Source organism: Hymenobacter glaciei (genome assembly GCF_039539585.1).
GTDB classification, from domain to species: Bacteria; Bacteroidota; Bacteroidia; order Cytophagales; family Hymenobacteraceae; genus Hymenobacter; species Hymenobacter glaciei.
In genome coordinates, this window is record NZ_BAABDK010000011.1 from 1 (window position 1) to 45,736 (window position 45,736).

General features: G+C 59.4%; 33 protein-coding genes. 11 read left to right on the forward strand and 22 right to left on the reverse strand.

What is annotated here, in order from left to right; all coding sequences use genetic code 11:
• Positions 1–379 precede the first annotated feature (379 nt).
• Positions 380–2,512: an OmpA family protein gene (locus tag ABD837_RS06805; RefSeq protein ID WP_345051998.1), complete on the reverse strand. Its 2,133-nt coding sequence runs from the start codon at positions 2,510–2,512 to the stop codon at positions 380–382.
• 234 nt (positions 2,513–2,746) lie between these two features.
• Here ABD837_RS06805 and lon point away from each other — a divergent pair, with 234 nt between their 5' ends.
• The 3 genes from lon to hslU all read left to right on the forward strand — a co-directional run bounded on the left by lon (position 2,747) and on the right by hslU (position 8,005).
• Positions 2,747–5,254, forward strand: coding sequence for an endopeptidase La (gene lon / locus ABD837_RS06810; protein ID WP_425554305.1), 2,508 nt, complete (start codon positions 2,747–2,749; stop codon positions 5,252–5,254).
• Positions 5,255–5,415: 161 nt separating this feature from the next.
• Positions 5,416–6,549: a type IX secretion system protein PorQ gene (gene porQ / locus ABD837_RS06815; protein ID WP_345052000.1), complete on the forward strand. Its 1,134-nt coding sequence runs from the start codon at positions 5,416–5,418 to the stop codon at positions 6,547–6,549.
• Between the two features lie 58 nt (positions 6,550–6,607).
• Positions 6,608–8,005, forward strand: coding sequence for an ATP-dependent protease ATPase subunit HslU (hslU, locus tag ABD837_RS06820; protein ID WP_345052003.1), 1,398 nt, complete (start codon positions 6,608–6,610; stop codon positions 8,003–8,005).
• Positions 8,006–8,251: 246 nt separating this feature from the next.
• Here the strand turns inward: hslU and ABD837_RS06825 are convergent, their stop codons facing one another.
• From ABD837_RS06825 to ABD837_RS06855, 7 genes are all read right to left on the reverse strand, one after another.
• The gene (locus tag ABD837_RS06825) at positions 8,252–8,806 is read right to left on the reverse strand and encodes a hypothetical protein (protein ID WP_345052006.1); all 555 of its coding nucleotides are present in this window, start codon (positions 8,804–8,806) and stop codon (positions 8,252–8,254) included.
• 36 nt (positions 8,807–8,842) lie between these two features.
• Positions 8,843–10,354 carry a SusD/RagB family nutrient-binding outer membrane lipoprotein gene (locus tag ABD837_RS06830; protein WP_345052008.1) on the reverse strand — a complete coding sequence of 504 codons (1,512 nt, stop codon included), beginning with the start codon at positions 10,352–10,354 and terminating at the stop codon, positions 8,843–8,845.
• Between the two features lie 20 nt (positions 10,355–10,374).
• Positions 10,375–13,572 (reverse strand): SusC/RagA family TonB-linked outer membrane protein, encoded by a 3,198-nt coding sequence (locus ABD837_RS06835; RefSeq protein ID WP_345052011.1) that lies wholly within the window; start codon positions 13,570–13,572, stop codon positions 10,375–10,377.
• A gap of 446 nt (positions 13,573–14,018) precedes the next feature.
• Positions 14,019–15,500: a RagB/SusD family nutrient uptake outer membrane protein gene (locus ABD837_RS06840; protein WP_345052013.1), complete on the reverse strand. Its 1,482-nt coding sequence runs from the start codon at positions 15,498–15,500 to the stop codon at positions 14,019–14,021.
• Between the two features lie 39 nt (positions 15,501–15,539).
• Positions 15,540–18,752, reverse strand: a complete 3,213-nt coding sequence (locus tag ABD837_RS06845) for a SusC/RagA family TonB-linked outer membrane protein (RefSeq protein WP_345052016.1) — start codon at positions 18,750–18,752, stop codon at positions 15,540–15,542.
• A gap of 366 nt (positions 18,753–19,118) precedes the next feature.
• Positions 19,119–21,101, reverse strand: coding sequence for a DUF4394 domain-containing protein (locus tag ABD837_RS06850; RefSeq protein WP_345052019.1), 1,983 nt, complete (start codon positions 21,099–21,101; stop codon positions 19,119–19,121).
• A gap of 248 nt (positions 21,102–21,349) precedes the next feature.
• Positions 21,350–22,063 carry an SDR family oxidoreductase gene (locus ABD837_RS06855; protein ID WP_345052021.1) on the reverse strand — a complete coding sequence of 238 codons (714 nt, stop codon included), beginning with the start codon at positions 22,061–22,063 and terminating at the stop codon, positions 21,350–21,352.
• A gap of 149 nt (positions 22,064–22,212) precedes the next feature.
• Between ABD837_RS06855 and ABD837_RS06860 the strand changes: the two genes are divergently transcribed.
• Together ABD837_RS06860 and ABD837_RS06865 are read left to right on the forward strand one after the other, a co-directional pair.
• Entirely contained in the window at positions 22,213–22,743 is a 531-nt protein-coding gene (locus ABD837_RS06860) for a GNAT family N-acetyltransferase (RefSeq protein WP_345052023.1), read from the forward strand.
• A gap of 73 nt (positions 22,744–22,816) precedes the next feature.
• Positions 22,817–23,680 carry a carboxypeptidase-like regulatory domain-containing protein gene (locus ABD837_RS06865; RefSeq protein WP_345052025.1) on the forward strand — a complete coding sequence of 288 codons (864 nt, stop codon included), beginning with the start codon at positions 22,817–22,819 and terminating at the stop codon, positions 23,678–23,680.
• 158 nt (positions 23,681–23,838) lie between these two features.
• Here the strand turns inward: ABD837_RS06865 and ABD837_RS06870 are convergent, their stop codons facing one another.
• The 14 genes from ABD837_RS06870 to ABD837_RS06935 form a co-directional block, all read right to left on the reverse strand.
• Positions 23,839–25,377 (reverse strand): carbon-nitrogen hydrolase family protein, encoded by a 1,539-nt coding sequence (locus tag ABD837_RS06870; protein ID WP_345052230.1) that lies wholly within the window; start codon positions 25,375–25,377, stop codon positions 23,839–23,841.
• 377 nt (positions 25,378–25,754) lie between these two features.
• Positions 25,755–26,921: a hypothetical protein gene (locus ABD837_RS06875; RefSeq protein WP_345052028.1), complete on the reverse strand. Its 1,167-nt coding sequence runs from the start codon at positions 26,919–26,921 to the stop codon at positions 25,755–25,757.
• 62 nt (positions 26,922–26,983) lie between these two features.
• Positions 26,984–27,646, reverse strand: a complete 663-nt coding sequence (locus tag ABD837_RS06880) for a 3-oxoacid CoA-transferase subunit B (protein ID WP_345052030.1) — start codon at positions 27,644–27,646, stop codon at positions 26,984–26,986.
• Between the two features lie 18 nt (positions 27,647–27,664).
• A complete protein-coding gene (locus ABD837_RS06885; RefSeq protein ID WP_345052033.1) occupies positions 27,665–27,895 on the reverse strand; it encodes a hypothetical protein in 231 nt (76 codons plus the stop codon).
• A complete protein-coding gene (locus ABD837_RS06890) occupies positions 27,888–28,268 on the reverse strand; it encodes a hypothetical protein (RefSeq protein ID WP_345052035.1) in 381 nt (126 codons plus the stop codon). The genes ABD837_RS06885 and ABD837_RS06890 overlap by 8 nt, the downstream gene beginning before the upstream one ends.
• A gap of 45 nt (positions 28,269–28,313) precedes the next feature.
• Positions 28,314–29,009: a CoA transferase subunit A gene (locus tag ABD837_RS06895; protein WP_345052038.1), complete on the reverse strand. Its 696-nt coding sequence runs from the start codon at positions 29,007–29,009 to the stop codon at positions 28,314–28,316.
• Between the two features lie 48 nt (positions 29,010–29,057).
• The gene (locus ABD837_RS06900) at positions 29,058–30,314 is read right to left on the reverse strand and encodes a carboxypeptidase-like regulatory domain-containing protein (RefSeq protein ID WP_345052040.1); all 1,257 of its coding nucleotides are present in this window, start codon (positions 30,312–30,314) and stop codon (positions 29,058–29,060) included.
• A 67-nt stretch (positions 30,315–30,381) separates the two neighbouring features.
• Positions 30,382–31,659, reverse strand: a complete 1,278-nt coding sequence (locus tag ABD837_RS06905) for a carboxypeptidase-like regulatory domain-containing protein (protein WP_345052043.1) — start codon at positions 31,657–31,659, stop codon at positions 30,382–30,384.
• A gap of 158 nt (positions 31,660–31,817) precedes the next feature.
• Positions 31,818–32,771 carry a bifunctional riboflavin kinase/FAD synthetase gene (locus ABD837_RS06910; protein WP_345052046.1) on the reverse strand — a complete coding sequence of 318 codons (954 nt, stop codon included), beginning with the start codon at positions 32,769–32,771 and terminating at the stop codon, positions 31,818–31,820.
• 81 nt (positions 32,772–32,852) lie between these two features.
• Positions 32,853–33,698, reverse strand: coding sequence for a tRNA pseudouridine(55) synthase TruB (gene truB, locus ABD837_RS06915; RefSeq protein WP_345052048.1), 846 nt, complete (start codon positions 33,696–33,698; stop codon positions 32,853–32,855).
• 2 nt (positions 33,699–33,700) lie between these two features.
• Positions 33,701–34,531, reverse strand: a complete 831-nt coding sequence (locus ABD837_RS06920) for an undecaprenyl-diphosphate phosphatase (protein WP_345052051.1) — start codon at positions 34,529–34,531, stop codon at positions 33,701–33,703.
• 95 nt (positions 34,532–34,626) lie between these two features.
• Positions 34,627–34,959 carry a DUF3098 domain-containing protein gene (locus ABD837_RS06925; protein ID WP_345052054.1) on the reverse strand — a complete coding sequence of 111 codons (333 nt, stop codon included), beginning with the start codon at positions 34,957–34,959 and terminating at the stop codon, positions 34,627–34,629.
• Between the two features lie 79 nt (positions 34,960–35,038).
• A complete protein-coding gene (locus ABD837_RS06930) occupies positions 35,039–35,938 on the reverse strand; it encodes a cell division protein FtsX (RefSeq protein ID WP_345052057.1) in 900 nt (299 codons plus the stop codon).
• 128 nt (positions 35,939–36,066) lie between these two features.
• Positions 36,067–40,680 carry a translocation/assembly module TamB domain-containing protein gene (locus tag ABD837_RS06935; protein WP_345052061.1) on the reverse strand — a complete coding sequence of 1,538 codons (4,614 nt, stop codon included), beginning with the start codon at positions 40,678–40,680 and terminating at the stop codon, positions 36,067–36,069.
• 317 nt (positions 40,681–40,997) lie between these two features.
• Between ABD837_RS06935 and tsaD the strand changes: the two genes are divergently transcribed.
• The 6 genes from tsaD (at position 40,998) to ABD837_RS06965 (ending at position 45,668) form a co-directional block, all read left to right on the forward strand.
• The gene (tsaD, locus tag ABD837_RS06940; protein WP_345052064.1) at positions 40,998–42,011 is read left to right on the forward strand and encodes a tRNA (adenosine(37)-N6)-threonylcarbamoyltransferase complex transferase subunit TsaD; all 1,014 of its coding nucleotides are present in this window, start codon (positions 40,998–41,000) and stop codon (positions 42,009–42,011) included.
• A gap of 10 nt (positions 42,012–42,021) precedes the next feature.
• Positions 42,022–42,480 carry a thioesterase family protein gene (locus tag ABD837_RS06945; RefSeq protein ID WP_345052067.1) on the forward strand — a complete coding sequence of 153 codons (459 nt, stop codon included), beginning with the start codon at positions 42,022–42,024 and terminating at the stop codon, positions 42,478–42,480.
• A gap of 13 nt (positions 42,481–42,493) precedes the next feature.
• Positions 42,494–42,952, forward strand: coding sequence for an SsrA-binding protein SmpB (gene smpB / locus ABD837_RS06950; RefSeq protein WP_241937307.1), 459 nt, complete (start codon positions 42,494–42,496; stop codon positions 42,950–42,952).
• A gap of 142 nt (positions 42,953–43,094) precedes the next feature.
• Positions 43,095–43,886 carry a C40 family peptidase gene (locus ABD837_RS06955; RefSeq protein WP_345052072.1) on the forward strand — a complete coding sequence of 264 codons (792 nt, stop codon included), beginning with the start codon at positions 43,095–43,097 and terminating at the stop codon, positions 43,884–43,886.
• Positions 43,887–44,022: 136 nt separating this feature from the next.
• Complete coding sequence (locus tag ABD837_RS06960) at positions 44,023–44,517, forward strand: HNH endonuclease (protein ID WP_345052074.1); 495 nt, start codon at positions 44,023–44,025, stop codon at positions 44,515–44,517.
• Positions 44,518–44,729: 212 nt separating this feature from the next.
• Positions 44,730–45,668, forward strand: a complete 939-nt coding sequence (locus ABD837_RS06965; RefSeq protein ID WP_345052076.1) for a fatty acid desaturase family protein — start codon at positions 44,730–44,732, stop codon at positions 45,666–45,668.
• Positions 45,669–45,736: the final 68 nt, after the last annotated feature.

Here is a 45,736-nt window from a genome sequence, read left to right on the forward strand (position 1 = left end):
TTTTTGCTGTCATGACAGAAGAAATATACGTCCTCCTTCTGTCCGGCCTACCTAGACCACCTCAGTATCGTAGGTATGCCCCAAAGTGGCGTAGGTAAGGATGAAAGTGCCCTACGTATGCTTAAAAGTGGCATAGGTATGCTCCAAAGTGCCAGTCGTAAGCCCGAAAGTGTCCATTGAGATACCCAAAGTCTCTCTTGAGTAAGCCGAAGTACCCTTTGAGATGCTGAAAGTGTCCTTTAAGATACCAGAAGTGGCTGTTGAGCAAGCAAAAGTGCCCCTTGAGATACCAAAAGTGCCTCTTGAGCACGCGAAAGTGGCCTTTGAGATACCGAAAGTCTCTCTTGAGCACGCAAAAGTGCCTCTTGAGTTCCTGCGCCTACTTCCAGTCGCCCCCGCCATCGGCGGGTTTGTCGCCGTCGGGCTTTATCAGGCGGAATTCTACCCGGCGGTTCACCTTGGCGTCGGCGTCGGTCAGCTCGTCTTTCAGGGGTTTGAAGGAGCCGTAGCCAAAGCTCTCGATGCGGTTGGGCTGCAGCTTTCCTTTGCGTTCGATGTAGCGGCGGATGGCCTCGGCGCGGTCCTGCGAGAGTTTTTCGTTCACCTCCGGGTCGCCGCTGCTGTCGGTGTGGCCCGCAATGCTGAGCCGGAACGTGGGGTGGTCGACCAAGAACACCGCAATGCGGTCGAGCGTGGGGTACATGCTGGCCAGCACGTTGGCCTTGCCCTGCTCAAACTCCAGGTTCTTGAAAATCAGCGGCAGCTTGTAGTTGATGCTGTTGGTGAGCAGCGTCATCACCGTGTCGCCCCGTAGCGCAAACTGCTTCTCCACCGAGAAAAAGTCGGGGCTCTGAATCAGCATGGCGTAGTGCGAGCCCTCAATCAGCTCGAAGTCGAACGTGCCATCGGGCCGGATAAACTTGCTGGCCACTTCCACGCCGTTATCCGTGTCGATGATGCTCACGATGCCGTTCAGCGGCTTATTGCTCACCGAGTCGAGGAGCGTGCCTTCCACCTTCGTGGTGGCCATCGGCTGCGCCTCCATGGGCAGCGGAAAGGAATACAGGTCGAGGTTGTTGAGCTCCTTAGCCTCGGAGCGGGCGTAGTACAGGTTTTTGCTTTCGCGGTCGATGGTGAAGTAGTATTCCGAGCCCTTGCCGTTCACGAGCGGACCAATGTTTTTGGGCTCCTGCCAGCGCCCCGCCACTTTGTACGTCTTATAGATATCGAAGTCGCCAAAGTTCAGCAGCTGCCCCCGCGAGCTGAAGTACAGCACGTGGTAGAGCGGGTGGTAGAACGGGCTCACCTCGTTTTCGCGGGTGTTAATAACCGGGCCCATGCTTTCGGCCGGGCTCCACTGCCCGTTGCGCAGCTTGTGGGTGAAGTAGATATCGGACAGCCCAAAGCCGCCCAGCCGGTCGGAGGCAAAGTACAGCGTGTCCTCCCCCTGCGAGAGCGTGGGCTGCGAGTCCCAGGCCGTCGAGTTCACCGCCGGGCCCAGGCTTTTGGGCGTGCTCCACTTGCCGTCTTTGCCGAGGGTGGCGGTGTAGAGGTCGCAGTTGCCGTGGCAGGCGGCGCACTCGCAGCGGGCGAAGAAAATGGTGCGCCCGTCCTTGCTCAGGCAAGCCGAACCCTCGTTGTTGGGCGAGTTGATGGGCTTGGGCAGCGGCTCGGCATCACTCCAGCTCACGCCCTCCTTGTGCGAGGTGTACAACTCCTCATCCACCACGCCCGTGAGCCCGCGCCGGAGCCGCTTGCTGCTGAAAATCATCAGCGAATCGTTGCCTGCCAGCGCTGGCCCGTAATCGGGGGCTTTGCTGTTGATGGCGTCGCCCATGCTCGTGTACACTCCCTTGGGTGGGTGAAAGGTGTTAAGGTTCTTGCGGTACTCCACCAGGTCGTAGTACGTTTTCAGGGGCACGTACAGGGGCGTTTCCTTCCGCTCCAGCGAGTCGTAGTAGAGCTGAATGCGCTTGGTGTCGGAGCGGCTGTGCTTCAAGGCCAGGCGGTAGTAGGCCTTGGCTTTCACGGTCTGGCTGTCGCGCTGCAACAGCTGGCCCAGGTGCCAAATCATGTCGGTGTTCTCAGAGAAGTTGGTAGGCCCGAACTTGGCCACGTAGTCTTCCAGCAACAAGCGCGCCTGGTGGTACTGCCGCCGCTTCTCGGCCTTGGCAATGGCACGCAGCGCCTTTTTATTCTCGAAAAACGGGTATTTGTTGATGTTGATGAAGTCGGGCGTGCCATCGGGCCGCAGGTGCAGCTTGCGGCTGGCCCGCCCGCTGAGGGTGCGTACGCGGTAGGTGGGGCGGGTGCTGACGGGGGCCGGTGCCGGTGCTGCGGCCGGGCGTGCCGACTTGCGCGGAGCTGCCGAAGCCCCGCCGCTGGTGGTATCGGCCGAGGGCGCGGCCGACGCGGGAATTTTCTTCACTGGTCGGCGCTGGGCCGCGGCGGGGTTCATTCCCAGGCTGCCGCCCAGTAGTGCAATTAACAGCACCAGTAGATACCGACGCATGGGTATGGGCATTGGAAGAGTAATAAATCTATAATATGTTGCGCAAGTTGCCAACAATTTACCGATTTGCCGAACGTTCAACTAATTGCTGCGCCGCTTTGGCCGAATTTGGGCGCTGGCACGGCCCTTGAAAGCCATTCGGTGCGGTTCGCCGTACCTTGTATTTCTCGCGCGACGCGACGCCGGGCTGCCATTGTGGCACCCGCTCCCGTGCCTCTGGCTTTATCTCCGTTCATGCGTTCTGCAGCCCCTTCATATACTGCTCAGTTCCCCATTGGGGTACTTGGCGATTCCCATTCCCAACCCGAAGCCATCGCCATTATGGCCGCCGACCCCGACCACCTGCTGCGCGGCGACGATGCCCCGCCCACTCTGCCACTGCTGCCGGTACGCAATACCGTATTATTTCCCGGCGTGGTATTGCCCGTAACGGTAGCACGCAAAAAAAGCGTGAAGCTGGTGCGCAAGGCCTACGCCGCCGATAAGCTGCTTGGCGTAGTAGCCCAGCTCAACCCCGACGCCGACGAGCCCGCCACCGACGAGCTGCACCAGGTCGGCACCCTGGCCCGCATCCTGAAGCTGCTCGAGCAGCCCGACGGGCAGATTACCATCATCCTGCAAGGCCAGGTGCGCTTCCGCATCGAGGAGCAGCTGTCGTTTTCGCCGCTGCTGGCCCGCGTCAGCTACTTCTCCGAAGTAGCCCTGAACCCGGAAGTGCCCGGCGAGTTCGGACTGCTGCAGGCCCTACGCGAAGCCGCTACCAAGGTGCTGGAGCTCACGCCCGAAATTCCGATGGAAGCCCGGGCCATGCTCGACGGCATCCAGTCGCCGGCGTTTCTCACGCATTTCCTATCGAGCAACGTACAACTCGACCTGGCCGCCAAGCAGAAGCTACTGGACCTGGCCGACCCCGAAGAGCAGGCCCGCCAGCTTCTCGAAGCCTTGCTCAGCCAGGCCGAGCTGCTCGAAATCAAGCAGGACATCCGCTCGAAAACCCACACCGGGATTGATGCCCAGCAGCGCGAATACTTCCTGCGCCAGCAGCTTAAAACCCTGCAGGATGAGCTAGGCCAGGACGGCACCGAGGAAGACGTGCACCGCCTGCGGGCCCGCGCCGAAACCAAAAAATGGCCCGAGGCCGTGGCGCTCCACTTCAAAAAGGAAATGGAAAAGCTGGCCCGCACTAACCCCATGGCCCCCGACTACTCGGTGAATATCAACTACGTTGAGTTTCTGCTCGACCTGCCCTGGGGCGAGTACACCAAAGACAAATTCAACCTCAAGCAGACCAAGAAAATCCTCGACGCCGACCACTTCGGTATTGAAAAAGTAAAAGAGCGGATTTTGGAGTACATCGCTGTGCTCAAGCTCAAGCAGGATTTGAAAGCGCCGATTCTGTGTCTCTACGGCCCGCCCGGCGTAGGTAAAACTTCTCTGGGCCGCAGCATTGCCAACGCCATGGGCCGCAAGTACATCCGCATGAGCCTGGGCGGCGTGCGCGACGAGGCCGAGATTCGCGGGCACCGCAAAACCTACGTGGGTGCCATGCCCGGCCGCATCATTTCGCAGATTAAGAAGGCCGGCACCAGCAACCCAGTCATCATTCTCGACGAGATTGATAAGGTGAGCAGCGACTTCCGTGGCGACCCCAGCTCGGCGCTGCTCGAAGTGCTCGACCCCGAGCAGAACGCCACCTTCACCGATAATTACCTGGAGGTGGAATACGACCTCTCGAAGGTGCTGTTCATTGCCACGGCCAACTCGCTCGACACCATTCAGCCCGCCCTGCGCGACCGCATGGAAATCATCGACCTGACCGGCTACACGCAGGATGAGAAGGTACAGATTGCGCGCAAGCACCTTTGGCCCAAGCAGCTGAAAGAACACGGCCTGGGCGAAGCCGAAGTGAAAATTACGGATGCCGCCCTGCACCGCGTGGCCGACGACTATACCCGGGAAAGCGGCGTGCGCGGCCTCGAACGCAAGCTGGCTGCTGTGACGCGCAACCTCGCCCGCCGCAAGGCCGGCAAAGAGCCCCTGCCCGCCACCATGGAGCCGGCCGAAATCCGCAAAATACTGGGCGCGGCCATATTCGACCGCGACCAGTACCAGGACAACGACACCGCCGGCGTGGTAACCGGCCTAGCCTGGACCTCGGTGGGCGGCGATATCCTGTTCGTGGAGAGCCTGCTGAGCCGAGGCCGCGGCAAGCTCACGCTGAGCGGTCAGCTCGGCGACGTGATGAAGGAATCCGCCATCACGGCGCTCAGCTACCTGCGCTCGCGGGCAGATGAAATCGGCATCGACTACCGCCTGTTCGAGCAGTACGACCTGCACATTCACTTCCCCGAGGGCGCGGTGCCCAAGGACGGCCCCAGCGCCGGTATTGCCATTTTCACCAGCATGGCGTCGGCCTTCACCCAGCGCCGGGTGCGCGCCCACCTGGCCATGACTGGCGAAATTACCCTGCGTGGCAAGGTGCTGCCGGTAGGTGGTATCAAGGAAAAGCTGCTCGCTGCCCGCCGCGCAGGCATGAAGGACATTATCCTGTGCCCAAAAAACCGCAAGGATATTGAGGAAATCCAGGAAGAATACCTCAAGGGCCTCACCATTCACTACGCCGACCGGGTGGATGATGTACTGCGCGTGGCTCTGCTCGACGAACTGGTGCCGCATCCGCAGAAACTGCCGGTGCGCGACGAGCCGGTGCCAGCTGTGGGCCCCAGCGTGGAAGTGCAGTAGGGGGTGTCGGACGCCAGATAAAGCATGACATTCTTTGTTATGTTCTTCAATACTGCCCAGTAATTCCTGACGATGCCCAAAAATCTGCTCCGAAGTACTTTCCGGGCCTCTGGTTGCGTTAGCTGCCGCAGCGGGTTATCCTCCCGCCGTACCTTAGTTATATGAAGCATCTCTCCGCGTACCGGCTAGCCGGTTTGGGTTTGTTATTGGGCGGATTGGGGCTGCGGCCGGCAGCGGCGCAGCAGCTGGGTGGTCGGGCCGTGTTTCCGTTTCTGGACCTGCCCCCAAGCGCGCACCTGGCTGCCTTGGGTGGCATGAACCCGTCGACCCGCACCGACGACCCCAGCATGCTGTATGGCAACCCGGCCTTGCTGAACCCCGACATGGACGGCCGCTTGGCCCTGAGCTATGTGGCCTACGTGGCCGACATCAAGCAGAGCACTGCCGCCTACGTCTTCAACACGGAGAAACTTGGGCGAATGGGGGTGGGCATCAGCTACCTCAACTACGGCAGCTTTGAGAGCTACGACCCGGCTGGCAACAGCCTGGGCACCTTTAATGTAAACGAGTACACGGTGGGCCTGTCGGACGCTTATACCAAGGGCAAATTCACTTTTGGCGCCACCGCCAAACTGGCCGTGAGCAGCATTGCGGGCAGCCGCTCGCTGGCCGGCGTAGCCGATGCAGGTGTGGTGTACAAGCACCCCACCGCCGATTTTACGGCTGGTCTGGTGGTGAAAAATGCGGGGTACCAGTTCGTCACCTACCCCGGTACCGACCGCGGCCGCTTGCCGCTCGACGTGCAACTCGGTGCCACTGTGAAGCCGGAGCACATGCCCGTGCGCTTTTCGCTCACCGCTCACCACCTGCAGCAGTGGGACATTCAATACCTCGACCCCAACGCCCGCGGCACCCTCGATGCCAGCGGCACAGAAAAGAAACCCACCCGCAGCTTTGGCGACAACCTGGCCCGTCACTTCACGGCCAGCGCGGCGCTGGTGCTGGGCCCCGGCCTGCAATTGCGCGTGGGCTACAACCACCTGCAGCGCCGTGAGCTCCGCCTCGAAAACACCAGCGGCAGCGCGGGCCTCAGCTTTGGGGCTATGGTAAAAATCAGCACCTTTCAGCTCGATTATACCCACGCCACGCTGCAAGCGGCGGGCTCCAGTGAGTACATCACTGTGTCCCGCAGCCTCGATTCGCTGTTTAAAAAGAAAGACAAAAGCACAACCCCAGACGCACCCAAAGCCACGCCCGACGGTGCCAAAACCCGGTACCGCAAAGTCGGTTCCTGACCCAACCGCGCGCCGAACCTTTCCCCGCGCTGCGCGGTATTCCGCGAAACAACTACCCATGCAAAAATTCCTTACCCCGGCTCAGATTGTGGCCGAGCTCGACAAGTACATTATTGGCCAGCATGAGGCCAAGCGCCACGTGGCCATTGCCTTGCGCAACCGCTGGCGTCGCCTGCACGCCCCGGCCGATATGCAGGCCGAAATAGTGCCCAACAACATCCTCATGATTGGGGCCACCGGCGTGGGCAAAACCGAAATTGCCCGCCGCCTGGCCCACCTCGCCGACGCCCCATTTGTGAAAGTTGAGGCCAGCAAATTCACCGAAGTGGGCTACGTGGGCCGCGACGTGGAAAGCATGGTGCGCGACCTGGCCGAGCAGAGCGTGAACCGTGTGAAGGCCCGCCGCCAAGAGGCCGTGAAAGCCCAGGCCGCCGACGCCGTAGAGGAAATCATCCTTGATGCCCTCATTCCGCCCATCAACCAACCCACGGGCGCCAAGACTGGCGTGGGCTTCGGTAGTGGGGGAGGAGACGAAACCCCATCGTCCGATGGCGAGTTGAACGAGCGCACCCGCGAGCGGTTCCGTCAGAAAATCAAGAATGGCGAGCTTGAAGACCGCAAAATCGAAATCCAGGTGGCACAGGGCGCCCCCAGCATTGGCATCATGGGCGCACCGGGCCTGGATGAAAATGCCATGTCGGGGCTGCAGGACATGCTGGGCAATATGATGCCCAAGAAGACCCGCAAGCGCAAAGTCACCGTGGCCGAGGCCCGTAAACTGCTGCTCGACGAAGAAGCCGCCAAACTCATCGACATGGACGACGTGAAGGATGAGGCCATTCGGCAGTGTGAAAACGCCGGCATCATCTTCATCGATGAAATTGACAAGGTGGCCAGCAGCGGCGGCAAAAGCGGCGGCTCCGGCCCCGATGTAAGCCGCCAGGGGGTGCAGCGCGACCTGCTGCCCATTGTGGAGGGTTCGGCCGTAAATACCAAGTATGGCATCGTCAACACCGACCACATCCTGTTCATCGCCGCCGGCGCCTTCCACGTTTCCAAGCCCAGCGACCTCATCCCCGAGCTGCAGGGCCGCTTCCCCATCCGCGTCGAGCTGCAAAGCCTCACCAAGGACGACTTCTATCACATCCTCAAGGAGCCCAAAAACGCCCTCACCAAGCAGTACGAAGCCCTGCTGAAAGCCGAGGAAGTGGAATTGACCTTCGACGATGCAGCCCTAGAGCGTTTGGCCGAAATTGCCTTCGAAGTGAATGGTGAAGTCGAGAACATTGGGGCCCGCCGCTTGCACACCGTCATGAGCCGCCTGCTCAACGACATTCTCTACGACGTGCCCGACAAAATTGGCGCCCACGCCCACATCCAAATCACGGCCGCCTTGGTGGATGAGCGCCTGCGTGATATGGTGAAGAACCGCGATTTGAGCCAGTATATTTTGTGAGTTTTTTAAGTAGTCGAGCAAAAGTAATTCGGCATCGGCCCGGTCCGACCGCCCCAGGCGGTCGGACCGGTTGAAGCACCTCCGGTTTTGCGCTGACGACAACCGGTCGGACCGCCTAGGGCGGTCGGACCGGGCCGGACGATGATCTGATTACTTCTGCTCGATTACTTAGATGCGCGCAAACGTAAAAAAAGCCCCGGCCAGATTGGCCGGGGCTTTTGTATGCAAGCTGGGTGCGGTGCTTGTTTATAGCACACGTACGCGCACGCGCTCTGGAATAATAGTCGTACCATTCTCTAGCGTGAGCAGGAAATAGTACTCAATTTGAGTGGGTGCCTGTGGGTTGGTCGACACCACGGGGTTAACCGTGGCAACGCCCGCACCTACGCGGGTCCGGTATTTGGAGTACGTATCCAGGTCTGAGGTAAAGGTGATGGTATTCGACCCATTTCCCTGGATTGGTGCCGCCGTGGTAGTGGCGGGGTTATAATTGTAAAGCACTGTGGGAGCACCGCTTTGCAGGTCGCGCAGGCCATTGTTGCCAGTCGTCACTTTTGTAATCTCCTTGATTTTGCCTTTATCGGCTGGAATGGAGAACGTAATCGAGAAAGAGCCGGCGGGAGCAGTGGCGAAAAATACCGGAAAGCGCTCGAATATGTTGAAGTTTGTCACCGTCACCGGAATATCGGCATAGCTTGGCGCTAGCGGGTCCAGGTTGTTGTTGTCGTAAGCCTTTTTGCAGGAGACCGCGCTTGCGGCTAGCAAAACCAGGACGAACAGGTTTATGAGTTGCTTTTTCATGTCGAAAATCGGATGAGAAATTAAACGAAGGGGTGCTTATTGCGCCCACCACACCGGCGTGCTGGTCCGGATATTCTTATCCAAACCTTCGGCGTTTGTGTTTGAATTCAATTCCGAATTGGGGTACGGAATGCGACGGGGGATAATAGATGGGTCATCACCAGCAGCATTGGTCACCACTTGCAAGCGAGGGAAGCCCGTGCGGCGGTAGTCGTTGTAAGCTTCGTAGCCGTTGCCCACCCAAGCAATCCATTTCTGGGTAATAATCTGGTTTTGGGCCAGCGTGGCGTTGGTGCTCAGCAGGGCAACCCGCGGGTTGGCCGTGAAGTAAGCCGTCACGTCCGCATCGGGTACGCCCGCCTTGGTCATCGAAGCGCGAATAGCGCTTTGGTAAAGCGACTGGGCCGTGGTGCCGGCTGGCAGGGTGAAGCCAGGCAGACCCTGTACTGCCGACTCAGCCAGGATAAACAGGCGCTGGAAGTTGGTGAGCAAGCGCACGGGCGCTTCGCCCTGCGTACCGCGGATGTACACGTTGTAGCGCGAGCGGTTGGCCCGGGCGGGCACTACGTTGGGAGAGCCGTTCTGGAAGCCGGTGAAAATACCTAAGGGGGTAGTGGTAGCGGACGTATTGGCCGGGGTCGTGTTAAAATAGATGGGCAGGCGCGGGTCGCGGCGCACACTCATGCTGTCGAGCAGGCGCTGGCTCAGCATCTGGTCGTCGGGGCGCGTCACAAAGTTGTACTGGTACAACGGGTTCTGGTTCGTGGTCGACGTGCCAAAGGGAACCTGGAAGTCGTTGCCATTACTGGCAATGGCACCGGCTGCTGCCTGCGCAATGATGGAACCAGCCAGTGCCGGCTCCTTCTTGCTGATGGTGTTGGCTAGCTTAAGCAGCAGCGAGTTGCCCATCTGCTTCCACTTATTCAGGTCGCCGCCATAAACCGGGTCGTCGCCTGAGGGCTTCAGGGCGCTGGGTTTGTCGAGGTCGGCCAGGCCGCTTTTCACCAAATCAAACAGGCTCTGGATGCCTTTGGCTTGGTTGCCTTTGTAGATGTCTTCCTGCTTGTCGAAGCGGGGCGTTAAATTCGCCAGGCCCTGCAACGCCTGCGAGTAGGGGACGTCGCCATAGAGGTCGGTGGTAAGGGCAAAGTTGTAGGCCTGTATCAGCTTCGCGATGCCCGTATAGGCGGGGCTGCTTTTCTGCGTGCTCAGGTCAACGAGCTGCTTGGTGTCATTCAACACGCCTCCGTACAGCTCGCCGTTCCACTGGTTGTCGAACGAGCCCCGAATGTTATACACGTCGTAGGTCGCGGGCTGGTTGGCGATACCGGCCTGGTGCTGCATCAGCAGCGAAGTAACGCGGCCCAAATCATTAGCGTTGGCAAAACCCGTCGTGAGCAGCGTGCTGGTCAGGAGTACGGGCAAGCCTACAGCTTCAGGGCTGTTGGGGCTTGTGTTAACGTCCAGAAATTCGTCTTTCTTGCAACTCGTGGAGGCGAACGCCACACTTGCTGCCAGGGCAAGGCCCCAAAATTGATGCTTTTTCATATAAAAAGAGCGTAGTCTAATTAGAAAGTAAAGCGCAGGTTAACCCCGTAGTTGCGCGTATTTGGCGGACCCTGCAGTTCTAGGCCGCGAATGTTGCCGGCACCTTGGGTGTTGGTCTCGGGGTCGAAGTTGGCATTGGGTGCGAAGTAGTACAGGTTGCGGCCCGAGAGGGTGATGCTGGCCTGGCCAAAAGGAGTTTTTTCGAGCAACGCTTTGGGAACGCTGTAGCCAATGGAAGCTTCGCGCAAGCGGTACACGCTTGCATCGTACACGTTGAATTCGCTTTGCAGACCGCCAATGGCGCCGTAGTACTGTTGGGCGTCAATCTGGATGTTGTTCTCACGGTAAGAGCCGTCGGGGTTGCGAATAACACCGGGGATAACGCGGGGAGCCTCGCGGTTCACAGCCGTTTCAGCCAGCGAGCCATTCGACTTCAACACAGCATTAGAGAAAGAGAGCAACTGAGCACCATAGCTACCATCAACCAAGAACGACAGCGACACGCCACGGTAGTTCAGGGTGTTGGTAATACCACCCTGCCACTGCGGGTTAGGGTTCGCCAGAATCGAGTTCGGAACGGTGTTCGAATCGAACGAGCCCGTAGCCGGGTTAATTACGTAGCGGCCTACCACGCTGGGGTCGTTGGCCTTGCCCGTAGCGGGGTCGGTAGCGGGTACCCGGGGTACTTTGCTGCCGATAATGATACCGTAAGGCTGGCCCACCTGGAACGAGGGAACGCTGCCAATGAAAGCGCTGCCGTCCACCGAAGCCGTCGTTACATCGGGAGCGATGGATTTAACCTCGTTTTTGATGTGGGTAAAGTTTACGTTAATATCCCAACGGAAATTCGAGGTCCGAACCGGATTTACAATCATCAAAGCTTCAAAGCCTTGGTTATCCACGCGGCCCACGTTGGTAAAGCGCGAAGTGTAGCCAGTTGAGGCTGGAGTGGTTACCGGAATAATCTGGTTCTCGCTAATCGTTTTAAAATAGGATAGGTCAAACGTTAAGCGGTTTTTGAAAAAGCCCAGGTTGGTGCCCACTTCGTACGACTTGGTGAATTCTGGCGTCAAAGTCGTGCCACCACCCAATCTGTTGCTAATGCCAAAGCCTGAGTAAGTGGTGCCGTTGATGGTAAACGGAAAGCTGATGTTGCCAACGTTGTTGCCCAAGGCAGTCGAGTTGTAGTAAGTAGCCAAGCTATATGGGTCAGCATCCTTACCTACGCGTGCCGCATTAGCACGAATCTTACCATAGGTAAATATATCGTTGGAAATCTTGAACGCATCGGTAAACACGAATCCTACAGTAGCAGCGGGGTAGAAAAATGTTCTATTCGCTACTGGCAGCGTCGATGACTCGTCAAACCGGCTCGTCAACTCCACAAACAGGTAGTTGTTGTAGGCCAGGGATAATTGTCCGTAGTAGCCTAGCAGGCGGCGCACGCTCGAGTTCTCGCCCGAAGCGGTGAATTGCGTACCGACCTGCGCATTGTAGAACTGGAAAGCCAACGCGTCGGCCTGCGACTGAATGTTTTCAAACCGAACCTGATTGACGTTCTGGCCGAGCAGCAGGTTAGCATTCAGGCCTTCAGTGATGATGTTATCCTTTTTCAGCGTAACGAGCAGGTCGCCGTTTACTTGGCTGCGGTAGATGGCCTGGTCGAGTACCTGCCCACCGGGCACGCGGGCCGAGCCAATGGCAAAAATCTGCTTGCGGCGGTCGGTGTACGTATCAAGGCCGGCCCGGTAAGTCACGTTCAGCCAAGGTGCCACGTCGTAGCTGACGTTGGCCACATTGATGAAACGCGTCAGGTTAGAAGTGGTGGGGTTGTTACGCAAGTTGAAATAAGGGTTGTCGGCGCCCGGGAAGAAAATGTTGAAACCGGTGATGGGGTCCTGCGAAGGGAGGCCCTGCAGGTTGTAGCTGCGCGGAATGGCCGGCAACTGGCCAAAAGCCGAGCTACCGTTGCCAATCAGCGGGCCTACCTGGTTGGTTTGCACGAAGTTTACCGAGCCACCCACGCGTAGCTTGTTGATAAGCTTCACGTTGCCGCCCAGCTGCACGCTGGTGCGCTTGAGGCTAGAGTTTTCGGTGATGCCTTTCTGGTCCGTGTTGTTGACGTTGAGCGACACGTTCTGGTCGGCCGTACCCCCCACGATGTTCACACCGTTGCTAAGGATGCGACCCTGGCGATAGAAATCGCGAACGTTGTTGTAAGGCTGGTAGGGCAGCGTTGAGCCATCCGTCAGCAATAGGCCATTGGCCAAGCTGGGCGTAGTGCCATAGCGTGGGCCGAAAGAAGCGCGCGAAGCTGTATTCACGTCGCCCAGGCCACCAGTGGTGGTTACCACGCCCTGAGTGCCCTGGCCATAGTCGTTCTGTAGCTTGGCCAAGCCGTACACGTTCGACACGTTGAGGCTGGAGGTAACGGTTACCTCCGTTTTGCCCTTGGCATTGCGGCCCGTTTTGGTGGTGATGATGATAGCGCCAGATGCAGCCCGCGAGCCGTACAGGGCCGCAGCCGCCGGGCCTTTCAGGATGTTGATGCTTTCAATCATCTCGGGGTCGATGTCGAGGGCGCGGTTCGAGGTCTGGGCACCGCCCAGCGTGCCGAGCGGGCCGCCGTTGGTCCGGTCGAGGTCGTTGCTAATCGGAATGCCGTCGACAATAAACAAGGGCTGGTTGTTGCCTTGCAGCGAAGTAATACCGCGGATGTTGATGTTGGTCGACGAACCGGCTAGGCCGCTGGCGCCCGTGATGTTTACACCGGCAACCTTGCCTTGCAGGGCGTTCAGCACGTTAGGCTCCGATTTCTGCGAAATCTGGTCGGCTTTAATTTCCTGCGTAGCGTAGCCCAGCGAGCGTACATCCTTTTCAATGCCAAGGGCCGTTACTACGACCTCGCTCAGCTGCTTGTTATCCTGAACAAGCGCAACATTCAACTCTGCAGCAGTGCCAATGGGCCGCTCCTGCGTTGCCATCCCAACCGAAGAGAAAACGAGCGTCCCGCCTGCTTCTGGCACTGACAAAGTGAATTTGCCATCTGAGTTGGTGGAAATGCCGGTAGACGTTCCTTTCAACAGCACCGTGACGCCGGGCAGCCCTTCACCGGATGTTTGGTCGGTGACCCGGCCCGATATGGTACGCGTTTGCGCGAGCACCCCGGTGAGGAAAGTAAACATGAGCACCAAGCTCATGAGTAGTGATTTTTTCATGGTAAAAAATTAAAGTGGTGGGATGAGTACAAAATGGTAATGAAACGGCAACTCTGCTCAAAAATAAACGATGTATCGCACATTACGATGCGAAAAGTTTAATGAATGCACACAATTCCTTCAACACATTAAATACAATGAGTATTGAAGGAATTTAAAACCACTATCTACAAGATATATAAATTTTTTAACAATGCGCTGGTTATCAATGTTCATTTAGTTGGCTTTATACGCACGGCTCCGACAGATATGCCACGTTTTCTTTCCTAAAAATTTTGCCTGCTCAGATGCTTTAGCACAGAATGTTGTGGCCGAGCCGTGACTAAACATGACGCGACCTGCATACCGAAGGGCTTTGCAGAGCTTGAATATAAGTAAAAGAAGCTTGCGCAACAATGAGCAAGCTTCTTCTACTTATACGACGGAGCCGTAGGAAATGGTTTCCTCTAGTTACGGGTCATGAGCGTGTTCACGGCCAACTCGGTGGATGGAATGGGCCACACGTAGTTGGTAGAAGTGTTGGGAATGGCCGGCACCGACCCTTTGCCCGGGATGGTAGCATTCAGGCGCATGATGTTGGTGTTGCGCAGGCCTTCGCCCAGAAACTCGATGCGGCGCTCCAGCAGAATAGCTTCGGCCAAGTCGCTGGCGGCGGCAAAGCTGGCGGCACTATATACCCCGGCTGGGTTCGAGCGGCCGCGCACGGCGTTGAGCAGGGCCAGGGCTTGCGGGTCGACGGCATTGGCGGTGCGCACGCGGGCTTCGGCCAAATTCAGCAACACCTCGGCGTAGCGAATCACGGGGGCCCGGTCGGTGAATGGATTGGGGCTGCCCGTAGGGTATTTTTTCAAAAACGACTCCGTGCCTACCGTCGCTACCAATGCCGTGCGGCGGGCATCGGTGGCCACGAAGCCGGGGTTGGTGAGAATGCCGCCCGCGCCGCCGTTCAGGCTGTATTCGCCGTTGCCACCCAGCGAGGTGGGCAAGAAGTAGAAGGCCAGCTGATTCTGGGTGCCGGGCGCGTCCTGGGCCGTGAAGGGAAAGGACAGGATGCTTTCAGCGGTTTCCTGCGGCGGGGCAAACACGGCGGCTACCGAGGCGCTCAAGGCATGGGGTACGCCGCTGGGGGCCACGAAGGGCGCGGCGGCGGGCACCAACTTGTTGGCTTCGGTAATCACGTCGGCGTAGCGGCCCATGCTCAGGTACACCCGCGTTTTGAGGGCGATGGCCGTATTGCGGTGGGCACGCGACACTGGCGAGGTGCCCGTGGGATACGTAAGGGGGAGGTTTTGCTCGGCAAAATCAAGGTCTTTTAGAATCTGGGTGTACACTTCGGCTACCGTGCTGCGGGCCAGGTTGTTGTTGGTGTCGTCCACTTCAGCCTTCAGGCGCAGGGGCAGGCCGGGCTTGCTGCCGTTGCCGTCGGCGTAGGGCCGGGCGTAGAGCTGCAACAGCGTGTAGTAGCTCAGGGCGCGCAGCAGCCGGGCTTCGCCGCGGTAGTTGTTGGCCGTGGCCGCGAAGTTGGCTGGGAAGGCCGGCGCCACAAAGTTCGAAGCGTTGGCATCGAGGCCGTCGAGAAACACGTTAATTTGGTTGATGGCCGCGTATCCGAAGCCCCAGGTGTTGACAACATCGTTCTGCGATGCTTCCGTAAGCGTGTGGTTCCACACGAGGAGCCCGGTCACGCCGTTGGACGTGCGGTTGAGGAAGTCGTTAGCACGAATGTCGCCGTACACCTGCACCCGGCCGCCCAGGAAACCGCCCGTCTTCACGTAGCTGTAGAGGTTGTTGTTTTGCTGGGCCACGCGGGCCGGGGTGCTGAACACCACTTTGTCGGACAACGACGCCGTGGGCTGCGGATTCAGGCGGGCTTCCTGGCAGGCAACTGTGCCCAAGGCCAGCATCGCCGCGCAAACGGCAGCGGCCATTGTTTTAGTAGTTAGCATACTCATCGTGTGGAAAGGCCGTTAGAAACCAATGTTGAAACCTGCGGTGAACGTGCGGGCCTGCCCAACCGAGTTGCGGTCGACGCCCGCGCCAGTGTTGCTGCCGCCATTGCTTGAAATCTCCGGGTCGATGCCCGAGTATTTAGTGAGCAGCAGGGCATTCTGCACCTGCACATACACGCGGGCGTTGGCCACGCTCAGCCGGCCGAGTAGGGTGGGGCTGAAGGTGTAGCCCAGCGAAACCTGCCGCAGGCGGGCAAAATCGCCCTTTTCTACGTTCGACGACATCACCAGGGCCGAGCCGTTCGACACGTTGTCGCCGTACACCACCCGGGGCCACTTGGCGTTGGGGTTGTCAGCAGTCCACCGGTCAAGAATGTCGGTTTGGTTGTTCCAGAAGCGCTGGTCGTGCAGGCCGGCCTTGGAGCCGTTGTAAATGTAGTTGCCGCCCGAAAACTGCACGAACACGCCCAGGTCGAGGGCTTTATAGCGGAACGTGTTGTCGAGCCCGCCGTACCAGGTTGGCAGCACGGGGCCGTAATAAACGCCGTCGCTCAGTTGGGTAGGGGCCGTGGTGGGCTTGCCATCCAGCGTCGTCCACCCGGTGCCCAGGTGCTCATACTGCACTACCGTGCCATCGGCTTTCTGAAGTAGGCGGCGGCCGTTGGCCGGGTTCACGCCCAGCGAGGGCACCGCCAGGATTTCGCCCACCGACTGGCCTACCCGCGTGTAGTTAGCGGTTTCGAGGCCCGAGGTAGCGGTGCCGATGCGCTGCCCGTCGAAGGCCAGGGTCAGGACGCGGTTTTTGAGCGTGGTTACATTGCCGCTCACCGTCCAGTTGAAGTTGGTGCCCTGGATGGCATTGTAGCGCAGGTTGAATTCAATGCCCGTGTTTTGCATCGCACCCACGTTGGATAACAGCACATTGCCCAACACGCCAGGGCCAGGAGCGCCGGTGGCTACATTGGGAATGCCTTTGGAGGGTGACTGCGGCACATTCAGAATCAGGCCGTCTACTAAGTTGCGGTAGTAGGCAACGTCGCCGGTTAGGCGGTCCTGGAAAAAGCCGAACGAAGCCCCAACATCGGTTTTCTTGCTGGTTTCCCACGTCAGGTTGGGGTTGCCGGCGTTGCTGAAAAACAGCGACGAGCCGGTTCCGTAGAGTCCGGCTCCGTATAACTGCAGCGCCACGAAATCATCGATGCCTTGGTTGTTGCCCACACTGCCGTAGCTGCCGGTTAGCTTCAGGAACGAGAACGTATTGGCAAACGCCGAGTTCTTCCAGAAGTCCTCTTCCGATACGACGTAGCCAAGTGAAGCCCCATAGAAGTTGCCGTATTTTCGGGAAAAGGCCGAATAGCCGTCGCGGCGCACGTTCAACGTAGCCAAGTACTTGCGGTTGAAATTGTAGTTCAGCCGCCCAAAGAAAGATACCAAGTAGTTATTGCCCTCCGCGTTGCCATCGACGGCAATGTTGGTAAAGCCGCCTTGGTAATTCGTGTAGAAAGGGTCGGAAATACCGGTTCGGCTGGCTCCCCAGCGCAGCACCGCAGTAGACTGCTGCTCGTTGCCGAGCAACAGCGATAAGTTGTGCTTTTCACCAAACGTGCGGTCGTACTGCGCGGTGTTCTGCCAGTTCCACCGCTTGTTGGTGCGGTAGTAGCTGGCTGCTTGTCCGCCCAGTGACTGGCCGTCACCCGCCAGGCTGGTGAGGAAAGACTTGTCTTCGAGCGAGATGTTATTCAGGCCGTAGCTGGTGCGCACGTTCAATCCCTTCACCAGCTCCCAGTTGGCGTACACGCTGCCCTGAATTTCGTTGCCGTCCGACGTAAAGGAGTTGTAAGCCAAGTCAACCAGGGGGTTGTAGAAGTTGGGAATCAGCGGGGAGCCCGCTGGGCCACCGGGGTTCAGGTTAGGGCCCGCCCCAATGCCGGCTCCACCGGGGTTGATGTTGAAGCTGCCATCGGGGTTGTAAGGTGAAATATTGGGTGGCAGCGCCAGGGGCAAGCGGCCCAGGCCGCCCGTGCCAAAAGCGCCATTGCCCACCGAGCCCGAGTTAGGGGAAGAGTTATTGGTGTTGGAATAGCCCACGCGCATCCCCACCGTGAAGGAGTCGAATAGCTTGTGGTCCAGGTTCAGGCGGGCCGAAACCCGCTTAAACTCGTTGCGCTGCAGCATGCCTTTCTGGTCGGTGTAGCCCACCGACGAGTAAAAGCTGGTTTTTTCGGTGCCGCCCGAAAAGTTTAGGTTGTGCGACTGCGAGAAGCCGGTGCGGTATACGTAGTCGTACCAGCGCGTGTCGGCGGTCACGCCGTTGGCATCGGTGGCGCGGAAGCCCTCGATGTTGGTGCCGGCAGCCCCCACCGCTACCCGGTTGGCGTTGAGGTTGCGCACGGCCTCGTTCTTGATAGTGATGTAGTCCTGCGCGCCGAGCACTTCGTACAGGCGCACCGGCTTGCTCCAGCCCACCCACGTGTCGTAGCTGAGGTGGCTCTGGCCTTTCTTGCCTTTCTTGGTGGTTACCAGAATCACGCCGCCGGCGGCCCGCGAGCCGTAGATGGCCGTGGCCGAAGCATCTTTCAATACCTCCATGCTTTCAATGTCGGCCGGGTTCAGGTTGCTGAGCGGGTTGTTGGGCACGCTGCCCACCGCCGAGGTATTGCCACTGTAGGCCGGAATGCCGTCAATTACTACCAGCGGAGCCGAACTCAGCGTGATGGAATTCGTGCCCCGGATGCGAATCACGGGCGGGTTGTTCAGCACGCCGTTGGGGGTGGTGATGTTCACCCCCGGCGCCCGGCCCTGCAAGGCTTGGTCGAAGCTTTGCACCGGGGCAGCGGCAATCTCCTTGCCCGTGATGGTGGCCACATTGCCCGTTAGGTCGCGGCGCAATTGGGTGCCGTAGCCAACCACCACAACTTCTTCGAGCCCGGTCGACGCCGTGGCCAGCGTTACGTTGATGACGGACTGGTCGCCAATGGCTACTTCCTTTTTGTCGTAGCCTACAAAGGAGAACACCAGGGTGGTTCCCGACGACGGCACCGACAGCGAGTACTTGCCGTCGGCATCGGTTGAAGTGCCTTGGGTTCCGCCTTTCACAATAACGGTTGCGCCGGGTATCGATGCTCCATCGGTGCCCTTCACGCCGCCCGAGATGGTTCGGTTTTGCGCCTGCAGGCCATGAGCCCCCAGGGCGAAGACCCAGAAGAAAAGAAACAGTAAATGCTTTTGCATAATGGTCAGAAAAGGTGAGTGATTTAAACAGCTTTTATGGTGCCGCCAAGATAGAAGAGAAATGGCACAGCAAATGACTTATGTGAATATAACATTTGGATGCATTTGCTTAATAGCCAATGTGTCTTGATGCATGCTCGGTACCATAGATGCCGGAGAGCTTATCAATGCATATCAATAATTGTGAATGCTTGTATACTGAATACACCCCGTTCTCATTTTTAATTAAAAAAGGCCCCACTGCATAGCTGTGGGGCCTTTTGAAACAAGTTTAAAGGGGTATTACTTAATGCCTTCTAGCAGTGAGATAGTAAACCACACATGAAGCCAGCGACAAATCGATGCTCGGTTGGTAAGGATTCGTTGCTATTCCAGTACCAGCATGCGGCTGGCTGCGGCCTTTCCGTCTACGGTCAGGCGCACCACATATAGCCCTGGGTGAGCCGCGCCCGCTTCCCATCGCAACGTATTGGCCCCGGCAGGCAACAGGCGAGCGGCCTGTGCTGCTACACGGCGACCCAGGTTATCGAACATTTCCAGCTGTACGAGCCCACTATGGGGCAGTGCAAAGGATGCCTCGGTGTGGCCGCTGGCTGGGTTGGGGTAGAGGCCGAAGCCCGTAGCCAGGTCCGTACGTTCGCGCACGGCCGTAGCCACGCCGCTGGTACCTGCCACTGCGATGTCGCGGGCCGCCAGTCCATTGCCGATAGCGCCTACCAAAGTAGTCGCGCCGGTCGTCAGGTTCACGGTGTAGAGGCTGGTACTGGCGGTAGTGGTGTTGGCTACCAGGTAGGCCGTGTTGGTACCGGCCGCCGACGAGAAGATATCGAGGTCGATATTGGGTGTAGTCGTGTTGGCTACAATACCGGTAGCTCCCACCGTATTCAGCGTGCCGTTGTTAGGCGGAATCTGGGTGGTGAGAATGTTCAGGCTGAGGTCGTAGTTGTGGAGGGTCGTGGCCGTGGCAGTGGTGCCGGCTACGCTATTGGTGTAAGCCGAGGCGCCAATGTTGGGCGTGGCAGCGGCATTGGCATCGCCAGCGGCGTAAGCTAATTGCGTGTCGGTGGCCGCTACGGTGCCATCAATGGGGTTGAGGCGGAAGTTGGCGCGGCTACCCGACGTTACCCGGATGCGGTCGACCATAGGGTTAAAGTCGAAGCCAACCTTGCCCGCGCCCAATGCCAGGGCAATGGGCGTAGTGTTCACGGCGGTAACAACTCCGGTCGTGCTATTCAGCGAGTACAGCGTATAGCTTTGAGCGGTAGTATTATAGCCTAGCGCATAGAGGGTATTGGTAGCCGGCCGAATGTCGAGGCCCACCAGCGTCTGGGTAGCGTCCATGCCGGTGATGCCAACAGAAGTCCGAATCAACCCTGGCTGCCCTGTATCGAAGGTGAGCAGGTTGGTGCCAGCGAGTGCATAGGCCAGTTGTCCGGTAAGGGCCGGCAGCGTGGCGGGCCGGCTGATGGCAAAGGCAATGTCGGTAACCAGGGTGCCAACCGGGCCTACTGTGCCAACAGCCGTCATGTTCGCTCCCGTGATGAAGTCCAGGGTGTAGAGCTGCGTGCTGGGCGCGGCAGTAGTACCGGTGGCAATGGTGAGGTAAGCACCGTTGGTGCGGGAGGTTGGGTCAAAATAAATGTCAAGGTCCGTAGCCAGGGCCGTGGCCGTATTCACGGTAAGGGCGGTGCGGCTGTTGAGCGTGCCGTTGTTCGGCGGGTCTTGGGAGGTGTAGCGGCTGTTGGCCTCGTCGATGTCGTAGAGCACCGTGTTGGTAGCGCCAATAAAGGAGTTGCCATAGGCCACGGCACCCACACCCGGGGTTTGCGCGGCGTTGGCATCGGTGGTGGCGTAGGCCAGGTTGGTATCGGTAGCGGCAATGCCGCCGGTATTGGGGTTCAGGCGGTAATTACTGTTGTTGCTGCCAGTTACCCGAATGCGGTCTACGGTAGGGTTGAAGTCGAAGCCTATACGGTTCAGAGTTGTTCCCAAATTAAGCGTAATGGTCGCGCCTATGGCAGTCAGGGCACCGGTGGTGGGATTTAGGGTGTACAGTTGAGCCTGTGTGCCCGTTGCGGTGTAGCCAAGCGCAAACAACTGGCCGGTGTTGGGTCGGGTATCGAGACCCACCAGTGTTTGCCCGGCAGTAAGGCCCGTGACAGGAACTGTGGCCGTGAAAGTGCCCGGAGCCGTGGCCTGGAAGGTGGCCAGGCTGGTAACAGCGCTAGCGGTGCTCACCAGGCCGTATACTGTTTGGGCCTGAGCCGCACCGGTCGAAAGTCCCAATGCAGCCAGCCCCAGCAGGGTGCACCGTAGGGTGGAGGGGCAAAAAGTAGTTTTCCGGAGCATGTTGTGCGAAGAATAAAGAATGTAGAAATGGATTGCCAGCGCCCGCCGCATGCGGGCATCTCTATCATCCTACGTTCACCGCTTGCAACTAGGATTCAAGTAAAATTTATTTTAACCTGCTTTTAATGCATTGATTTTCGAAAAGGTAGCGTAGTTCCTCTTCGCCCATTCTTTTGCTGGCCAGAATAAAAAAGGTGGCAACCCTGCGGCCGCCACCTTCTCTCAAACTCATAGCCTGCGCTTTTGCCCTACCACGGCACCGGCTGCCCCTGCCAAGTCACAAAGCTGCCGTTTTCTTCGGCGTGCAGCTGCTCGGCCAGCCGGATAATGCCACGGGCCGAATCGGCCGGTTCCTGGGTGGCGTGTTCGCCGCCCATTTCGGTGCGCATCCAGCCCGGGTCCACGAGTACCGAAATCAGGCCCATGTGGCCAATTTCGGCGGCCAGGCTGCGCATATACATGTTCAGGGCAGCTTTGCTGGCGCTGTAGTGGTAGGGGTCGCCGGTGGCTTTCCAGGTGAGCGAGCCCTGGCCCGACGAGATGCTGAGAATGCGGCCCTTGCGGCCAGCGCGCAGCAGCGGCAGCAGCGCCTGCGACACCAGCAGCGGCCCAATGGCATTCACCTGCATCGTTTCAATAGCGTCGTCGTGGGTGAGCTGCCCCAGGCGCTGGTGGTCATCGCCCGACCCCGCGTGCGGATACACGCCAGCGTTGTTAATAAGCACGTCGAGGGCGTCGGCATTTTCCTGGGTAGTAGCCACAGCGGCGGCAATGGAAGCCGCGCTGGTCACATCAAGCGGTAGCAGCACGAGGCGGTCGGCGTACTGCTGCTTCAGCGTTTGCAGTTCGGCGGCAGTAGCAGGCTGGCGGCTGGCCGCAAAAACCTGGTCGCCACGTTCCAGATACTGGCGGGTAAGTTCGAGGCCCAGACCGCGGTTGGCTCCGGTGATGAATGCGCGCATGTGGTGATTGGAGGATTAGCTAGAAGAATAGGGGCCGAAGTTTACGCATAAAAGCCCGCCCAGCGGCAACGGTTGCATAGCGCCTTTGGCAAAATGAACCCAATTTGATGCTTCTTTTGGCCTGCTAACTACAACAAGCTTCTCCCGTTATGGTCGTTTCAATTGCCAGCCTTTCTGCCACCGAAGCCCGCGCGCTACTCCCGCAGCTACACGCGTTACTCCAAGATGCCGTCGACTCAAACGCTTCGGTCGGCTTTATGCCGCCTCTGGTGGCGGCCGAAGCCCACGAATACTGGCAGAGCGTCGTCGCGGCCATGGATGCCGGGCACCGGGTACTACTGGTAGCCCGTACTCCCGATGGGAACCAACTGCTGGGTGCCGTACAACTGGACTTGGCCACTCGTCCCAATTCGCTGCTGCGCGCCGAGGTCTCGAAGCTGCTGGTGCACACGCGAGCGCGCCGCCAAGGCATTGCCCGCCAGCTAATGGAAGCACTGGAAGCGCAGGCGCAGCAACTGGGCCGCAGCACCCTCATCCTCGATACGCGGCACGGCGATGAAGCCGAGTTGCTATATCAGAGCATGGGCTACCAGTTCGTAGGCGCTATTCCGGCGTATTTCATCAACTACGATGGGCAGCCGCATGCCACGGCGGTGTATTACAAACTGCTCACGAGTTAAGAATAGGAATTGGGATAGCAACCATTGGCCGAATTTGAGCATCCAATCAACCAAATCAGCTCATTTTTCCGCAATGTTTCTCCCGCGTTTATTCTTTTTTCTGGCCTTATTTGCTAGTCTCATATTCCCCGCCTTTGCGCAAGACGCCCTGCTAACCGGCCAGGTGCAGTCTCAGGGCGACAAGGCCGCCATTCCGTTTGTCAACATTGGCATACGCGGAAAAAACACGGGCACTGCAGCCGACGCGAACGGCAATTTTTTCCTGCGCATCCCGCCCAGTCAGGCCAACGATACGCTCACTTTTTCGGCCATTGGCTTCCAAGAACAGTCTTTGCCTATTGCCCAAATAATTGGACACCAGCAGCATACATTCTTGCTAGTGGAGAAGCCGACGGCCTTGCACGAAGTAGTGATACTGGGCCGGACGGCCAAGGTGCGCCGAATCGGAACCACAACGCACAATCCGTTCCTCTGGGGCCGAGTGGATAATCGCGAAACGCACGACATCGTTGAGTTCGTCAAATTTATTCCGCTGCGCAACATTCCATCGGAACTGCTAGAGGCGCATATTTTTCTCCGCTACCCCACAGTCGATACCGTTACGTTTCGCCTCAACCTCTACCGTGCCAAGGAAGGTTTTCCCGGTGAACGACTCGTTGAGCAGACCGTTTTGGTGCGCACGGCCGTGCAAAATGGCTGGCTGAATATCGACTTAACCAAGTATACTTTGAAGATGCAGGATGACTTTTTTTTGGGATTCGAATTTTTGCCTGGGAAGAAAATTGCCGGGCCTCTTTCCACAAAGAAATTTGCTGCACCCATTCTAAGCTATGGAGGACAGTTTGGTGGCGCGGCCATTTCCCGCACCAGCAGCCTGGGAGCCTGGAAGCGCGAGCCTGGTGCGTCACTCTCAGCCTATGTGACGGTGAAGCAATAACTTATAGTCGATAAAAATGCTGTTTACGATGAATAAAACCGCGGTTATCGCATTACCGTCAGACCGCTACGCTTGTATCATCAACTCATTTCCCTTCAATAGAAAAGCGCGACCATTCTCATGGCCGCGCTTTTCTATTGAAGGGAAATGAGTTGTCTTTACCCCGCCGCGATGGCTTTGCGGCGGCTGGCGCGGGGCAGGCGTTCGGCGCCCAGCTCGAGCAGCTCCTCGTCGCGCTCAGTCTTTTTAATGGTCCAGCTCAGCGAGTACAGGTCTTTGCGGCGGTCGCGCAGGTTTCGTACGGCGCCGCTGGTGTTCAGGTCTTTTAGCAAGTCCAGGTCGAGGTCGGCAATGAGGGTCATCTCCGTGTTCGGGGTGGCTTCGGCCACAATGGCATCGTGCGGGAAAGCGAAGTCTGAAGGGCTGAACACGGCCGACTGGGAGTACTGAATGTCCATGTTCTCGACACGCGGCAGGTTGCCCACCGAGCCGGTGATGGCCACGTAGCATTCGTTCTCAATGGCCCGGGCCTGGGCGCAGATGCGCACGCGCTGGTAGGCGTTCTTGGTATCGGTCCAGAAAGGCACAAACAGGATTTTCACGCCCTCGTCGCTCAGCATGCGGGCCAGCTCCGGAAACTCCACGTCGTAGCACACCAAGATGCCGATTTTGCCAAAGTCGGTGTCGAAGCACTTGAGCTTGTCGCCGCCGCGCATGCCCCAATAGCTGGCCTCGTCGGGCGTCACGTGCAGCTTGTACTGCTCGTCCACGGTGCCGTCGCGGCGGCAGAGATAGGCCACGTTGTGCAGCTTGCCGTCCTCGTACACCGGCATCGAGCCGGCCACGATGTTGATGTTGTAGCTCACTGCCAGCTCCATCATTTTTACTTTGATGGGCTCGGTGAAGGCCGCCATGGCCCGGATGGCCACCGCTGGCGAGTCCTGGTTGGTGAGGGCCATGAGCGGGGCATTGAAGAACTCCGGAAACATCACGCAGTCAGCCTTATAGCCGCTCACCGTGTCCACGAAAAACTCCATTTGCTGCAGCAGGTCCTCCAGGCTGCGGGTGGCGCGCATCTGCCACTGCACAATGCCGATGCGCACGTTCGATTTTGTGTTGCCGATGAGCTTTTCCGTCTCTTCGTAGTAGACGTTAATCCACTCCAGCAGCGTGGCAAAGGCCTTCGATTCGGAGTCGTAAGGCAAATAGCCGCGGATGATTTTGCGGACGTGAAACTCGTTCGAAAGCTGGAAGGTGAGGATAGGGTCGACCACTTCTTTGTTGCGCACCATTTCCACGTATTTGGCGGGCGTCATCTCGTTGGCGTAATTGGCATAGCCGGGTATGCGGCCGCCGGCCACCATGGCGCGCAGGTTTAGGTTCTCACACAGCTCCTTACGAGCATCGTACAGGCGGCGGCCCAGGCGCAGGCTGCGGTACTCGGGGTCCACAAAAACATCGACGCCGTACAACGTGTCGCCGTCGTCGTCGTGGGTATCGAACTTGCCGTTGCCCGTGATTTTGGCGTAGGTGTGTTTGTCGCCAAACTTGCTGTAATCGACAATGATGCCGAGGGCCGCCGCCACCAGCCGGCCATTGTCCTCGATGCCAATCTGGCCTTCGGGAAACTTGCGGAGCAGGGCCGCAAACTCGTCGGCGGCCCAGGCCCCTTCCATGTTGGAATACACCTTGTCCATGATTTCCTTTACCTCCTTAAAATCGGAACGGCGCAGGGTGCGCAGTACCAGCTTGTGGGCCGGCACAGCGGTGGGGGTCAGGCGCTCGACAGGCACCGCCGGGGCGGGCTTGCCTACCTTTTTGGCATGCCCGCCTTTGGCGTGCGCGCCGGGCGTGGCTTTGCCGCTGGCGGCGGAAGACGCGGCAGATTTGCCGTTAGAAGAAGTTGCCATAATATCGAAAAAGAGCTGTTTGAATGTCGGGGCAGCCACCAGCCGGGTGGGCTACGGCTGCCATTGGGCCAGCAAATTTACCCATGAAAAAACCCGTTGGCGGCATTAGCCAACGGGGTCTTAAACGGAAAAACTGCCAAAACGGTGCAATATGCTGCCCCGGTCTACTCGCGCACCACCCGGCGCGTGGCCGTGCCCCGCACCGTTTGCACCGTTAGCAGCGCCACCCCGCGGAAGCTGCCAAAGGCCTCGGCTCCGAGGCGTGCGCTGCCCGCGTTGCCATCGTAACTGCGCTGAAACAGCAGCCGGCCCACTACATCGGTGGCTGTGATGGTGAGTGGCCCGCTGCCTACTGGCATGTTAAGCGTGAGCGCGCTACCGACCGCTGAAGGGTTGGGCGCAGCAGCCAGCCCGGCATCGAGGGCTGCATCGCGGGTGCCAAGGCGAATGATGCGGCGGTAGATATCGCGGTACTCCACGCCACTCACCACTTCCTGCCCGCCCACCAGGCGTGTGGTAATGGTGAGCACCGGCACGTGCTGGCCCTTGGCTAGCCACTTGTACTCGCGCGTCAGCGGAATGTCGAAGCCCTGGCCGGGTGTACCGCCAAAGGCCACGCTGTCGTGGTCGATAAGCTTGGTGACGATGCGCACCGTCTGGAACGTGCCGAAGGGCGTCGTGAGCGTGCCCCAGGCATCGGGCTTATTCACCCGTTTGCGCTTCTGGCTAAGGTAGCCGGCCGTGGCAATGGCAGCCGGCGTCGAGAAAAACGAGCTACTGGAGTCGGCCTGGCTGGCGAAGCTTAGCGGGAAGCGGTAAATCACGTCCTGCTGCGTTGCGCTGGCGTAGGTAACCGGTACCGCGGTACCATTGAGCGAGGCCCCGAAACCCACCGAACGAAAATCCTGCGGCGTGGCTCCGGCGGCAGCCAAGCGAAAAAACTGGTAGGTATCGGTAACGGCAATGGGCAGGCTGGCCCCGGCCGGTACGGGTAAAGCCTGCGGAGAAGCCACTGTGGCTTGGTTGGCGCCGCCAAACGCCCCAAAAGTGAAGGAATAGAACAGCGAAGTAGCCGTTACCACACTGGCCGGCACATACGACTCCACGCGCTGGCTGACCGGGGTCAGGCTGCCATAGTTCCAGGTTTGGTTGGCTCCGCTGCGGCTTAGGGGTGGGACGCTGGTGGGCAGCACCGCGCTGGCCACGCTCAAGCGCAGGCTGTCGACGCCGGCTGTGAGCGAGGGCATGTCGGTACGGTCGATAACCGGCGAGCTCGTTTGAGCCAGCGCCGGCGCGGCGGTTAGCAAGAAGAAGGGTAAGAGTCGGCGCATATTCCTGGGGCAAAGAGTGGCACTACGAATATACGCCGACACTTGCCAGCAGAGGGCTAACGTTATGCTACGCCCGTCATTTCTGGTACGTCGCCGGTGGGTACCACCAGCTTGCCGGCCGTGGCAGCCACAATCTGCTCCACGCTCACGCCGGGGGCGCGCTCGCGCAGCACAAAGCCATCGGGCGTCACGTCGATGACGGCCAGCTCGGTCACAATTTTCTTCACGCAGCGCAGGCCGGTAATGGGCAAGGTGCATTCGGAAAGCAGTTTGCTGCTGCCGTCGCGGGCCACGTGCTGCATGGCTACGATGATGTTCTTGGCCGAAGCGACCAGGTCCATGGCGCCGCCCATGCCCTTCACCATCTTGCCCGGAATCTTCCAGTTGGCAATGTCGCCGCGCTCCGAAACCTCCATCGCGCCGAGAATAGTTAAGTCCACGTGCTCGCCGCGAATCATGCCAAACGAGTCGGCCGAGGAGAAGAGGCTGGAGCCGGGCAGCGTGGTTACCGTCTGCTTGCCGGCGTTGATAAGGTCGGGGTCGACCTGGTCGTCGGTGGGGAAGGGGCCCATGCCGAGCAGGCCGTTCTCGGATTGCAGTTCGACGTTGATGCCGGCCGGGATGTAGTTGGCCACCAGCGTCGGAATGCCGATGCCGAGGTTGACGTAAGAATTATTCTGAACTTCTTGCGCAATGCGCCGGGCGATGCCGTGTTTGTCGAGCATGGGAATAGGGAGGAAGGGTCAGCGAGAAATGGGGTGTGAAGGGCGGCGCAACTGGCGCAGCTGCCGCCATTGCAGGAGGCGGGCTACGAGCAGCAGCCCCGTGAGGCCCGGAATCAGGAGTAATAGAATGCGGGTGTTGGCTTCGTTGTAGGAAATGTGCCAGCGAGCGGCCAGGTTCACCATGAAATCGGTGCAGTACCAGTACGCCAGATGAATCAGGCGGTCGACGAAAGTGGGCAGGTTAGTCATGCGGCTGCTGTTTAAGTCGTCGAATGAGCACGGCATCACGCAGCAAGCCATACGTGAGCATTAGCAGCAACAGGGGCACCGCCACCAGAAATACCGCAATGTTGGCCGCGGCGTAACAGCTGGCACCGCCAGCACCCAGCGCCGCAATGGTGGCATGGTACAGTGGCTTCAACCGCCAGTAGGCTGGACTGTTGGCTGCGGTGGCATGCGGGCAGCTGTGGGCTTCGCAGTAGCGGGTGCAGCGGCTGGCTACGTACCGGGTAGTGGGCCGGTTGGGCGCCGTTTCGTTCACGTAGCCACCAAACAGCACCGGCAAGCTGGCCAGCAGCAACGTCAGCAGCAGTAATCCCGCCCGAGTAGACCGCGTCAGCATGATGGCAAGTTGGTTAGGAAGCTGAACTGGCGATGTGCCAGGTTGCTACGCCCGCACGGTGCGCTGCTCGATGCGCTTTTCGTAGGCTTCGCCCTGAAAAATGCGCTGCACGAAAATGCCGGGCGTGTGAATCTGGTTGGGGTCGAGCTCGCCGGCGGGCACCAGTTCTTCCACTTCGGCTACCGTGATTTTGCCGGCCGTGGCCATCATCGGATTGAAGTTGCGGGCCGTGCCTTTGTAGATGAGGTTGCCGGCGGTGTCACCTTTCCAGGCTTTCACGAAGGCAAAATCGGCGTGCAGGGCAGTTTCGAGCAGGTACATCTTGCCGTTGAACTCGCGGCTTTCCTTGCCTTCGCCTACCTCGGTACCGTAGCCGGCAGGGGTGAAGAAGGCCGGAATACCCGCGCCGCCGGCCCGGCAGCGCTCGGCCAGCGTGCCCTGCGGAATCAATTCTACCTCAAGCTCGCCGCTGAGGAGCTGGCGCTCGAACTCGGCATTTTCGCCCACGTAGCTCGAAATCATCTTCTTCACCTGCTTGGTTTGCAGCAGCCGGCCAATGCCGAAGTCATCGACGCCGGCGTTGTTGCTGATGCAGGTCAGGTTCTTCACGCCGAGGCGCAGGATTTCCTGAATGGCGTTTTCGGGGATGCCGCACAGGCCGAAGCCGCCGAGCATCAGGGTCATGCCATCGGCCAGCCCCTGCAGGGCGGCTTCGGCGTTGGGAACGGTTTTGTCAATCATAGGGTGGGAATTGGCGATGCAGGTGCGTCGTTGGGGCCGAAAATTACGTCACGGCGCGGGCTTAGCGGCCGTAGGGGCCACATTGGCGGGCAACTGATAATCGAGCGGCAGCAACTCGCCGATTTTCTCGAAGCCCCAATAGTCTTCATTCAGCACCGCCAACGGTACTACCAGCGCCCCAATAGCCTCCACCTCGGCCTCGGGCTGCTGCAGGTGTACCACCGATTCTTCGTAGCGCGGCCGCACCGAGGTGAAGTTGGGCCCGGGCCGGCGGTAGTTCAGGTCGGGGGCTTCGCGCTCATAAGTCACAGCCAGCAGGTCGCGGAAACGCAGCCACACCCGGCCGGTCCCGGGCTCGGTGCGGCGCAGGCTGTCGGGCGGCAGTATGGGTTTGAAAAGGAAAACCAGCTCGCGGGGCTGGCGCAACGCTTGCAGCAGCGAGTCGGGCAGTGGGGCAGTGCTATACTGCCGCTGCAGCTGGCGCAAAGCCTCGTCGGCGGCCAGACGGCGCGGGTTGGGCACCCGCCGCAGCTTCTGCACCCGGAATCCTTCTGCGGCCACGCGGTTGGCGTAAATGCTCCGCAAAAAGTGCTGATACGAGCCCAGGTAAGCCTTTTGTCGGTTGGCGGCCCATCGTTTCTGCTGGCGTATGCTACCGGGTAGGTTCTTGAAGACTACCTGGGTGAGCAGGGTTAGCCCCACGCCCTGGTCAACGAATTCGGCGCGGAAATCGAGCTGATAAAAGGTGAGGTGGTAGCCTAGTGCGGGGTTGTCGACTTCCAAGGCGTGGGGCACGCTGGCCGTCAGTACGTTTTGGTGCGGGTCGTACCGCACGCGCACCCCATCGGGGTTGAGAATGCGGCATTGGCGCGAGAGTGTAGAGTTGCCCAGTAACAACTCTTTAAACCGTTGATAATCATCCTCGCGGTTGGGGTCGGGACGCACCACGATTTCGGACAGCTGCTGCGCTGCCTGGGCCACCAGCGGATTGATGACCAGCGGCCCCGTCACGTTTACAGACTGACTGAACAGATGGTAGCCTACATAGCTCACGCCCAAGTCGTAATGCCCGGGCGCCACGCTAGCGAGCCGAAAGCGGCCGTCGGCATCGGTCGTGGTGCCTAGCGTAGTGTTAGCCAAGTATACGCTGGCAAACGGCAGCGGCGCCTGCGTGACAGAATCGAGCACCTGCCCCGAAATGGAAACCTGGGCCCGGATGGTAGCAGGCCGCAACAACAGGAGCAGCAACTGCAGCATAAGCCACTGCCGCTCCCGTAAGACAAGGCCAAAATCAGAGAAAACCATGTGAAAAGCCGGCTGCCGATAGGAACGCCACGCCAAGGTAGTGGCTGGCCTTCGATGCCATTGCCAGCTACCGCCTACGCACCGGACGCACAGCCGGCCGCGCTGCCGGAGCCGCTGGGCGGGCCGGCGTGGGCATGCCCGTCGGCACGTAGTCGTAGGGCAGGAACTCGCCAATTTTCTCGAAACCCCAGTATCCGCCCAGGGCTACTTCGAGCGGGTTGCGCAGCGAGCCATCGGCCTGAATCTCGGCCTCGCCATCGGCCAACTGCAGGCGCGATACCTGCCGTTGGGCCGGAAATGGGGTACGCGAATAGCCTAGCGTGTTCATTTGCTGCTTGAAGCGCGGGTCGGGCGCTTCACCAAAATGCGCCACCTGCAGTTCACCGCCAAAACGCATGTAGGTGCGGCCATTGGGCTTCACCCGGCGGAGGCTGTCGATGGGCCGGGCCTCGGAGTAGAGGGTAGCTAGCTCGGGCAACTCGCGGCTCCAGCGGCGCAGCGAATCCTTTTCAGCGGGCGAATAGGCGCCCGCCGCACCAGCGGCCAGTAGCGCCTCGCGCTTTTTCTGAGCACTTTCGTAACGCGGGTTAGGCGTTACTTTAATCTGCTGCGTCAGGAAGTTGCCGGCTTCTAGGCGGTTCGTATAGAGGCAGCGCAGAAAGTGCATAAACGAACCGGTGTAGGCCGTGAGGCGGTTGGCGGCCCACAGCCGGCGCTGCGCTTCGTCGCGCGGCTTCATTTCCTCGAACACCGGCTGGCCGTAGTAGGTAATCGAGCCCGCTTCTTTGTCGTAGGCGAAATAGAGGCCGTAGTATTTCAGGCGGTAGCCCAGCGCGTCGTTGTCGATTTGCAGAAACTCCTTGGTGCGGGCCGTCAGCTCCTGCGTCGAGTCGTCGAGTATCACCCGCACATCGTCGGGGTTGCTGATGTGGCACTGCTCCGAAAACGTGCTGCCGCCCAGAAATAGCTGCGCAAACTGCCGGTATTCCTCGGGCTTGTTGGGCGCTGGCCGCACCACCACTTCGCCCAGCTGGTTGCCGGTGGGGGCCAGGTTAATGGTCAGCTTCAGCGGGGTCGTTTCCACGGTAATGGTTTGCTTGCCCAAGCGGTAGCCCACGTAAGAACCCACGATGTCGTAGGTGCCCTTGGGCACGCGCGGAAACTCAAACTCACCCTTCTCGGTGGTGGTGGCACCCAACGTGGTGCTGGCCAGAAACACGCTGGCAAACGCCAGCGGCTCGTGCGTGACGGAATCGAGGGCAATACCGGTGATTTTGCTTTGCGCCTGCGCGGCCACGGAAAGGAACACGCCGCAGCACACCAGTAGTAATCGGAAATAACTCATTGGAAGTAAATAGGTTAGTTAATACTATAAGTGTGTCAGCAGATGGCTGTGAAGGTGCGTAGGAGCCTTCCCGTTTTGAACGGAATATCTCAACAGTCCTGCCACAAATCGTTCAACGCCGAGACGCAAGTATGCGTCTCTACAGCACCGCACAAACTTTAGACGCTTACCAGTGCCGCGCGGGTGTTCTGCGCATCCAACGCCAGTTGGGCTGTTAACGCGTCCAGCCCGTCGTATTTTTCTTCGGCCCGCAGCCAAGCTGCGAATTCCAACGTCAGCAACTGCTCGTATAAATCGCCGCTGAAGTCCAGCAAATTCACCTCTATGGTCTGGGCCAAATCGTTGCCAATGGTGGGCCGCACGCCAATGCTGAGCATGCCCGGGTGCCGGGTGCCGGCCGCCGTTGTGCACCACACTGCATAAATGCCACGCGCCGGCACCAGCTTCAGCAACTCCTCCACGCGCAGGTTGGCGGTGGGGTATCCTATCGTGCGCCCCAGCTTCTGGCCGTGCTCTACCCGGCCGGTGAGGGGGTATTGGTAGCCTAGGTAGCGGTTGGCCGTGGCCACGTCGCCCTGCCGCAGGGCCTGCCGGATGCGGGTGCTGCTCACGCCCACGGCGTCTACGTCTTCGCGCGGAATCTCTTCCACGGTCAGCCCGTAGCGGTCGGCGTGTTGACTCAGGTAGTCGAAGCCGCCCTCGCGGTTTTTGCCGAAGCGGTGGTCGTAGCCAATCACCAGCTGCTTGGCGCCCACGGTTTTCAGCAGCAGGTTCTGGATGTATTCTTCGGAAGTCCACTGCGCGAATTCCTTGGTGAAGGGCACAATGAGCAGGTAGTCGACCCCCAGCGCGGCCAGCCGGGCAATGCGCTCGTCCAGGGTGCTAATCAGCTGCAGCTCCAGCAGCTCGGGGTGAGAGGGGGGCGGGCCCAGCACCAGGCGCGGGTGCGGCCAGTAGGTAATGACCACCGAGGGCGCCCCACTGGCCTGCGCCACCTCGCGCAGCCGCGCCAGTATGCGCTGGTGCCCCACGTGCACGCCATCAAACGTGCCGCTGGTAACGACGGCATTGCCAAGAAACGGAAACTGAGCCGGGTCGCGGATGACGTGCATAAGGCGCCGGTGAAGCGGATAAAAGAGAGCAAAACGAGCCGCGAAGGTAGCAGCTCGTGCTGTGGCAGGCTGCTATGAAGCCTATTCGGTGGGCGTTTCGGGCTTTGCGGGAGCGTCGTGCTGGTGCTGCTGGGCAGCCAGCGCATCGGCTTGCAGCGCGGCGTAGTATTGCAGGCCCACGCGGTTGGGAGCCGTGCTGGGCCGCTCGCGACGCGGGCGGGCGGGGCCTTCGCCTTCGGGCCGGGGCGGGCGCAGAGCCTCAATGGCTTCGAGCGAAAAAGCGTCCTCTACCCGGTGCTCGCCAATGCGGGTGCGCACCAGCCGCGTGAGGTGGGCCCCGCAACCCAGGGCCACGCCCAGGTCGCGCGCCAGGCTGCGGATGTAGGTGCCCTTCGAGCACACTACCCGAAAATCAACTTCGGGTAGCGCAATGCGCGTGATTTCGAAGGTCTTGATTTCAACGGTTTTGGCCTTGATTTCGGCCTCCTGGCCGGTGCGGGCCAGCTCGTAGGCGCGCTTGCCATCCACTTTCACCGCCGAGAAAATCGGGGGTGTCTGCTGAATGACGCCGGTGAACGGCCCGGTGGCTTCCCAAATCTGCTCGTCGGTGAGGTGGCCGTAGGGGCGGGCCATGTCCACGGCGGTTTCGAGGTCGAAGCTGGGCGTGGTTTCGCCGAGACGGAAGGTGCCAGCGTACTCCTTTTCCTGGGCCTGAATCAGGTCGATTTCTTTGGTTTTTTTGCCCGTGCAGAGAATGAGCAGGCCGGTAGCCAAGGGGTCGAGGGTGCCGGCGTGCCCGATTTTCTTGATGCGCAGGGCGCTTTTCACCTTGCGCACCACGTCGAACGAAGTCCACGTCAGGGGCTTGTCGAGCAGCAGCACTTCACCGGTTTCGAAATCGTAGTCGGCCAGGGTTTTTGTTGTCATGGTTATACGATGGTCAGGGGGAGTTTGAGTGCCAGCATCAAAAGCAGGATGCCGCCCGCGATAATGCGGTAGATGCCAAAGGCCCGGAAGCCGTACTTCGCCACGAAGCCCACAAACAGCCGGATGGCCAGCAGCGCCACCACAAAGGCCACTATGTTGCCCACTACCAGCATTTTTACCTCGGCCGCCGAAAACAAGTGCGAGATATCAACGCCGTTGGACTTGGCTTCTTTGTAATAGTCGTAAATGTCCTTCACTGCCGCTGCGGCCATGGTGGGCATCGCCAGGAAGAACGCAAACTCCGCCGCCGCCCGGCGAGTAAGCTTCTGGGTGAGGCCGCCCACGATGGTGGCCGCCGAGCGGCTGGTTCCCGGCACCACGGCCAGGCACTGGAACAGTCCGATTACTAGCGCTTCCTTGAAGCTGGGATTGGTAACCGGGTGGCCGCCTTCTTTGGGCACCTCCTGCGGAAACCAGCGGTCAACGAATAGCAGCACCACGCCGCCTACTACTAGCATCACGGCTACAGTGGTAACCGATTCGAGCAGCGCATCGATGTGCTTTTTGAACAACAGGCCTACCAGCACGATGGGCAAAAAAGCCACCAGCAGCTTCAGGTAAAAGTCGATGTTCTGAAAAAAGCGCTTCCAGTACACCACCAGCACCGACAGGATGGCTCCCAATTGAATCAGCACCAGGTAGAGCTTGAAAAACGGCGTGGGCGGAATGCCCAGCAAGGCCGAAGCAATAATCATGTGCCCGGTGCTGGAGACGGGCAAAAACTCAGTTATGCCCTCCACAATGGCGAGGAGCAGGGCGTGCCAATAAGTCATTTAAAACCGGTAAAGGGTTAGTGGTAACTGGTTAACGATGAGTGGCTGGGCGCATTCGCCATTAACCATTTACCGCCAACCGTTGACCACTGAAATTAGAGGCGCTTGTAGGTGGGCGCAACAGTTGGCGCAGGTGCTACGGGCGCATTGGCAGCAGCCACTGCATCGGCCGAGAGGCTAAACGTAGTCACCGGCGCTACGGGCGTAACCACGTGCGACTTGTCGCGCACCATGATGGCGCCAAACTCCACGGCGAAACCAGCCAGCAGCAGCAGCGGCCCCAGCGTAATGCCCATAAAGTCTTCGCCGTAGTTGGCCTTGTCGCCAAACATCATGATGATGAAGCCAGCGGCCAGCAGGGCCAGGCCAATCCACATTAGGCGGTAGTTGCGGGGGCCAAACGCGAATCGGAAAGTGGTGGGTTGCATAGTCGTAATCAGTTATTCGTTGTCAGTTATTAGGCCAGTTGAGATGGTCATCGAGAGACTGACAACTGGCAACTACAGGTTAATACAGGTCGTCGAGCGACATTTGGAGGTACTTGTGCACAGCGCGAGCCGAGCTGAAAAAGCCGATTACCACGCCCAGCACGATGACCCCGAGCAGCAGCAAGCCCAGGCGCAGGTCGTCACGCAGCAGGCGCAACGGCTCAACCTGGAGGTAGGCATACTGCAGCAGGGCAATGAGAATGAGCGCCGCCAGTACGCCACTGGCCAGCCCCTGCCAGGTAGCACGCCGCAAAAACGGCTGCTGGATAAAGAGGCGGGTAGCCCCCACCAGTTGCATGGACCGGATAAGAAAGCGTTGCGAAAACAGCGCCAGCTTAATGGTATTGTTAATCAGAATAACCACCACTAGGACCAGCACCGCCGCGAAGCCCAGCAACACCAGGCTCACCCGAGTCAGATTGTTGTTGATGCTGGCAAATAGGTCTTGTGGATACTGCACCTCAAACACCCCGCGCTGCGTCGAAATGCTGCGGTTGAGCTGGCGCAGGTGCATGGTGTCGGTAAACTCGGGCTTAATTTTCAACACATATGCATCGCGCAGCGGGTTGTCGCCGAGGAACTGGCGGAAATCCTCGCCGGTGCTTTGCAGCAGCTGGCGGGCGCCTTCTTCCTTGCTCACGAAGCGAATCTGGGGCTTGCCGTTGCGCTCGGCCACAAAGGCCTGCTGGCCCAGGTCCTGCTGCAGGCGCAGCAGCTCGGTTTCGGGCAGGTCGCGGTCGAGGTACACCTGCACCTCCAGGTTTTCGCGCACCACTTCGCTCAGCTTCTGGGCGTGTACCAGCAATAAGCCGAAGAGGCCAATGACCACCAGGGCCAGCGTAATGCTGAACACCACGAGCAATGTGGGGTAGGAGCCAAGCTTCTTCTTGCGGGTATGCGGGGTGGTGGGGGCAGCCATATTCGGGCAAAGGTAGTTTTTAGGTGATGAAGTTTAAGGTGACGAAGAGATGAAGTAGTACGTCTATGATGGCAACTCTTGCCTCTCCACCCTTTACTCCATCACTTCGTCACCTCATCACCTAAAAATTACAGATTCGTCCTTGGGTCCTCGTCCACTGTCATCACTTCCTTGCCTTCGCGGGCTTTCTGGGTGTTGCGCTCCTTCTTGCCCGGTGATTTGCGGCGGAACAGCTCCCCAAACGTGTTGAACTGCTCCGTGTAAAGCAGCGAGAAACCCGCTCGGGGCTGGTTAATGGTTTCGAGGTCGCGCGGAGTGGTTTCGTAGCGCAGCTTTGCCCGGAACTTGCCATCGGCGCGCAGGTAGTATTCGAGGCTTAGGTCGCCGAGCAGCGACGCCTGGCCGGCGGTATTGGTGGTAGGGGTAGTGCCGGTGCCAGTGCCCTGGCTCACCAGGTTGGGGTTGTTGGTGAAGCCGCCCTCGCGGGTCACGCGCAGGCGGCCGTTCAGGAAAGAGTAGCTGAGCCGCACCTGCAGCGCCTGAAGCTGGGCCGCCGTGAGGCCGTTGATGTTGAAGTCGATTTCCAGGTTCTGGTCTATCTGCGAGGTGAGCAGGCCGAGCTGCGTGCTCAGAATCTGGCCCAGGCTGTTCGAAACCGTATTGTCCTGCCCTTTAATCGAAATGGTGCTGCCCAGCGAGGAACCTCGCGGCGAAAGCTGCTTGAATACCAGTAAGCTGAATACCTGCCGGTTGAGCTCTTGCTCGTCGTTGCGCAACGAAGCCGTGAAAGCGGCCAAATCGCCTTGCAAGGTGCCCGGTGCATCGTTGAACTCCAGGTTGAGCTTAATAGCGGGCAGCAGCAGCGGGCCGGTCAGGTTCATCACGGCCGTTACCGGCACCACGGCCACGCTGCCCGAAGCGCCGCTTTCGAGCACCGGGGCCAGCGACGTGCGTTGCGTGTAGGTTGCCGTGATGTTCATTTCGCCGGCCAGCGGGTCGCCGTTCCAGGAAATAATGCCGCCCGGGCGCACCACAAACTCCTTGTTTACCAGGCCTTGCAGGGTGAAGTTGTACGCACCGCGCACGATTTCCACCTGCCCGTACATGTTGAACTCGCCGCGCGTATCAATGGCCATGCGCAGCTGCCCGGCCGCCGAACCCCGGATTACGTCGCCGGTACTCTCATCGAGCAGAATCTCAACATAGGCCTCCGGCGTAATGGTCAGGTTCATGTTCAGCTTGACGCCCGACAAGTCGACTTTGTCGGAAGCCGCCACGGTCACCGCTTTTTTGGTGATGACGGTATCGCCCACCGGGTTGTTGTTCACGAACTTGATGTAGCCCGCCTTCTCGGCCTTGGCGGCATTGTCGAGGGGCAGGCTCACGCGGGTACCAGCCTCGCTGCTGGCCCGCACCGTGATGTCGAGGTCATCGGTGGGGCCCATCACGCGGGCCGTGCCGGTAGCGTAGGCCGTACCGAAGTACAGCTCGTTGTCCTTGCGCGTGGTGTTGAGCACCTGCATCTTGCGGAAGTTGGCCGCGATATCGAGGCTCATATTCTGGAAGCCCTGGTGGCGCACAATGCCATCCACGGTGCCGGTGTTGCCCAGCACGTCGCGCAGCTTGATGTTGCGGAACTCAATGGAGGTGTTGGTGAAGCTGATGCGGTCAGCAAACGTGTAGGTAGTGCCCAGATAGCCAAACGTGAGGCGGCCGTTGCTCACGTTCACCGCCCCTAGTAGGTTGGGCGAGGCGAACATGCCCGTGAGGCGCAGCTCGCCGCGCCCTGTGCCGCTGATGTTCTTAAACAACGAGCCCAGAAACGGCTGCGCCAGCACAATCGGCGCATCATTCAGCGTGCCCGTGAGGTTGAACTGGTTGGTTTTGCTGCCCGGCGCAATGTCGCCCAGTACGGTTAGCACCGACTGCCCGGCGCGGGCCACGTCGAGGTTGGTGACCAGCTTGCCCGCGGCGTTATCCCAGTCGGCCCGGCCCGCTACCTGGCCAATGAGGGTGTTGTCGTACTTCAGCGAATCCACGCCCAGCGTGCTGGTAATCATGAGTGGGCCGTAAATGCCGCTCACCGTGCCTTGGGCGTTCAGGCGGCCAGCCAGGTTCTGGCCAGTCAGGGTTTTGAGACCGGCCAGTTCAAAGTCCTTGATTTGCAGCTGCAAGGGTGCCTTGGTAGCATCGGGCGAAATGAAGCCCTGCGCGCCCACAAACTGCTCGCCGTTGCTAAAGGTCAGGTTCTTGATATCGAACTCTTTGCCGTAGTTGGAAATGGTAACCGAGTTGTTTTCGGCAATGGTCCATTCCTTGTCCAGCAAGTGCACGCCCGATTTTCGAAAAATCACCTCCACGGCCCGGGGCAAAAAGCCCAGCGCCCCGTTGATAGTGGCCCGGTTGGTGGTCCCCGACTGCGCCAGCGAGGTCGAAAAATTGATGTGCTGCTGGTCCCACACACCTTCCACAATAAACTTCTCGGTGCGGCCCAGTCCGGGCAGCACCTGCCGGTCGCTCGTGATGCTGGCCTGGGCCAGGATGTCGGGCTGGTAGGGAAGCTTCGACGTCAGGAAGTCGAAGTCGTTGTTCACGGTGCGTACCGGGCCGTAGCGCAGGCTGTCGAGGTGGCCGCCAAGCTGGAAAATACTGGTGGTGCCACTCCGAAACGAGCCGTCGATGCGGCTGCCACTGGCCACTTCCAGCTCGGGCACGAAAAGCTGCAGCAACGGGTTGGGCTTTTTCAGGTTCAGCAGGAAGTCGACCTGGTACACCGGCAGCGTGCGCTGCTGCTTGCGGCGGTAATAGGCGGCCGTGGCAGCGGCGTTGCTCTCGAAGTTGAGCCGGTATTCGGTGAGGAGCGTCTGCACGTCGCGCACCACATCGGAGGTGTTAAAAGTGCCGGCCACGCTGGCATTCACAGCTTCAGAGCGTACCGTTACCTGGCGCTGGTTCAGGTGGTTGCGGGTGCTCACCACGTCCAGCGTATCGAGGCGCAGCACGCGCCCGTCGAGCCCGAAGCGCGAGTGGCGCAGGTAGGCATAGCCAATAAGCGAATCGAGCTGCACGCCCTTGAACTTCACGTTGGCCGTGGTGCTCACCGTGAACGGCTGGCTGCTTAGGCCCAGGGCGCGCAGGTTGGCGTATTCAATTTTGGTCTGCACGTTCACGTTCTCGTGTTTGCGCTCCAGGTCCACGTGACCATTGGCTACCAGCCGCACGGCCGGGTCGTTGATGCTGGCGTGCCCATCGAAGTGCAGCGGGTTGAAAACTCCGTCGAAGGTGATGTTGCGGTAGCGGTAGCCGTTCAGCCAGATGGCCGGTACCGTGAGCTTGGCCCGGCCCGTAGCAAACGCCGGCAGGAAGCCCGTGCCGGCTACGTGCCCGTTCAGCGTCACGTCCCGAACCACGCTTTCATCGCCCAGAAACTTACCCAGCTGGAAGGCCTTGCTGCGCACCGTGCCCTCGTAAGTAGCGTGGGTGAGGTCGGTTTTGGTCTTCAGGTTCACGTCGGTGGCCACGTAACCTAAGGCCGTGTCGAACGAGGCATTGGCCACAAAGTCGCTGTAGAAACCCAGTAGTTGGCCCTGCACTTTCACGCGTCCCAATGGCTGCACCAGCTTGTTGGCAGCGGCCGGGAGCCACTTTTTCAGGTCGCGGGCTTCGACCACCGAAGGCATCAACCGGAAGTCGAAAAAGCTCTCTTTGTAGTTGGGTAGGCCGTCGGCGTGGGCACGCTTGGCCACGATGTGGGTGCCGGTGCCGTAGCGCAAATCGAGGTTGTTTACCTTGAAATCGCGCACGTAGCCCGAGGCATCGCCCGATAGCGCCACCGACTCGTGCAACTCGCTCAGCTGGGGCGCAAACTTGGCAATGTCTTCCGAGTAAACCTTGGAATTGCGCAGGCGCGCAATGGTCTTCATCGAGTCGTTGTAGTCGACGAAGTTGCCGAATACCCGGAACTCAAACCGCACATAATCCTTAATCTGGCTGCGCCCAACGCGCAGGCTCAAATCCTTAAACTCCCAGAAGTGAGCCCCGTAGGTCATGTCGGCCGTGATTTCGCGCAGCGGCGTTTGCGAAGGCGTTTCCACGGCGTGCAGCTGGCTGATGCGCAGCCGGAGGGTGTCGCCAAGGTGAATGTTGGATACGTCGGCGTAGATGCTGTCGACTACCAAATGGTCGTAGTCGATGCTCTTGCCGTAGGTTTTCGACCGCGGTACGTCGTCCTTCAAAATTGCAAAATGCCCGTTGCGCAAGGCCACTTTGGCCACCTCAAAGTCGAACGGGGCCGACTTCGTCGTATCGGTTGAAGGCCCGATAAGGCGCTTCACCGCCTGCATAAAGTGGCTGAACGTGGTGGTATCAGGCTGGCCAGGCAGGTTGCGCAGAATAAATCGCGGCTCGTTCAGCGTAAGGGTGCCCACGTGCAGATGACGCGGGTCGAACACGGAGAACAGCGAAATGTCGGCATCGGCCCGCCCAATGCTGAATAGCTCGCCGCCGCGCCGGTCCTGCACGCGCACCCCTTCGAGCAGCACACTGGAGAAGGGCCGCACATCAACCCGCGCAATAGTGACGGGCTGCCCCAGCTTTTTGGTGAGCATATCGGCCGCCTCGTGGGCCAGCCGGGTTTGCACGCTTGGCACCCGCAGGGCCAGCAGCGCCCCCACCACGGCCAGCACCAGCAGCAGCCCGAGGCCCAGCAGTACTTTCAGCAAAATGGCAAGGAAACGACGCACTGGGGCAGGAGGGGAGAAAACGAAAATGGCGGATAATCCGCAAAGTTGCGGCTTTTTAGCCAGTTAGGCCAAACCCATGGGCCAGGCTTTCCACTGGAACGGCCCCGATTGTAACTGGGTTCGCCATCTACGGCCGAACTTTGCGCCTCCGCAAGGGTTGGGCCAAACGGTGCCGGCTATGCTATTTGGTAGTCATGCAGAGCGTAGCGAAGCATCTCGCGTGGTGTAGTAACTCTTTTTGTTGATTAGTAATAGCATGCAAGATGCTTCGCTACGCTCTGCATGACGTTGTTTTTGCCTTTTCAATCCTGAATTCCATGCCTGCGCATCCCATCATCCTCGCCATCGAATCTTCCTGCGACGACACCGGCGCGGCCGTGCTGGCCGGCGGCGAGCTGCTGAGCAACGTGGTGGCAACCCAAAAAATACACGAGCAGTACGGGGGCGTGGTGCCCGAGCTGGCTTCGCGCGCCCACCAGCAGCACATGCTGCCCGTTGTCACGGCTGCGCTCAAGCAAGCCGGCATTACCAAGGCTGACATTGATGCGGTAGCTGTAACCCAAGGCCCGGGTTTGCTCGGTTCCTTGTTAGTAGGTGGCATGTTTGCCAAAACGCTGGCGCTGGCGCTCGATAAGCCGTTGCTAGCCGTGAACCACATGCGCGCCCACATCCTGGCGCACTTCATCCGCGACCCCAAGCCGGAATTCCCCTTCCTGTGCCTAACGGTGAGCGGTGGCCACACCCAGCTGGTGGTAGTGAAGTCGGCGTTGGAAATGGACGTCATCGGCTCCACCATCGACGACGCGGCGGGAGAAGCTTTCGACAAAACTGCCAAGCTGCTGGGCCTGCCGTACCCCGGCGGTCCGCACCTCGACAAGCTGGCCCGTCAGGGCGACCCGCTGCGGTTCGCTTTCCCGGTAGGGGCCATGCCGGGCTACGATTTCTCCTTTAGTGGCCTGAAAACGGCGGTGCTCTACTTCCTGAAAAAGCAAACCGCCCCCAACCCCGATTTCGTGCAGGAAAACCTGGCTGACCTCTGCGCCGGTATTCAGCACACCATTGTGGCCACGCTGCTGCGCCAACTGCGCCGGGCCGCCGCCGACACCGGCCTCACCCAGGTGGCGCTGGCCGGCGGCGTAGCCGCCAACTCGGGCTTGCGGACTGCTCTGGAGGCTGAGGCCGATACGCAGGGCTGGCAGGTGTTCATCCCCGATTTTGCCTTCTGCACCGATAATGCCGCTATGGTCGCCATGACGGCCCATTTCCAGTACGAGGCCGGCGACTTCGCTACCCAGCTCACCAGCCCCGACCCGCGCCTGAAGCTGAAGTAAGCGTTGTGCTATGACCAACCCTTTCCAGCCCGGCGATACCAAAACCTACCACTACTTGGTCTGCCCCGGAGATGTGGCCGATTTCGGACCTGCTACCGGTGGCCTGGTGCACGAAGTACTGAGCACCTTCGCGCTGGGCCGGGAAATGGAGTGGGCTGCCCGCCTGTTTGTGCTGGAGATGAAGGCCGCCGACGAAGAAGGCATCGGCACCGAGTTGGCCATTCAGCACCACGCCCCGGCCTTCCCCGGCGAAACCCTCACGCTAACGGCTACCTTTGTCGCCCTAGATGGCCCAAGCCTGCGCTGTGCCGTAGAAGCCCGCGTGGGGCCGCGCCTGGTGGCTACCGGCCATACCGGGCAGCGCATTGTGGCCCGGGCCCGGCTGGCAGCCCGTTTTGCCGGGCTGCGTGCCGAAGCCTCTTGCGAACCCCCGCTGCCGCCAGCCTCACCGCTGGCAACCAACAACTGAAAACTACCCGAGCATGGCTAAAGAAGCTAAACCCGTCATCATCAATATTAAGAACCGCCGTGCGGGCCACGAATACACCTTCTTGGCCAAGTACGACGCGGGCGTGATGCTGCAGGGTACCGAAATTAAAAGCATCCGCGAGGGGAATGTGAACCTGACCGACGGCTACTGCACCTTCGACCAGCGCGGCGACCTCTGGATTCACAGCATCCGCATCGCGCCCTATTCCTTGGGTACTTACAACAACCACGACGCCATGCGGGCCCGCAAGCTGCTGCTCAACAAGCGCGAGCTAAAGCAGTTGGCCGGCAAAAGTGTCGACCAGGGCCTTACCATCATCCCGCTGCGCCTTTTCGTGACTGACCGCGGCTTCGCCAAAATCGAAATTGCCCTGGCCCAAGGCAAAAAGCTCTACGACAAACGCAACGACCTAAAGGAAAAAGCCCAGAAGCGCGACATGGAGCGGATGTGATGAGGTGAAAACAGGAAGAATGTGGAAATGTGATTTCAGGAATCAGTCATTCCAATCAACAGTAGCATCTTTGTATTCTGTGGAAGCGTGAGTTGTCTACTGCATTCTCACATTTCCACATCACCCACATTCTTACATTATTTTGAATCCCGGCATCTGCGCGCTGAGCGCCGTCCCCGTTCGCGCCGAGCCCAACGACCGGGCCGAGCTTGTTACCCAACTGCTCTTCGGCGAGTGCTACCAGATTCTGGCCACGCAGGGCAGCTGGTATCAGATTCAGCTGGCCGCCGATGACTACGTGGGCTGGATGGATTTCAAGCAGCACACGCCCGTTTCGGCCGAATACTACGCTGCCTGGAGCGCGCAGGACCACCCCCGCGCCCTCGACGTGGTGCAGGCCGTAAGCGACGCCACCACCAAAATTCCGCTCACGCTGGGCTGCCGGTTGCCGTTTTTCGACGGCATGAACGTGCGCATCGGCGACAAGTCGTACTTCTACAACGGTACCGCTACCAACCCTACCGCCGCGCCCGACACCGCCCGGCAGGCCGCCCTGCTGCGCAAAACGGCCCTCATGTACCTGAAGGCGCCATACGTGTGGGGCGGCAAAAGCATTTTTGGCCTCGACTGCTCCGGCCTGTGCCAGCAGCTCTACGGCCTGGTGGGCATTCAGCTGCCACGCGATGCGCGCCAGCAGGTCGACCACGGCCGGCCGGTGCATTTCGTGACGCAGACTAAACCCGGTGACCTGGCGTTTTTCGACAATGCCGAGGGCCGCATCGTGCACGTGGGCATGGTGTTGGACGAGGGCCAAATTTTGCACGCCCACGGCGAAGTACGCCTCGACCCGCTCGACCACAACGGCATCTTCAACCGCGACCGGCAGAAGTACTCGCACCAGCTGCGCCTGATAAAGCGCATGCTGCCGGAGTAGGTGCGGGAAGGGGCGATAGCGGGTACAAAGAATCTTTTGAGTCCCCAGTTGACGTCCTGAACTTAACCTCCGCACGCTTGTTTATCTGGTCGGAAACCGCTAGCTTTCGGCGGGTTATCCGAACCCAAAAGCGTGTATGGACCAAAAAGTGTTAGTGCTGAATGGCGACTATACCGCCATCACCCTGTGCAGCGTGCAAAAAGCGTTTGTGCTCCTGTTTCTCGATAAAGCGGAAATGGTCGCAAAGTCGGAACACGGCACGTTGCGCACGATTTCGCATGCCTACCCCAAGCCAAGCATCATCCGCTTGCAGCGCTACGTGCGCGTACCCTACAAAGGCATTGCCCTGAGCCGCCACAACATCTTCAAGCGCGACCATTTCGAGTGCCAGTACTGCGGCTCGCCCAAAAACCTGACGCTTGACCATGTGTTGCCCCGCTCGCGCGGCGGCGAATCGAGCTGGACCAACCTGCTCACGGCCTGCGCCCGCTGCAACCACGCCAAGGGCCATCACACGCCCGCCGAAGCCGGTTTAACCATTCGGCAGCAGCCCAAGAAGCCTACGCTGGCGGGCTTTCTGCGCCTGTCGGCGGGCACAATCGACCAGAACTGGCACGCGTACCTTAACTAAACGGAAGGGAGTTTTTAAACTTAGTTGGGTGGCACGCCGTTGGTGAGGGGTACATTTGTCCTCAAACCCAAACTCACTTGCTTATGGCCCTCCCTCGTTTTGCTTCAACTCGTTCCTTTCATACCGAGCTTAAAACTCGTATTAACCATTATTTTGAGGAAACCGGCCGACCAATGACGGGTGATGCGGGGCTGCTATTCAAGGCGATACTTTTGGTAAGCATCCTGATTGCGCTTTACGTACACTTGGTATTCTTCACGCCGTCCACCGGTTGGGCATTGCTGGAGTGCGCACTGGTGGGCTTGGATATTGCGGCTATTGGCTTCAACGTGATGCACGACGGAGCGCACGGTAGCTTCTCTCGCTATTCGTGGGTGAACAAACTTGCAGCCTACACACTCGGCGTGCTCGGCGGTAGCCCTTACATGTGGAATTCGAAGCACAACCTCATTCACCACACCTACACCAACATCGAGGGCCACGACGACGACATCGACGTGAAGCCTTGGATGCGCATGACGCCCGACCAGCCCAAGCACCCATTGCACCGCTACCAGCACTTCTACTTCTGGGCACTGTACTGCATGCTCTACATCTCTTGGATTTTTGCAATGGACTACCAGAAGTACTTCTCGCGCCAGATTGGGGCTATTGGCCTCAAGCCGATGAACACCGGTGAGCACGTGAGCTTTTGGGGCTTTAAGGCGTTGAACTTGGTGCTCTACGTGGCCCTGCCGATTTACATGGTTGGTTTCCTGCCTTGGTTCGCTGGCTTTATGCTGAGCACGGCCGTAGCCGGTTTGGTCCTGAGCATGGTGTTCCAGTTAGCTCACACCGTGGAAGATGCTGCTTTCCCCGTGCCTTGCGCTATTACGAGCAAGCTCGAAGACGAGTGGGCCATCCATCAGGTGCGCACTACGGCCAATTTCGCTACCGACAACAAGGTGGTTAGCTGGTTCGTAGGTGGCCTCAACTTCCAGATTGAGCACCACCTGTTCCCAAAAATCTCGCACGTACACTACCCCGCCATCAGCAAGATTGTGCAGCAGGTGTGCGCCGAGTTCGATGTGACTTACAACAACTACAAGCATACCCGTACTGCCATTGCCTCGCACGTAGGCTTCCTGCGCCAGATGGGCCGCGCTGCGTAGAGACGCATAGTTGCGTCTCATAGTTGAACGGTTTAGGTAGACGGCGCTAACGACAAGACGCAATTATG

Coding starts and splice junctions, on each gene's coding strand:
- porQ (WP_345052000.1), top strand. CDS start 5,416: ATGAAGCATCTCTCCGCGTACCGGCTAGCCGGTTTGGGTTTGTTATTG.
- ABD837_RS06865 (WP_345052025.1), top strand. CDS start 22,817: ATGTTTCTCCCGCGTTTATTCTTTTTTCTGGCCTTATTTGCTAGTCTC.
- ABD837_RS06930 (WP_345052057.1), bottom strand. CDS start 35,938: ATGGCTGCCCCCACCACCCCGCATACCCGCAAGAAGAAGCTTGGCTCC.
- ABD837_RS06840 (WP_345052013.1), bottom strand. CDS start 15,500: ATGGCCGCTGCCGTTTGCGCGGCGATGCTGGCCTTGGGCACAGTTGCC.
- ABD837_RS06850 (WP_345052019.1), bottom strand. CDS start 21,101: ATGCTCCGGAAAACTACTTTTTGCCCCTCCACCCTACGGTGCACCCTG.
- ABD837_RS06905 (WP_345052043.1), bottom strand. CDS start 31,659: ATGAGTTATTTCCGATTACTACTGGTGTGCTGCGGCGTGTTCCTTTCC.
- smpB (WP_241937307.1), top strand. CDS start 42,494: ATGGCTAAAGAAGCTAAACCCGTCATCATCAATATTAAGAACCGCCGT.
- ABD837_RS06925 (WP_345052054.1), bottom strand. CDS start 34,959: ATGCAACCCACCACTTTCCGATTCGCGTTTGGCCCCCGCAACTACCGC.
- lon (WP_425554305.1), top strand. CDS start 2,747: ATGCGTTCTGCAGCCCCTTCATATACTGCTCAGTTCCCCATTGGGGTA.
- ABD837_RS06870 (WP_345052230.1), bottom strand. CDS start 25,377: ATGGACAAGGTGTATTCCAACATGGAAGGGGCCTGGGCCGCCGACGAG.
- ABD837_RS06920 (WP_345052051.1), bottom strand. CDS start 34,531: ATGACTTATTGGCACGCCCTGCTCCTCGCCATTGTGGAGGGCATAACT.
- ABD837_RS06880 (WP_345052030.1), bottom strand. CDS start 27,646: ATGCTCGACAAACACGGCATCGCCCGGCGCATTGCGCAAGAAGTTCAG.
- ABD837_RS06885 (WP_345052033.1), bottom strand. CDS start 27,895: ATGACTAACCTGCCCACTTTCGTCGACCGCCTGATTCATCTGGCGTAC.
- ABD837_RS06895 (WP_345052038.1), bottom strand. CDS start 29,009: ATGATTGACAAAACCGTTCCCAACGCCGAAGCCGCCCTGCAGGGGCTG.
- ABD837_RS06805 (WP_345051998.1), bottom strand. CDS start 2,512: ATGCGTCGGTATCTACTGGTGCTGTTAATTGCACTACTGGGCGGCAGC.
- hslU (WP_345052003.1), top strand. CDS start 6,608: ATGCAAAAATTCCTTACCCCGGCTCAGATTGTGGCCGAGCTCGACAAG.
- ABD837_RS06855 (WP_345052021.1), bottom strand. CDS start 22,063: ATGCGCGCATTCATCACCGGAGCCAACCGCGGTCTGGGCCTCGAACTT.
- ABD837_RS06825 (WP_345052006.1), bottom strand. CDS start 8,806: ATGAAAAAGCAACTCATAAACCTGTTCGTCCTGGTTTTGCTAGCCGCA.
- ABD837_RS06900 (WP_345052040.1), bottom strand. CDS start 30,314: ATGGTTTTCTCTGATTTTGGCCTTGTCTTACGGGAGCGGCAGTGGCTT.
- tsaD (WP_345052064.1), top strand. CDS start 40,998: ATGCCTGCGCATCCCATCATCCTCGCCATCGAATCTTCCTGCGACGAC.
- ABD837_RS06845 (WP_345052016.1), bottom strand. CDS start 18,752: ATGCAAAAGCATTTACTGTTTCTTTTCTTCTGGGTCTTCGCCCTGGGG.
- ABD837_RS06960 (WP_345052074.1), top strand. CDS start 44,023: ATGGACCAAAAAGTGTTAGTGCTGAATGGCGACTATACCGCCATCACC.
- truB (WP_345052048.1), bottom strand. CDS start 33,698: ATGACAACAAAAACCCTGGCCGACTACGATTTCGAAACCGGTGAAGTG.
- ABD837_RS06875 (WP_345052028.1), bottom strand. CDS start 26,921: ATGCGCCGACTCTTACCCTTCTTCTTGCTAACCGCCGCGCCGGCGCTG.
- ABD837_RS06945 (WP_345052067.1), top strand. CDS start 42,022: ATGACCAACCCTTTCCAGCCCGGCGATACCAAAACCTACCACTACTTG.
- ABD837_RS06860 (WP_345052023.1), top strand. CDS start 22,213: ATGGTCGTTTCAATTGCCAGCCTTTCTGCCACCGAAGCCCGCGCGCTA.
- ABD837_RS06910 (WP_345052046.1), bottom strand. CDS start 32,771: ATGCACGTCATCCGCGACCCGGCTCAGTTTCCGTTTCTTGGCAATGCC.
- ABD837_RS06835 (WP_345052011.1), bottom strand. CDS start 13,572: ATGAAAAAATCACTACTCATGAGCTTGGTGCTCATGTTTACTTTCCTC.
- ABD837_RS06890 (WP_345052035.1), bottom strand. CDS start 28,268: ATGCTGACGCGGTCTACTCGGGCGGGATTACTGCTGCTGACGTTGCTG.
- ABD837_RS06830 (WP_345052008.1), bottom strand. CDS start 10,354: ATGAAAAAGCATCAATTTTGGGGCCTTGCCCTGGCAGCAAGTGTGGCG.